Here is a 44,124-nt window from a genome sequence, read left to right as displayed (position 1 = left end):
GATCGCGGGGGCGACATGCTCGCGCACCTGCTCGCTCATGTCGCGCACCAGCGCGCGGAACACCGCGTCCTTCGAATCGAAATAGGTGTAGAAGCTGCCGAGCGCGACGCCGGCGCGGCGCGTGATCCCGCTGATCGAGCCTTCGTGAAAGCCCTTTTCGCCGAACTCGGCGGCGGCGGCGTCGAGGATCGTGCGCAAGGTGCGGCGGCCGCGCGCGGTGCGCGGTTCCTTGCCCTCGCTCGCCGCGCCTTCGCTCTTCGCGACCATCCCCGCCCCGACTGTGGCTGCCGTGCCACGATTCTGCGTCATTCGCGCCTCTCCCGCATCCGGAAGTTGAAACCCGGTTCAGGTTTCACTATAGCGTCCTCCAACGTCTTACAAGCCGTGGGAGCGCCGCGGCTGCAATCTGGGGAGGAAGCCTTGATGCTACGCCTGATTCCGTCTGCCCGCACGCTTCTCGGCACGGGTGCCGCATTGGGCGCGCTCGTCGCCATGCCCGCGCTCGCGCAGGACGCGCCGGCCGATACCGCCGCGGCCGAGGAAGAGGCCGCACCGGGCGAGATCGTCGTCACCGCGCGCCGCCGCGAGGAAAGCCTGCTCGACGTGCCGATCGCGGTGACCGCCTATAGCGGTGCGCAGCTCGAGGCGGCGGGCGCGATCGACGTCACCGACATCGCCGCGACCACCCCCAACGTCACGCTCGAAGTGTCGCGCGGCACCAACAACACGCTCTCCGCCTTCATCCGCGGCGTCGGCCAGCAGGACCCGGTCGCGGGCTTCGAGGCGGGCGTCGGCATCTATCTCGACGATGTCTATCTCAACCGCCCGCAGGCGGCGGTGATGGACATCTACGACGTCGAGCGGATCGAGGTGCTGCGCGGGCCGCAGGGCACGCTCTATGGCCGCAACACGATCGGCGGCGCGGTCAAGTACGTCACCAGGCGGCTCGGCAACACGCCCACGCTCAAGATCAAGGGCACTTACGGCAGCTATGACCAGGCCGACGGCGTCATCAGCGGCAGCCTGCCGATCGGCGACGGCACCGTGCGGATCGGCGCGGCGGCGGCGCGGCTGTCGCGCGGCGGCTTCGGCGAGAACCTGACCACCGGCCTCGAGAATTACAACAAGGACATCTGGGCGGCGCGCGGGACGATCGAGATCGTGCCGAGCGACGAGGCGTTCGTGCGCATCACCGGCGACTACACCAAGGACAAGAGCAACCCGCGCGGTGGTCACCGCCTGATCCCGTCGCTCGCCACCGGCGCGCCGGTGCTCGGCAACGTCTATGACAGCCGCGGCGGCCTCGTCGCGCCGGCGCAGGATGTGGAGGCCTGGGGCTTCTCCGGCCTGCTCGAGTTCCGCCCGGCCGAGTGGCTCACCTTCCGTGCGATCACCGGCTATCGCAAGGACGACAGCTCGACCCCGATCGACTTCGACGCGCTGCCAGCGGTCGATGTCGACGTGCCAGCCTTCTACAACAACGAGCAGCTCAGCCAGGAAATCCAGTTCCTGATCGATACCGGCGATTTCAACGGTCTGATCGGCGGCTATTGGCTCGACGCCAAGGCGCGCACCGTGTTCGACGTGCGTACCCCGGGCACCGTCACCGCGCTGACCTTTGGCGAGGTCGAGACCAAGACCGGCGCGATATTCGGCGACTTCACCTACGACATCGGCAAGATCAGCCTGTCGGTCGGCGGGCGCTACACCTGGGACCGCCGCGAATCGATCGTCCAGCGCAACGTCTATCTCGGGAGCTCGCCCTTCTTCGGCGGCACCACCGCGCCGATCCTCCGCCAGACCGATTTCCGCGGCAAGGCCGACTTCAGCAAGTTCACCCCGCGCGCCTCGATCAGCTTCAAGCCGACGCCGGATCACACGATCTACGCCTCCTATTCGAAGGGCTTCAAGGGGGGCGGCTTCGACCCGCGCGGCGTCGGCATCTCGGCGCCCGATCTCAACGGCAACGGCGTCGGCGGCGCCGGTGGCGACCAGGAGGACATCTACAACTTCCTGTCGTTCGATCCCGAGACGGTCGACAGCTATGAAGCGGGCTGGAAGGCGTCGCTGTTCGACCGCCGCCTGACCTTCGCGCTGGCCGGCTTCTATGCCGAGTACAAGGACGTTCAGGTGCCGGGCTCGGTCGGCGTCACCGCCGGGGGGATCACCACCTTCGCCGGCATCACCACCAATGCCGGCAAGGCCGAGTTCAAGGGCGTGGAGTTCGAGGGCAATCTCGTCGCGGCGCGCGATTTCGGCACCGCGGGCGGCACGCTCAACCTCGGCTGGTCGCTCGGCTATCTCGATGCCAAGTACAAGCAGTTCATCGACGCGCGCGGCATCGACGTTGCGGACCGCCGCAAGATCCAGAACACCCCCGACTGGACCGCGTCGGGCACGATCGCCTACACCGCGCCGGTCGGCGACGGCTCGGTCAACTTCAACACCACCTTGTCCTATCGCGGCGATAGCCAGCAGTTCGAGTTGAAGACGCCGGGCCTCGACCAGCCGGGCTATGCGCTGTGGGACGCGAACCTGGTGTGGGACATCAACGAGACCTTCTCGATCGGCGTCCATGGCCGCAACCTGACCGACAAGCGCTACATCGTCGCGGGCTACAACTTCCTGCGTCAGAACCCCGACACCGGCCAGTTCATCCTGGCGAACGGGCAGCCGGGGATCAGCTCGACGCTGGGCGCCGAGGGCGTGCTCACCGCCTATTACGGCAACCCGCGCCAGGTGTTCGTCAGCGGCACGGTGAAGTTCTAGGGTCTGGCAAGTTCTGATCGCGTTTTGAATAACGGTTTGGCAGACTGACTTGGCCGGGCGCTCGCAGCGGGCGTCCGGCCAACGCATTTTCGAAGGGGAGGGACGGATGGCACAGAGCGGCACGCCACAAGCAGGCCATGGCACGCCCGGCTATCGCGCGCTGGTGCTCGCGATGCTGCTGCTGGTCTATACCTTCAACTTCCTCGACCGGCAGATCCTCGGCATCCTCGTCGCGCCGATCAAGGCGGACCTCCAGCTCACCGACACGCAGCTCGGCGCGCTCGGCGGGATCGCCTTCGCCTTTCTCTATTCGACTCTCGGCGTGCCGCTCGCGCTGCTCGCCGACCGCACCAGCCGCACCTGGGTGGTCACTGCGTCGCTCACCGTGTGGAGCGGGTTCACCGCCTTGTGCGGCCTCGCCACCGGCTTCTGGAGCCTGTTTCTCTCGCGCATCGGCGTCGGCGTGGGCGAGGCCGGCGGCGTCGCGCCCTCCTATGCGATCATCGCCGACTATTTCCCGCCCGAACAACGCGCGCGGGCGCTCGCCATCTATTCGCTCGGCATCCCGATCGGTCTCGCCTCGGGTACCTTGCTCGGCGCGTGGATCGCCGCGACCGTCGACTGGCGCGCGGCGTTCATCGTCGTCGGCCTCGCCGGCGTCGTCATCGCCCCGGTCTTCCGCCTCGTCGTCAAGGAGCCGCCGCGCCCCGCCACCACCGCCGAACGCGTGCCGCTCGGCGAGGTGTTCGGCATCCTCGCAAGGAAGCGGAGCTTCTGGCTGATGGCGTTTGCCGCCGGGTTCAGCTCGATGTGCGGCTATGGCCTCGCCTTCTGGGCGCCGTCGGTGCTGATCCGCAGCTTCGGCCTCGACCTGCGCACGACCGCCTTGTTCTTCGGGTCGGTGCTGCTGGTCGGCGGCACGATCGGCGTGTTCATGGGCGGCTGGCTCGCCGACCGGCTGGGGCAGGGCGACCGCGGCGTCTATGCCAAGCTGCCCGCCGTCGCGTGGCTGATCACCGTGCCGCTGTTCGCCGGCGCGTTCCTGACGAACAACGTGACGCTCGCTTGGTTCCTGTTCCTGATCCCCAACGGGCTCAACATCCTGTGGCTCGGCCCGGTCACCACCGCGGTCCAGCACCTTGTCCCGCCGCACATGCGCGCGACGGCGAGCGCGAGCTTCCTCTTGATCAACAATCTGATCGGGCTCGGTGCGGGTTCCTGGGTGATGGGTGCGATGTCGGACGCGATGACCGCGAGCTACGGCAACGAAGCGCTGCGCTACGCGGCGGTGAGCGCGCTCAGCTTCTACCTGGTCGCCGCGGTGCTGATGCTGCTGGCGGTCAAGCCCCTGCGCGGCGACTGGGTGAAGGAGGCGGCCTAGCCCGGCCGCCGCATCCCCTTGGTGCGGCTGGTGAGGTGCCAGTCGCGGCACAAGGCGCAGCGATAGACGCGCAGCGTGATCCGCGCGTCGCGCGCCACCTGCATCGCTTCCTCTTCGGTCCGGAACCGCCGCTTGCGCGCGCAGATTCCGGGCCGCGTCTTCATCAGCGCTCGCGCGTCGCCATGAACTTCACCCTGGAATAGCGGTCGGCGACATAGCCGACTTCCCAGGCCGACTTGGCGAGGAACACCGGGTTGCCGTCGCGATCCTTGGCCATTGCGGTGCGATTGAGGTCCATGAATTCCTTCACGTCGCCCGCCTCGCCGCCGATCCAGCGCGCGGTGTCGAACGGCGCCGGCTCGAGCACCGCGCCGACTTTGTACTCGGCGTCGAGGCGCGAGAGCAGCACGTCGAGCTGGAGCTGGCCGACCACGCCGATGATCCAGTTCGACCCGATCTCGGGATAGAAGACCTGGATCACGCCCTCTTCGGAGAGGTCGTCGAGCGCCTTGCGCAGCTGCTTGGTCTTGGTCGGGTCCTTGAGCTGCACGCGGCGCAGGATCTCCGGCGCGAAATTGGGCAGGCCGGTGAAGCGGATGCCGGCCTTCTCGCTCAGCGTGTCGCCGACGCGCAGCGTGCCGTGGTTGGGGATGCCGATGATGTCGCCGGGGAAAGCTTCGTCGGCCAGCTCGCGTTGCTGCGCGAAGAACATGATCGGCGAGTGGATCGCGATCGGTTTGCCATGGCCCGAGGGGGTGAGCTTCATGCCGCGCTTGAAGGTACCCGAAACCAGCCGCATGAACGCGATGCGGTCGCGGTGCTTGGGATCCATGTTCGCCTGCACCTTGAACACGAAGCCGGTGACTTCGCTGTTGTCGGGCGAGACCGGCGCGGGCTCGGCGGGGAGCGCATGCGGCGGCGGCGCGTGGCGCGCGATCGCGTCGATCAGCGAATCGACCCCGAATTCCTTGAGCGCCGAGCCGAAATAGACCGGGGTGAGGTCGCCGTTGCGATACGCTTCGCCGTCGAACGACGCATAGCCCGCCAACGCCAGCTCGGCGTCCTCGCGCAGCTTGGCGAGGTTCTGTTCGCTGACGATCGCGTCGAGCTGCGGATCGTCGAGGCCGCTGGTCTGCACTACCTTGCCCTGGAATTCGCGGCTGTCGCCCTCGGGGAGCAGCAGGCGGTCGGCGACGAGGTCGTACACCCCCTCGAACGTGCCGCCCATGCCGACCGGCCAGGTCATCGGCGCGACGTCGAGCTGAAGCAGCTCGGCGATCTCGTCGAGCGTCTCGAACACCTCGCGGCCCTCGCGGTCGACCTTGTTGACGAAGGTGATGATCGGCACGTTCCTGAGGCGGCACACCTCGAACAGCTTGCGCGTCTGGCTCTCGATGCCCTTGGCGACGTCGATCACCATGACGGCCGAATCGACCGCGGTCAGCGTGCGGTAGGTATCTTCCGAGAAATCCTCGTGGCCCGGCGTGTCGAGCAGGTTGAAGGTCACCCCGTCGCGCTCGAAGGTCATCACCGACGAGGTCACCGAGATGCCGCGCTGCTGCTCGATCTTCATCCAGTCCGATCGCGCGCGCCGCGCGGCGCCGCGCGCCTTGACCTCGCCGGCGAGATGGATCGCACCGCCGAACAGCAGCAGCTTCTCGGTCAGCGTGGTCTTGCCGGCGTCGGGGTGGGAGATGATCGCGAAGGTGCGGCGACCAGGAATCACATTCTCGGGCATCGCGGCCCTCTAGCGGCAAGTGGCCCGCGAATCGAGCGTTTCGCGATTGGAAACGATCGCTTTCGAACGTTGCACTTTGAGCGACTCGGACGGAAGCGTAACGGTGCCGCCACGCCACGTGTCCCGCGAGGCGATCCAGCCAAGGATGCGAGCCATGAGCACCATCACCACCAGCGACGGCACCGAGATCTTCTACAAGGATTGGGGTCCGCGCGACGCGACGCCGATCGTCTTCCACCATGGCTGGCCGCTCAGCGCGGACGACTGGGACAACCAGATGCTGTTCTTCTTGGCACGCGGCTATCGCGTGATCGCGCACGACCGCCGCGGGCACGGCCGATCGTCGCAGACCTGGGAAGGCAATGAGATGGACACCTATGCCGCCGATGTCGCGGCGCTGGTCAAGGCGCTCGACCTCAAGGGCGCGATCCATGTCGGCCATTCGACCGGCGGCGGCGAGGTGGCGCATTACGTAGCCCGCGCCGAGCCGGGGCGCGTCGCCAAGGCGGTGCTGATCGGCGCGGTGCCGCCGGTGATGGTCAGGAAAGACAGCAATCCCGAGGGCCTGCCGCTCGAGGTGTTCGACGGCCTGCGCGAGGCGCTCCTCGCCAACCGCGCGCAATTCTACATCGATCTGCCCACCGGACCCTTCTACGGCTTCAACCGCGAGGGCGCGAAGGTCAGCCAGGGGCTGATCGACAATTGGTGGCGCCAGGGCATGATCGGCGGCGCCAAGGCGCATTACGACTGCATCAAGGCGTTCAGCGAGACCGACTTCACCGAGGATCTGAAGGCGATCGAGGTGCCGGTGCTGGTGATGCACGGCACCGACGACCAGATCGTGCCCTATCACGATTCGGCGCCGAAGGCGGTCGAGCTGCTCCGCAACGGCACGCTCAAGACCTATGAGGGCCTGCCCCACGGCATGTGCGCGACGCATCCCGAGGTGGTGAACCCCGACCTGCTCGCCTTCATCGAAAGCTGAGGACGGCGGCGGCGGGTTTCGGCCCCGCCGCCTTGGTTCAGCCGCGCACCGGTCCGTCGGGCGCTGGCGGCATGAATTGCGGAACGCCGCGGGCGTCGAAGCGCACATGTTCCGCCCGGGCATGGCGATTGGGATCGAACAGCGGATTGCCCTTGATCTCGCGATAGTCGCGCGCGTGATAGACGATCACCGGCCGTCCCGCGGCGTCGGTCGTGAAGCTGTTATGGCCCGGCCCGAACACGCCCGCCGCCGCGTCGGTCGCGAGCACCGGCACCGGCGACTTGGTCCACGACGCCGCGTCCATCAGGTCGGCGCCGGCCGCGGCGCTGAGCATCCCCATGCAGTAGCGCGCGTCGGTGGCGCTCGCCGAATAAGTGAGGAACAGCCGCCCGCCATGCGCGAGCAGCGCGGGTCCTTCATTGACCTTGTAGCCCTGCACTTCCCAGTCGAGCTCGGGGACGGTCAGCCGCACCGGCGGCCGCGCCAGCGTGGTCGGCGTGGCGAGCGGGGCGAGGTAGAGGTTGCTGTTGGTCTTGATCCCCGGCTCGGCCTGCGCCCAGCACAGATAGCGCGTGCCGCGATGCTCGAAGCTGGTCGCGTCGAGCGCGAAGCTGTCCCACGGCGTCTCGAGCTGGCCGAGCAAGGTCCAGCGCGCCGCCATCGGATCGGGGTCGGCGCTCGCCAGCACATAGGTGCGGATGCGGAACTTCTCGTCGCCGTCGCCCGCGGCGAAATAGACGTGCCAGCGCCCGTCGAAGCGGTGCAGCTCGGGTGCCCAGATATAGCCCGCCATCCGCCCGCTTACCGGCCGGCGCCACAGCACCGCCTCGGTGGCGTCGGCCAGGCCAGCGAGCGTCGCCGCGCGGCGCAGCACGATCCGGTCATATTCGGGGACCGACGCGGTGAAATAATAGCTTCCGCGATGGCGCGTGACGTGCGGGTCGGCGCGCTGGCGCACCAGCGGGTTGGTCCAGCCCTCGCGCGTTCCGCCCGCCCCGCGCGCCGCACAGCCCCCCGCGACGAAGCCCAGTGGCATCGCCGCAGCGGCGGCGATCAGGGTACGGCGGGGGAGCATCGCGTCGGTCATGGGCGCTCCGATGGTCAGGGCTGCAGCGTCACCCGCATGGCATAGGTTCGCCGTTCGCCGGGCGCCAGCCGCTCGATGCCCGGCTTGTCCCGGATCTCGCCGGCGAAGCCGATGGGATCGGCATGGCCCTGCCACGGCTCGACGCAGATGAAGCGCGCGCCCGGCTTGGTCCAGATCGCCAGCGTCGGCATGTCCGCAAAGGCGATGTCGAGCTGCGGGCCGGTCTTCCCGCCATAGCGCAGCGCTCGGCTGGCCGGCGCTTCCCACACCAGCGCATCTTGCGCGAACAGCTCGTCGCGCAGCCATAGCGTGTCGCCCTCGACCGGCGTGTCGCGTTCCGGCGCGCCGATCAGCCCGCTCTCGATCCGGTTGAGCCTGGCAGGCTCGTCCCGCGCGAAGACGATGCGATGGTCCTCCTTGGCGCCGCCGCCGGGCAGCGGCCAGGCGAAGGCCGGGTGGAAGCCGAAGCTTGCGGGCATGTCGCGCGAGTCACGGTTGGTGACGGCCACGTCCATCGCCAGCGTCGCGCCGTCGAGGGCGAACATGGCATCGAGCGCGAAGGCAAAGGGATAGACCAGCCGGGTCTCGGCATCATCCTCGAGCCGGAACAGCGCCCGATCCGCCGCCTGCTCGACCACCGCGAATTCCCGCCGCCGCGCGAAGCCGTGCTGAGGCAAAGCATATTCCTTGCCGTCGAGCCGGTAGACGCCGCCATTGAGCGCGCCCACGATCGGGAACAGCAGCGGCGCGCGACCCGTCCAATAGGCGGGGTCGGCATCGGTCATCAGCTCGCGGCCGGCGGCATCGGTCAGGCTGGAAAGCTCCGCGCCGAGCGGGGCGATCCGTGCCCTGAGCGTGTCGTTGGCGATTTCGATCATCAGTCGCGGTCGGGCGCGCCGAGCGGGAAATAATGACGGAACGGCCGGGCTTCCTCGATCGCCCGGGCGAAGCTCGGCCGTGCGCTGAGCCGGGCGCGATAGGCGCGCAGCGCGGCATGCTCGGCCGGGACCGGATGCACCCAATCGGCGTAGAAGAGCGAAGGGCCCGCAGCGCAGTCGGCCAGCCCGAACTCGAACGCGGCCCATTGCCGGCCCGCCATATGCGCGTCGAGCCAGCCATAGGCCTTGTCGAGCGTCGCGCGCGCTTCGGCGACGCCGTGCGGGTCCTTGGCGTCCGCCGGCCGCATCGCGTCGCCGACGATCTTCTGCAGCGGCGTCATCACATAATTGTCGAAGACGCGGTCGAGCAGCCGCGCCTCGATCCCGCCGGCCAGGAAATGCGGCGCGACGTGCTCGATGATGATGCTCGCCTCGGGCAGCGTCCAGTCGCCGTCGACCAGCACCGGGAAGCGCTTGAGCGGCCACAGCGCCTTGAACTCGGCGTTCACCGCGGGGTCGGGTCCGACGACGCGGAACTCGAACGCGGTCACGGTCTCGTACAGCGCGATCAGCGCCTTCTGGCAATAGGAGGAGAAAGGATGGCCGTAGAGGATCATTGCGCGTCCCGATGTACCGCGAAGCCGGCAAACGACTGATTGACCGGCATCATTTCCATCACGTTGATGTTGAGATGCGGCGGGAGCGAAGCGACCCACAGGATCATCGCGGCGATGTCCTCGGACGTCATCGGGTTCGCGCCGCCATAGAGCTTGTCCGAGGCTTCCTGGCTGCCGGTGCGCACCAGCGTGAACTCGGTCTCGGCCATGCCCGGCTCGATCGAGGTGACGCGCACCCCGGTGCCGGCGAGGTCCGAGCGCAGCGACAGGCTGAACTGGTGCACGAACGCCTTGGTCCCGCCATAGACGTTGGCGCCGAGATAGGGGTAGGTCGCGGCGACCGAGGACAGGTTGATGATCGCGCCGCGACGCTCGACCAGGGTCGGCAGCAGCTTGTGGGTGATCTCGACCAGCGCGGTGACGTTGGTGTCGATCATCACCCGCCAATTGTCGAGCGAAGCCTCCTGCGCCTTCTCGGTCCCCCGCGCGAGGCCGGCATTGTTGACCAGCAGGTCGATGCCGCGGAACGCCTCGGGCAGCGTGTCGAGCGCGGCGTCGCGCGCGGCTTCGTCGCGAATGTCGAACACGGCCGGGTGGAATCTGTCGTCGCCGAGCTCGGCCTGGAGCGCCTCGAGCCGGTCGGCGCGCCGCCCGGTCCCGATCACGCGCCAGCCGGCGGCGGTGAAGGCGCGCGATGCGGCCGCGCCGAAGCCCGATGTCGCGCCGGTGATGAGTGCGGTCTTCATGCCGTTCCTTTCTTCGTCATCCCGGCCCCGTGCCGGGATCCACCGCGCGTCGGCCGGCGCGGATCAGGTTCCTGTTCATCGCTCACGGCAGCGTGGATCCCGGCACGGGGCCGGGATGGCGGGTCGGGTCAGCCTCTCAGCACCCCGCCCAGTTTCGCCGCCGCGGCGACGACCTTGTCCGCCACCGCCTTGATCTCGGCGTCGGTGAAGCTCTTCTCGCCGGGCTGCAGCGTCACCTCCACCGCGAGGCTCTTGCTGCCCTCCTCGACGCCGGCGCCGGTGAACAGGTCGAACAGCCGCGCATCGGTGATCGTGGCCTTGTCCGCGCCCTTGACCGCGCGGACGAGGTCGCCCGCCGCCAGCCCGGCCGGCACGATGAAGGCGAAGTCGCGCGTCACCGCCTGCAGCGCGGGCGGCGTATAGGGCGCACGCATGAAGCCCGTCGCGCGCTTGGCGGGAATCGCGTCGAGGAAGATCTCGACCGCCGCGACCGGGCCGTCGAGGTCGAACCGCTTGAGCAATGCCGGATGCAGCATGCCGAAGGCGGCAAGCATGGTCTTGGGACCGAGCCGCAAGGTCGCGGACTGGCCCGGATGCCAGGCATCGCCGGCCTCACCCATCACCCGCAGATTGCCGACCGGCGCGCCCGCGGCCTCGAGCAGCGCCAGCGCCTCGGCCTTGGCGGCATAGGCGGTGAAGGGCTGCGCCTTGCCGCTCGCCCAGCCGCGTGGCGTCGCGTCGCCCGCCAGCACCGCGGTGAGCGTCAGCTTCTCGGCGTCCGCGAGATAGCGGCGGCCGATCTCGAACAGGCGCACGCTCGTCGCGCCGCGCTTGAGGTTGCGCCCCGCCGCCATCAGCAGGCCGGGGAGCAGCGAGGGGCGCATGACCTTCAAGTCCTCGCTGATCGGATTGGCGAGGGTCCAGGCGCCGCCGCCGAAGGGCGCGGCTTCCGGCTCGGCGATGAAGCTCCACGTCACCGCTTCGTTGAGCCCCCGCGCCGCCGCGGTGCGGCGCATGCGGCGCTCGAGCTTCTGCTCGGGCGTCGCGGTGGGCTTGGCGACGCCGGCCTCGCACGGCAGCGGGGTCGAGGGCACCTTGTCGATGCCCTCGATGCGGATCACTTCCTCGACCAGGTCGGCGGGGCCGTCGACGTCACGACGCCAGCTCGGCGCGGTGACGCGGAAGGCGTCGAAGCCTTGGGCAAGCTCGACCGGATCGCCATTCGCATCGAGCGGCTCGACGGTGAAACCGAGCGATTCGAGAATGTCCTTCTGGCGTTCGGCCGGGATGGCGAGACCGCCGAGCGTCTCGGCCAGCGCGGGATCGTAGCCGAGCGTCAGCCCGACCTGCGGCGGCGTGCCCGCGCGCGTGACCCCGCTCGCCGTCCCGCCGCACAGCTCGACCACCAGCCGCGTCGCGATGGCGAGCCCGTCGTCGAGGAACGCCGGATCGACCCCCCGCTCGAAGCGCGAGCGCGCGTCCGAGGTCAGCATCAGCTTCTGCCCGGTACGCGCGATATGCTCCGGATCGAAATAGGCGCATTCGATCAGCACGTCGGTGGTGCTCTCGGAGCAGCCCGATTCCTCGCCGCCCATGATCCCGCCGATGTCGTGGACCGCCACGTCGTCGGCGATCACGGTCATCGTCGCGTCGAGCGTATAGGTCTTGCCGTTGAGCGCCAGCACCTGCTCGCCGTCCCTGGCCTTGCGCGCGACGAGGCTGCCGCTGAGCTTGGCGCGGTCGTAGACGTGGAGCGGCCGGCCGAGATCGACGCTCACATAGTTGGTGATGTCGACCAGCGCGCTGATCGGCTTCTGCCCGATCGCCTTCAGGCGCGCCTGCATCCATTCGGGCGAGGCGCCGTTGACGACTCCGCTCACCGACTGGCCGTAGAAGGCCGGGCAGCCCTCGGGGTCGAGCGTCGCGACGTCGGGCCCCGGGCCTTCGCCCGCCACCGGCTCGACCGCGAGCGGCTTGAGCGTCCCCAGCCCCGCCGCGGCGAGGTCGCGCGCGATGCCGCGCACGCCCATGCAGTCCGGCCGGTTGGGGGTGATCGACACGTCGAACACCGGGTCGTTGAGCCCCGCATAATCGGGGAAGCTCGTGCCGACCGGCGCGTCCTCGGGCAGCTCGATGATCCCGTCATGATCGTCGCCGAGCTCGAGCTCGCGGCTCGAGCACATCATGCCGTTCGAATCGACGCCACGCACCGCGGCGACCTTGAGCACCATGCCGTTGGCGGGGACGGTCGCCCCGGGGAGCCCAAGCACGCCGACGAGGCCCGCGCGCGCATTGGGAGCGCCGCACACGACCTGGAGGGGCACGCCGTCCCCGGTGTCGACGGTCAGCACCTGCAGCTTGTCGGCCTGCGGATGGCGCTCGGCGGTGAGCACCTTCGCGACGCGGAACGCCGCGAGCTTCTCGCCCGGATTCTCGATGCCCTCGACCTCCAGCCCGATGCGGGTCAGCGCCGCGTCGATCTGGTCGAGCGTCGCGTCGGTGTCGAGATGCTCCTTGAGCCAGGACAGGGTGAACTTCATGCGCCGACTCCTCCCGACAGCGTGGGCACGTCGAGCGCCGAGAAGCCGTAATGCCTGAGCCAGCGCAGGTCGCCGTCGAAGAAGGCGCGCAGATCGTCCATCCCGTATTTGAGCATCGCCAGGCGATCGATCCCGCAGCCGAAGGCGAAGCCCTGCCACTGGTCGGGGTCATAGCCGCCGGCTTCGATCACCTTGCGGTGGACCATGCCGCTGCCGAGCACCTCCATCCAGCCTTCGGACCCGCCGATCACGCGCTTGCCGTTGACGATCGAGAAGCCGACATCGACCTCCGCCGACGGCTCGGTGAAGGGAAAGTAGCTGGGCCGAAGCCGCAGCACGATGTCGTCGCGCTCGAAGAACGCCTTGAGGAAGGTCTCGAGCGTCCATTTGAGGTGGCCGAGCGTGATGCCCTTGTCGATCACCAGCCCCTCGACCTGGTGGAACATCGGGGTGTGAGTGGCGTCGCTATCTGAGCGATAGGTGCGCCCGGGCGCGATGATCCGCACCGGCTTGTCGCCGCCCGCCGCCTTCATCGCGCGGATCTGCACCGGCGAGGTGTGGGTGCGCAGCACCATCGGCGTTTCATGCTCGCCGGCGAGGTAGAAGGTGTCGTGCATCGCCCGCGCGGGATGCGTCTCGGGAATGTTGAGCGCGCTGAAATTGTGCCAGTCGTCCTCGATCTCGGGCCCGGTCGCGACCGCGAAGCCCAGGTCCGCGAAGATCTCGGCGAGCTCGTCCATCACCTGGCTCACCGGGTGAACGCTGCCTGCGGGCACGCCGTCGGCCGGCAGCGTCATGTCGAGCGTCTCGGCGGCGAGCTTCGCCTCGAGCGCCGCGTCCTCCAGCGCCGCCTTGCGCGCCGCGATCGCCTCGGTCACCGCCTCGCGCAGCGCATGGATGCGCGGGCCGGTTTCCTGGCGCTCCTCCGGGCTCATCGCGCCCAGCGTCTTGAGCAGCCCGGTGACGGCGCCCTGCTTGCCGAGCGCATGCACGCGCACCGCGTCGAGCGCCTCGACGCCCGCCGCGGCATCGATCGAGGCGAGCAATTCGGCCCTGAGTTGGTCGAGATCGGTGGTCAATGTCTTACTCCGCCATCCCGCGCGGACGGGAATCCAATCAAAGCGGCTCGAAGCCCAGCCCGACGGCGAGGTCAACCCATTCCGGATTGGATTGCTCGATCAGGTTCAGTTTCCAGTCGCGATTCCATTTCTTGATGCGCTTTTCCCGGACGATAGCGGCTTCCATCTCGCCGTGCATTTCGTACCAGACGAGCTTCAATGCCTTGTGCTTGCTCGCGAAGCCTTTGGTGACGCCTTCGCGGTGGTTGTGGAGACGGCCGAGCAGATCAGAGGTGACGCCGGTGTAGAGGGTGCCGGCACGCCCGCTCGCCAGGATGTAGACGCAGGGTTGCTTTTCCATCCTTCTCCTCCCCCTCGTCATCCCCGCGAAGGCGGGGATCCATTCACGCTGCCGTTTCGAAAGAACCGCACCGCCAGCCAGAATGGGTTCCCGCCTTCGCGGGAATGACGGACTTAAGAACTAATCCGCTGCCTAAACCCGGCTTCCGAACAGCGCCGCGCCGAACGCGACGAAGATCCCGCCCGTGACCCGGTTGAACAGCCGCTGGCGGTTGACCGGCGCGAGCCATGCGGCGAGCGAGCGGCCGCCCAGCGCATAGACGCCGTACCAGAAGGTCTCGATCACGATGAAGCTCGCCACCAGGATCGCGAGCTGCGGCGCGAACGGCCTGGCCGGGTCGAGGAATTGCGGGAACAGCGCCGCGGCGAAGACGATCAGCTTGGGATTGGAAAAGCCGGTGCCGAGGCCGGTCGCGTACATCGCGCGGAGCGAGGGCGGGGCGGGCTTCCCGGCGTCCGCGTCGCCGCCGCCGACCGGCGCGCGCCACGCCTTGATGCCGAGCCAGACGAGATAGGCGACGCCGGCATAACGCAGCACGTCGAACAGCATCGGCGACGCCTTGAGCAGCGCGCCGAGCCCCGCCGCGGAGGCGAACAGGCAGGCGAGCACGGCGGTCATCAGCCCCGCCATCGACGCGACCGAGCGGCGCACGCCGTGATGGATGCTCTGGGCCATGACGTGCAGCATGTTCGGCCCCGGCGTCGCGGCGATCAGGAACACGGCGGTGACATAGAGCCACCAGGTCTGGAGCGTCATGGTTTTTCCCTTCTGCACCGTCATCCCCGCGCAGGCGGGGATCCATTCAACCTGCATTCTCGGAAAGAGCCGCACCGTCAGCCTGAATGGATTCCCGCCTTCGCGGGAATGACGATGGGGTTTTAGAAGCGTCCCGAAACCAAAAAGGGCGCCGGTGTCTCCACCGGCGCCCCATTTGTTCGATCGCGTGCAGCGGCCTCAGGCGGCCTGGGGCAGCGCCGCCTTCGCCTGCGCGATGATGGCGGTAAACGCCTCGCCCTCGTGCATCGCGATGTCAGCCAGGACCTTCCGGTCCAGTTCGATACCAGCGAGCTTCAGGCCGTGCATGAATTGCGAATAGGTCAGGCCCTCGGCGCGGACGCCGGCGTTGATGCGCTGGATCCACAGGGCGCGGAAGCTGCGCTTCTTCACCTTGCGGTCGCGATAGGCGTACTGGCCGGCCTTCTCGACGGCCTGGCGCGCGATGCGGATGGTGTTCTTGCGACGGCCATAATAGCCCTTCGCCTGATCCAGAATCCGCTTGTGCTTCGCCTTGGTGGTCGTACCACGCTTGACACGTGCCATGGTCTGCTACTCCTTACTTGAGGCCGTAGGGCGCCCAGAGGCGCACATGGCCGGCATCGGAGTCGGACAGGACCGACGTGCCGCGGTTGGTGCGAATATATTTCGCGTTATGGCTGCTCAGCCGGTGGCGCTTGCCGGCGACGCCGTGCTTCACCAGGCCGGTCGCGGTGAATTTGAAGCGCTTCTTCACACCGCTCTTGGTCTTCATCTTGGGCATTTTCGTCTCCTTTTACGCGCGACGATCTCGAACGGCCCCGGCAGCCCTAGTTAGCCGGGCAGTTCCCCTGAATCGCGGAAAGGCGGGCCATTAGCGGGAAAGGTCGCGGAATGCAACCGCAGGGAACTCGCTAAGGCTACGAGTCTTTTCAGCGACATGGCCGACCGGGATTCTCCGATCGCCGCGGCGGACTCGATTCCCGTCGACCCGCCGGTGAGCGACAAGCCAGCGGAAGAAAAGCGCCGCTGGCCGCGCCCGCTCGTCATCGCGCTGCGGGTGATCGGCGGCATCCTGCTCGCGCTGTTCCTCGCCTGGGCGATCCTCTACATCACCAAGGGGCGGTTCCTCAAAGGCACGTTCGAGCGGATCGCGAGCAACGCCGCCGGGCGCGAGGTGCGCGTCGCGGGCGACTTCCAGTTCTACTTCAACCCGATCAACGTGAAATACGTCTCGGAGGGCCTTACCGTCTCCAACCCGGCTTGGGCGCGCGGCGGCAATTTCTTCGAAGCGAAGCGGATCGAGGCCAATGTCGCGACCTTCTCGTTCATCTGGGGCGAGCGGCGGATCAACATCCTCGACCTTCAGGGCGGTACGGTCGACCTGCGCTGGGACGAAGCGGGCCGGCGCAACAGCTGGACTTTCAGCGAGGAGAAGGGCGAGCCGCTCGACCTGCCGCTGATCCGCCGCGCGGTCGTCGCCGGCACCCGCGTGCGCTACCGCGACCCGCGCCTGCGGCTGACCGCCGACATCACGGTCGACACGGTCGAGGCGCGCGACGACCGTTTCGCCAACTCGATCCGCTTCCGCGGCGAGGGCACCGCGCGCGGCACCCCCTTCACCTTGTGGGGCGCATTGCTCTCGCCCAACGCGACCGTGGCCGGCGGGCACAACCAGCTCGCGCTGCGCATCAACGGCGTGCGCACCCGCGCCGACATCACCGGCACGCTGCCCGGCGCGACCGAGATCGAGGGCGCCAAGCTCGATGCCGATGTGCGCGGGCAGAACCTCGCCGACGCCTTTGCCGTGTTCGGCATCGCGGTGCCCGACACGCGCAACTACCGGCTGCGCTCGGCGCTGACCAAGCAAGGCGACGAATGGCGCTTCACCGGCCTGCGCGGGCGGTTCGGCGAGAGCGACCTCGCCGGGCGGATGACGGTGCGGATCGGCGAGCCGCGGCTGTTCCTCGACGCCGACCTCGTGACGCGCGCGCTCGACATCGTCGATGCCGGGCCGTTCATCGGCTACAGCCCGCGGGCGTCGGCCGCAGGTGCGGTGACCGAGCATGTCGGCGGCACCACCCGTATCCTCCCCGACGCGCCGCTCCGGGTCGAGGCGCTGCGCAACTTCGACGCGCGCGTGAACTGGAAGGTCGCGCGCGTGCGCGCCGAGGAGCTGCCGCTCAGCGACATCACCCTCGGCCTCAGCCTCGACGACCGGCTGCTCAAGCTCTCGCCGTTCAACTTCGCGATGGCGCGCGGCACGGTCAGCTCGGACATCACGATCAACGCCCGCAACCCCGCGGTCTTCACCGACTATGATATCCGCCTTTCGCCGACGCCGATGGGGGTGCTGCTCAAGGGCCTCGGGGTCGAGGAATCGGGCACCACGGGAACGCTGAAAGCGCGGGTCAAGATGACCGGCACCGGGGACAGCGTGCGCAAGTCGCTCGCCGCCTCCAACGGGCGGATCGCGGTGATCCTGCCGCGCGGCAGCTTCTGGACGCGCAACGTCCAGCTGTCCGAGCTCGACATCGGCACCTTCATCCAGAAGATGTTCGAGGGCCGCTTGAAGGAGCCGGTGCAGATCAATTGCGGCCTGATCGGCTTCACCGTGCGCAACGGGATCGCGGCGGCCGATCCGATCCTGATCGACACGCAGAAGAACGTCATGCTCGGCCGCGGCGGCTTCAGCTTCCGCAACGAATCGCTCGACCTCGCCTTCCGCGCCGACGGCAAGAAGTTCAGCCTGTTCGCCGGCCAGTCGCCGGTCGGCATCGGCGGCACGTTCGCGCGACCGAGCATCGACGTGATCAGCCCCGAGCTGCTCGGGCGCGCGGGCGCCGGGCTCGGGCTCGGCGTGGTGGCGACGCCGGTCGCCTCGCTCCTCGCCTTCGTCGATGTCGGCGACGCCAAGTCGGCCGATTGCGGCCCGGTGCTCGCGGGCGCCACCGCGCGGGCGCAGCGCGACACCAAGGGGCGCCTGCGCGACGATGTCGGCAAGGGCACCACCGCCAAGTCGGAGGACGGCAGCCGCTCGAAGGACGAGCGCAGGAAGCAACGCAAGAAGTTCCTGGGAATTTTCTGAGATGAAACCACGGCTTTCCGTCCTCACCCTGGGCGTTGCCGATCTCGAACGGTCGCTCGCCTTCTATCGCGACGGCCTCGGGCTGCCGAGCGAGGGCATTGTCGGGCGCGAGTTCGAGCATGGCGCGGTCGCCTTCTTCCAGCTCGCGGGCGGCGTACGGTTGGCGATCTGGGCGCAGGACGACATCGTCCACGACACCGGCCTCGCCAGGACGCCCGCCAGCCCCACCGCCTTCACCCTCGGCCACAATGTGTCGCGTCGTGAGGAGGTGGCCGAGGTGATCGAACAGGCGCGCCGCGCCGGCGCCGAGATCGTCAAGGAACCGCGGGACACCTTCTACGGCGGCCATGCCGGCTATTTCCGCGATCCCGACGGCCATCTCTGGGAAGTCGTGTGGAACCCCGCCGCGTTTCCCGACGGCGATTGATTCGGCGACTTGCAATGTTGGAATTCGTCTGCTTGGCTGGCGCAGCCGGAGCGATTCGGGCTCTTTGACAGGACGGGCGCGCATCCGGCGGTTGACGGCCTCGCGCAGGACGTCGCGATAGTGTCAACCTAGTGTGAACTTCCGGCGCTCAATGCCCTCGGCAGGCGAGCGCATCGATGATCTCCTCGATCCGCGCCGGATCGCCCGCCGCGATCACCTCGCCGATGCTGCCGGCATGGAGCGGGTCGCCGAGCCAGTCGCACATCCGCCCGCCCGCGCCCTCGACCACCGGCACCAGGGCGGCGAAGTCGTGGAGCTTGAGGCCGGCCTCGATCACCAGGTCGAGATGGCCCGAAGCGACCAGGCCGTAATTATAGCAGTCACCGCCCAGCACCGTGCTCATCACCGCGGCGTCGACATGCTCGAAGGCGTGGAGCTGGTCGTCGCTGAACAAAGCGGGCGAGGTGGTGGCGAGCAGCGCCTTGGAGAGCTCGCGGCAGGTGCGCGCCACCGCGGGCTTGCCGTTGAACAGCGTCTCGCGCCCGGTGACGCCGAGCCAGCGTTCGCCGATGATCGGCTGGTCGATGATGCCGAGCACCGGCCAGCCGTCCTCGAGCAGCGCGATCAGCGTGCCGAAGATCGGGCGGCCGACGATGAAGCTGCGCGTGCCGTCGATCGGGTCGAGCACCCAGGTCCGGCCGCTGGTGCCGGGGCGGTCCTCCTCCTCCTCGCCGACGATGCCGTCCATCGGCCGTTCGGCGATGATCAGCCGCCGCATCGCCGCCTCGGCCTCCTTGTCGGCGAGCGTCACCGGCGAGGCGTCGGCCTTGGCCTCGAGCCCGTGCTCGGCGCGGAAATAGGGGCGGATCGCAGCGCCCGCCGCATCGGCGAGGCGCTCGGCGAGTTCGATATCGGCTTGGGAGACGGGCATGGTGCGGCCCTAGCCGCGCTGCGCGGGTCCTGCCAAGCTCAGAAGGGGAACCAGCGGCTCTTCTCGCTGAACTTCATGTAGCCGACATTGGCGCCGAGCCGCCAGCCGACGCCGAGCCGCACCGGGATCAGCACCACGTCGCCGCGGCGCAGATAAGTGGCGGAAAAGCCGCCGACGAAATAGACGCGGCCCTCGCCCGCCGGGAAGCGCTTGTAGAGCTCCTGGCTGTCGTAGAGATTGTAGACCAGCACGAACACCTTGTTGGCGTCGCCGCCGATGTCGAAGCCGACCGAAGGCCCGGTCCAGAACACCTTGCGCTCGCCCTCGACCGCGTGGACCATCTGGCCCGAGCCGTAGCGCAGCCCGACGACGATCGCGCCCGAGCCTTCGCTGCCCGCGATATAGGCGTTGGGCTCGCCCTGCTCCTTGAGGATGTCCTCGATCAGCGCGGCGAGGCCGCTCGCGCCCTTGCCGAACACGCCCTCGGCCGCGGCGACGAGGCGGACGCGGTCGAAGGTGGTGGGCGCGTCGGGCTTGGCGAGGCCGTTGGCGCCGGCCACGGGCGCGGCGGTGGTTGCCGGGGGCGCGGTCGTGACGGGCGCGGCGTCCCCCGTCGCGCGATCGGCGGGCGGGGTATAGTCGGCGCCGGGATCGACCGCCTCGTCGGCCGGCGGCGGCGCCTCGTCCGCGGGAATCGCGTCCCGCGCGGGCGCGACGACGGTCTGCGGCTGGTCGAGGTCGGCGTCGATCGCGCTGTTGGGATCGACGGTGCGGATGCTCTGCGCCAGCGCCGGCCCGGCGGGGACCGCCAGTGCCATCATCAACCCGATCAATACGCGCCGCATTGGTAAACCCTCCCGCCAGCCTGCCATTAGGTCGCCACGTGCAGCGGCGGCAATGAACGGGCGATGACCCGAGTCGATTTTGCGTCCACCCGAGTCGCAAGCGCGCTCAAATGCCGTTCAACGCCCCCATTGATCGCCCGCACCGGGCTCGCTATAGCCCGCGCTCCGCCGCTGAACCGGAGACGTGGGTGAGTGGCTGAAACCAACGCTTTGCTAAAGCGTCGTACGGGGAACCGTACCGAGGGTTCGAATCCCTCCGTCTCCGCCAGCCGCTCAGCCTGCCGCTCGACGCCGCGCCAAGCGACTCGCAATCGTCATCGCTTGCTGGCATCCGGGGCCGCGATGCGTTGCCTGGTTGTCCTTCCGCTCGCCATGCTGGCCGTGCCCGCCGCCGCGCAGGTCCGCGCCGTGCCGACCCAGCCGGCTTCCGAGCGCGAGGCGCTGCGCGGGGTCGAGGTGATCCTGCTCAACGAGGGCGCCGCGCCGGTTCCTGCCGAGGGCCCGCGCCAGATCGAGGTGACCGCTGCCGACGGCACGCGCATGACGCTCGAGCGGCTGCCCGCGCCCGCCGCGACGATCGCGCCGGGGGGCTTCGTCAAGGCGCGCTACGTGCCTGTCGCCTATGCCGCGCGTCCCGCACCCGCACCGAAGGCGGCGGGCGAGCTGCCGCCGGGGGTGGGCAATGCCTATCCCGCCGACGCCCGCGCCGCCGCGGCCGTCAGCCCGGACGGCGAGACCGAGGTGCGTCGCTCGGCCGGCACCTCGTCGGGCTTCCTCACGCGCTTCGCTCCGCACGAGCCGGTCTATGGCGTGCTCGGCCCGGGCGATTCGAGCGCCAAGCTGCAGTTCAGCTTCGCCTTCCAGCCGTTCCGCGACGAAAACACGCTCAGCGGCTTCAGGTTCGCCTATACCCAGACGATGTTCTGGCGGCTCGACCTGCCCTCGGGCCCGTTCGTCCACACCACTTACTCGCCCGAGGTCTTCTACGAGAAGACGGTCGACGACACCGCGGCGTTCGGCCTCGGCTGGCGGCACGATTCGAACGGCGAGGGGACGGGGACCTCGATCGATTCGAACCGTATCTTCGCGCGCTTCACCAAGGCGTTCGACCTGGGTGACGGCTGGCGCGCCGAAGTGACGCCGCAGGCCTGGATCTATGTCGGCAAGCAGGGCGTCGCGCCCGATCTCGACCGCTATTGGGGCAACGCCTCGCTCGGCCTGACGCTGATCAAGCCCGACAGCGTCAAGCTCAGCCTCAACGTGCGCGGGAGTCCCGACAGCGGGCGCGGCGCGGCCGAGCTGTTCGCTTCCTATCCGCTCGCCGATCTCGGCGGCGGGTTCGGCATCTATCTGTTCGGCCAGGGCTTCACCGGCTTCGGCGAGGCGCTCGACGATTATCGCCGCCGCGACACTCATGCGCGGCTCGGCATTTCGCTCACCCGCTAGGCTTGGCGGCACGGTTGCAGGGGCGCATAATCCGCCCGAACGAAGGAGAGTCCCGATGCGTATCGCCCCGATCGCCGCCCTTGCCCTGACCGCCGCCCTTCCCGCCTCCGCACAGCTCGCGCCCGGTGCGGCCGCGCCCGATTTCTCGACCGTCGGAGCGCTCGGCGGCAAGGCGTTCAAGCTCCACCTCAAGGCGCAGCTCAAGAAGGGACCGGTGGTCCTTTATTTCTACCCGATGTCGTTCACGCCGGGCTGCAGCGCCGAGGCGCAGGCCTTCGCCGCCGCGACCCCCGAGTTCAAGGCGGCGGGCGCGACCGTGATCGGCATGGCCGCCGATCCGATCGACAAGCTCAAGGACTTCTCGACCAAGGATTGCGCGAGCAAGTTCGCGGTGGCGCAGGCGACGCCGGCGATCATCGAAGGCTATGACGTCGCCTTGAAGCGCAACGGCACCAAGACCGCGATGGCCAGCCGCACCAGCTTCGTCATCGCGCCCGACGGCAAGATCCTGTACGCGCACAGCGAGATGAGCCCGGCGCCGCACATCCGCAACACGCTTGCTGCGGTCAAGGAGTGGCGGGCTAAGCGGCAGAAATAATATGCTTATTTTGCCCGAAACGATTTCACGGGATGTTAGCAGTTAGCGCCTAGACCCGGCCTCATCGGAATGCGTTGGCGGGTGCGTGTGGGCGGCATCCGCGATGAGCGTGGGGATGGATTCTATGACGGTGGCGAGGGCCGCTCGTCCAGTCGGCGCCGGTGATCCGGCCCGGCAGCTGTACGAGCGCATCGGCACATTTCTGTTCGACCAGCGGCTGGAGCCGGATCCGGCGAACTTCGCGTTCGCCTGGCATCTACTCCACGACCCCGCGGGTCCGCTGGCGAAGGCGGTCGCCGCGCTCACCGACGGCGGCGTGCGCCTGACTCAGCGCGACATCGCGGCGCTCGGCTGCGAAAGCCCGGCGAGCGCGCGCAGCGCGCGCGAAAAGGCTGACGGCCTCGTCGCCCAGACTCAGATGCAGGTCGAGGGGTTCCAGGACATGGTCCAGGCGATCCGCGTCGAGACTCAGGGTTTCGGCCGCGATCTCGAGGCGAGCGCGGACGCGATCCGGCGCTATGGCGACAGCACCGAGGGCGCGTTGTTCGACGAGCTCACGCGCGTGACTGCGACGATGCTCGAACGCGTGCATAGCGCCGAGACGCGTCTCGAAAGCGCGACGCGCGAGGCGAGCGAGCTGCGCGACAAGCTCGAGGAAGCGCGCGACAATGCGCGCCGCGACCCGCTGACCGGCCTGCCCAATCGCCGCGCGTTCGAGGAAGCCTTTGCCGCGCAGGCGGACATGGGGGCGGGCATGTGCGTCGCGGTGTGCGACGTGGATCATTTCAAGGGCGTCAACGACCGGTTCGGCCACGCCGTGGGCGACCGTGTGCTCAAGACCATCGCCGAGGCGCTGGTCGAGAGCTGCCCGGCGCAGCTCGTCGCGCGCTATGGCGGCGAGGAATTCGCCATCCTGTTCGCCGGTGCCGATATCGAAAAGGCGCGGATCGTGCTCGACCATGCCCGCGCGACGGTCGCCGCGAAGCGCTACCGGCTGCGCGAGACCGACGAGCCGCTGGGCGAGATCACCTTCTCGGCGGGGCTCACGCGGGTCGCCGGGGGCGAATCGTTCGGCACCAGCTTCGGCCGCGCCGATCGGCTCCTCTATGCAGCCAAAAAAGACGGGCGAAACTGCGTCCGGGCCGGCTGATCATTGGTAATTTACACCATATTGATTGGCGAATTTCACCATGCGTCGCGGCAACAAAATTATAATTCCTTGAAATTCAACTAGTTGCTAAAACTGGCACGCACCCTGCAAATACCCGAGCATCCCGCCGGACGGTCTGGCGGAATTGCACAGGGAGTTAAGATCATGGCCCTCCGTTTCGAAGACTTCAGCCGCTACGCCTTCTCGCTGGTCGGCGCCGCCGCGTTCACCGTCGTGATGATCGCCAACACCGTCAGCATGGGTCCGGTCGCTTGACCGGACCCGCCAACCCGGGAGCAGATCACATGGCGCGCCAAGTCCTCGTCGCCCTCGTCGCGTTCGGCCTCACCAGCGTGATGATCCTCACTACCACCGCCATGCCGGGCTCGGGCGTCCTCGTCTGAGCCCCCTAGGCCAGGGCGCCGGTCAGGTCGCCTTGGGATTGTCGGGACGCGACGAGTCGCTGTCGCCGTTCCGCTTGATGAAGCTGATCCTTCCCTCGGGTTCGAGGATCGCCCAAGCGACATCGCCCAGACGCGCGATGCCCGCCAGCCGCATTTCCGATTCGATCTCCGCCCGGGTCAGCCGGTCGCGCTTGAGATTGGCCGCGATCAGCTCGCCGTCGCGGATCAGCACGCGCGGCGTCCCTTCGATCACCCGCTGCGCGCGCGGTGAGAGATAGACGACCCAGCCCAGCACCACCGTCCAGAAGGCGAAGGTGGCGATCGCCAGCGTCGCCCCGGTCAGGCTGAAGTCGTTGTGCGTGATCCCCTGCTGGATGAGATCGCCGACCACCACCAGCATCACCAGCTCGAACGGGGTCATCTGCCCGAGCTCGCGCTTGCCCATCAGGCGCAGCAGCGCGAACAGGATCGCGAACATCACCGTGGCGCGGAGCACGATATCCATCAGGGCAGTACCGTGATCGCGACGGGGATCGCCGCGAGCGGCCGCTCGCCGTCGTGCAGCTCGATCGCGCCGTTCGTCCCCGCGAACAGCGGCGGATTGATCTGGCCGTCGATCTTGATCTCGAGCACGTCGCCGGCCTTCAGCGCGCCATAGCTGAAGCGGAACGCACCCTTGTCCGTCTTCTCCTCGCCCGGCGCGGGGATCATCGTGTTGATCGTCATGTCGCGCCACAATGCGGCGGGGACCACGATCACCGCGTCGGCGATCGGCGCCTTGGCGGTGACGCGGAGCCGGGTCTCGAAGAACATGCCGTTGCGCAAGACGCGCGGGGTGTGGACCTCCAGCCGCGCGCCGGGCGCGTCGGCGACCAGGCTGCGCGCCTTGCCGCCCCCGAACGCGCCGAGCAGCGCCGCCAGCATCACTGCGCCGAGCACCGCGAGCGACAGCCAGTTGAGGTTCGCACCGCGCCGCTCGGAAGCGGGCGCGATCCCATCGGGATGGTTCGGACTTGGCGCGGTCGCGGACATGGTTCGCAGGAGTAACGACCGATCGCCGCGCAAGGTTTCGTGTGGCGGAACTCCGCCCCGCGCCTGCCGGTTCTTGCCGCGAGGAGTAGAGACGATGACCAACACGGCCGAAATGATTCACGAGGACGCCCTGCCCGGCGACGAGCACAAGCTCGATCCCAAGCCGCAATGGCAGCCGCGCTACCCCGGCTCGGGGCGGCTGCGGGGCAAGGCGGCACTGATCACCGGCGCCGACAGCGGCATCGGCCGCGCGGTCGCGGCGCTGTTCGCGCGCGAGGGCGCGGATATCGGCATCCTCTATCTGCTCGAGGACAAGGATGCCGAGGACACCAAGGCGATCGTCGAGGCGGAGGGCGGCCGAGCGATCACGATCAAGGCCGATGTCGGATCGAAGAAGATGTGCGAGCGCGCGGTCGAGGCGATGATCGAGGCGTTCGGGCGGCTCGACATCCTCGTCAATAACGCCGGCGAGCAGCACCCCGACAAGGATATCCGCGACATCACCGAGGAACAGCTGCTGCGGACCTTCCAGACCAACATCTTCGGCATGTTCTACCTGGTGCAGGCGGCGGTCGAACATCTGCGCGAGGGATCGGCGATCATCAACTGCACCAGCGTGACGATGTACCAGGGGTCGAAGGAGCTGCTCGACTATTCGAGCACCAAGGGCGCGATCACGGCGTTCACCCGCTCGCTGTCGGAGAATCTGATCGGCAAGGGCATCCGCGTGAACGCGGTCGCGCCCGGGCCGATCTGGACTCCGCTCAACCCGATGGGCGGCGCCAGTCCCGAGAAGCTCGAGAATTTCGGCGAGGACACGCCCATGGGCCGCCCCGGCCAGCCCAACGAGGTCGCGCCGAGCTTCCTGTTCCTGGCGTGCGAGGATTCGAGCTACATGTCGGGCCAGGTGCTCCATCCCAATGGCGGGACGATCGTCAACGGGTAGCGTTCGTCGTTCGACCGACGACCGTTGACGGCGCGAATCGCCAAGCGCATGTGGCGCCATGCGCTTCTTCTCCGACAATGCCGCACCCGCCTGCCCCGAGGTGATGGCGGCGCTGGCGGCCGCGAATGTCCAGGACACCGCTTATGACGGCGACGCGCTGAGCCAGTCGCTCGACGCGCGCTTCTCCGAATTGTTCGAGACCGAGGTCGCGGTGCTGTGGGTGCCGACCGGCACCGCCGCCAACTGCCTCGCGCTGACCGCGCTCTGCCCGCCTTATGGCGGCGTGGTGTGCCACCGCGAGGCGCATATCCAGGCCGACGAGGCGGGCGCGCCCGAATTCTTCACGCACGGCGCCAAGCTGCTGCTCGCCGAAGGGCCGGGCGCCAAGCTGACGCCGGATGGGATCCGCGCCGTGATCGACGCGATCAAGCCCGGCGTGCATTGGGTGCAGCCGCACGCGGTCTCGATCACCGACGCCACCGAATATGGTCTGGTCTATGCGCCGGACGAGGTCGCGGCGATCGGCGCGCTCGCCCGGCAGCGCGGGCTCGGGCTGCACATGGACGGTGCCCGCTTCGCCAATGCGGTGGTGCATCTCGGCTGTTCGGCGGCCGATCTCACCTGGCGCGCCGGAGTCGACGCGCTGAGCTTTGGCTTCATCAAGAATGGCGGGATGGGCGCCGAGGCGCTCGTTTTCTTCCGTTCCGATCTGGCCGACGCCGCGCGGATCCGCCGCAAGCGCGCCGGGCATCTCCAATCCAAGGGCCGCTTTCTCGCCGCGCAGCTGCTCGCGATGCTCGAGGACGAGCTGTGGCTGCGCAATGCCCGTGCCGCCAATGCCGGGGCCGCGCTGCTCGGGCAGGCGGCGAAGGACCGGCTGGTGCATCCGGTCGAATCCAATGCGGTGTTCCTGAACGTGACGCCGGACGAGGCGGCGGCGTTGCGCGCGCGCGGCTTCGATTTCTACGACTGGGGGCCGGGCGAGATCCGGCTGGTCGTCTCCTGGGACCAGGACGAGGCCGCGGTCCGGCCGCTCGCCGAGGCGATCGCAGCGCTGTGAGCGAGGCGGCGGCGCCCAATTCCGCGCGGCTCGCGGTGCTGCTGCCCTTCGCGGCGGTGACGCTGATCTGGGGCTCGACCTGGATCGTCATCACCGGCCAGCTCGGCACGGTGCCGCCGACCTGGTCGGTCACCTATCGTTTCCTGGTCGCGGGGGTGGCGATGCTGGCCTGGGCGGCGATCACCCGCCAGCCGCTCGGCCTCGACGCGCGCGGCGTGCGCTTCGCGGTGCTGCTCGGCCTGTTCCAGTTCGTGCTCAACTTCAACTTCGTCTACCGCGCCGAGATGCACGTCACCTCCGGCCTCGTCGCGGTGGTGTTCGCGCTGCTGCTGGTGCCCAATGCGATCCTGGCGCGCATCTTCCTCGGGCAAAGGCTCGGGCGCCAGCTCGTCATCGGCTCGCTGATCGCGATGGCGGGGGTGGCGCTGCTGTTCCTGCACGAGATCCGCCGCGATCCGGCGGCGAGCGGTGAGGTCTATCTCGGCATCGGCCTCACCATGCTCGGCGTGCTGTCCGCCTCGACCGCCAACGTCATGCAGGCGAGCGAGGCCGCGAAACGCTATCCGATGGCGACGATGCTCGGCTGGGCGATGCTGCTCGGCGCGGCGATGGACGGCACCTTCGCCTGGATCACCACCGGCCCGCCGGTGTTCGACACGCGGCTAAGCTATATCGCCGGCGTGCTCTATCTCGGCATCCTCGGCTCGGCGGTGTCGTTCCCGCTCTATTTCAGCGTGCTGCGCAAGATCGGCCCGGCCAAGGCGGCCTATTCGAGCGTGATCATCCCGGTGCTGGCGATGCTGCTCTCGACGGTGTTCGAAGGCTATCGCTGGTCGTGGCTGGCGGCCGCGGGCGCGCTGCTCGCGGGCGCGGGGCTGGTGCTGGCGCTGAGGGCGCGCAGGCCCAACCGGTAGTCCGGGTAGAGCGGGCGCCAGCCGAGGATGCGCTTGGCCTTGCCGTTGGCGACGCGGCGATTCTCCGAATAGAAGGCGCGGGCAGGGCCTGAAAGGTTCGCCTCGGCGAGCGGGATCAGCCGCGGCACCGGCAAGCCGAGCAGCCGGCAGCCGAAGCCGATCACCTCGCTCTGCGGCGCGGGCTCGTCATCGGCGAGATTATAGGCGCCCGGCGGCGCATCGAATCCCGCGATCACGCCGCTGGCGACGTCCGCGACATGGACCCGGCTGAACACCTGGCCCGGGACGTCGATTCGTTTCGCCTCGCCCGCACGGATACGGTCGAGCGGCGAGCGGCCGGGACCGTAGATGCCGGGCAGGCGAAACACCCGCGCGCCCAACGACAGCCACGCCGCATCCGCCGCCGCTCGCGCGCTGCGCCGTCCGCTGCCGGTTGGCGCGCTCTCGTCGACCCACGCACCGCCGGTATCGCCATAGACCCCGGTCGACGAGAGATAGCCGAGCCACGCCCCCGTTTCCGCCAAGGCATCGCCATAGGCCATGAGCACCGGGTCGTCCTCGCCCGGCGGTACCGAGGAGAGGATGTGCGTCGCATTGGCGAGCTCGAAGCGCACGCGCTCGGCATCGTCGAAGGCGATCCCGCCCGCGCTCCCCGTCGCCGCGATCCGCGCGCCGGGCAGGCGCTCGGCGATGTTCGACGCGCTATAACCAAGGCCGAAGACAAACAAGCGCAACTACAAGATCCTCCCCCGCCAGGGGGAGGTGGCGCCGAAGGCGTCGGAGGGGGAGGACTCCCCGGCCTTCTTCATCGCATCCGCCCCTCCGTCAGGCTACGCCTGCCACCTCCCCCTGGCGGGGGAGGACTGGGCCCGACCGGCAACCGCTGGATGCCGACACGGCTAGGCGCTCACTTCGCGCCATATCCGTTGTAAAGCGTGCCGAAGAAGTCGCCCTTGTTCCATGCCGGCCGCGCGTCGGCATCGGCGATCTCGCGCGCGATGGCGTAGTTGGCCTCGATGAAGCGCACGCCCTGGTCCCACAGGATCGCCTTGTTCGACACTTCGTCCGATGGCTGGTGGTAATGCTTCGCCAGGAACTCGTCGAACGCCGGCCGGCCGACGCCCGCCATGCCCGGCCACAGGAACACCGAAGGGATTCCCTGCTGGACGAACCGGTAATGGTCCGAGCGCACGAAGAAGCCCTGCTCGGGCATCGGATCCTGCCCGACGCCGACGCCGACCGTGGCGGTCGCGCGCTTGACCGTCTCGCCCAGCGTCGAGCGCGCCGCGCCGAACGCGATCATGTCCTCGAACTTGTAGGTGATCACCGGCATGTCGAGATTGACGTTGGCGACGAGGTTGGCCTTGGGCACGGTCGGGTTGTGCGCGAAGTAATCGGCGCCGATCAGCCCCTTCTCCTCCGCGGTGACGGCAAGGAACATGACCGAGCGGCGCGGCGGCTTGCCCGAGGCCTGGAAGCGCTTGGCCTCCTCGATCAGCGAGGCGATGCCCATCGCGTTGTCCATCGCGCCATTGTAGATCGTGTCGCCGCGCGCGTCGGCTTTGCCGACCCCGACATGATCGAGATGCGCGGAAAGCACCACCACCTCGTCCTTGAGCTTGGGGTCGCTGCCCGGGATGATCCCCGCGACGTTGCTGCTGGTCACGGTCTTGCGCTCGGTTTTGAGCGCGACGGCGAGTTTCGCGCCGCTCGCGAATGGCGCCACCACCGGCTTGCCCGCATCCGCCGCCTTGACCGCGGCCGCCCAGCCCCTGTCGCCGCCGAACAATTTGGCCGCGCCCTTGATGCTGATCGAGGCCACCGTCGGCGTACCCTTGGCGGGCAGATGGCCGGTGCCGTCGGCATTGGCCCAAGTCATGCGCCATTCGTCCCATACGTCGGTGAGGCGCGAGAAGGGCCGCACCTTGGCCGAGGCCGGCGTCTCGAGGATGATCACGCCCACCGCGCCCTTGCTCGCCGCGATCGCCGCCTTGTTGGAATTGCTGCCGAAATGCGCGCGCTCCTCGCCGTCGAAGCCGCCCGGCGCGCCGGCGAAAATCGCGACGATCTTGCCGTTGACGTCCACCCCCTTGTAGTCGTCGCGCTTGTGCTGCGGCGCGACGATGCCATAGCCCGCGAACACCACGCCGGCATCGAGCACCGTGCTTTCCTTCTCGGGGTTGCCGCCGGGAATATAGTCCTCGCCGAACACCAGGTTGACCGGCGCCGCGCCGGCCCGCGTCACGGTGAGCGTGCCCTTGTCGGTGGGGCGGAAGCTCAGCAGCGGCACCGGCTGGAGATAGCTGCCCTCGGTGCCCGCGGGCTTGAGCCCGGCGGCATAGAATTGCGCGGCGACATATTGCGCGGCGATCTCGTACTCGTTGGTGCCCGCCTCGCGCCCCTGCATCGCGTCGGAGGCGAGGAACATGACATGCGCCTTCATCGCCGCCTGATCGGCGGGGAGGGGCGCGTTGACGAAGGCATTGGTCTCGGCGGCGGTGGGAGCCGGTGTGGCCGTCTCGGGCTTCGCTTCCTGCGCGGAAGCGGCGATGGCGAGGCTGAGCAGGGCGAGCGTGAGCGTCGGACGCAGCATTCGGGGACTTTCGTTGAACAAATCGTGCGGCGAGGCGTAGCATCCCGGCGACACACCGCAATGCAATTTTCCGTGGCGTCGCGCGCCGGCGCCTCACTATAGGCTGTCCCGATGATCGACGCTCTCGCCGCTACGCCACATGTCACCCGCCGCGAAGACTATCGCGCTCCCGACTGGCTGGTGCCCGAGATCGCACTCGACTTCGCGCTCGATCCGGTCCGTACCCACGTCAAGGCGACGCTGACCGTCGAGCGCAACGGCGCGCACGACCGCGTGCTGCGCCTCGACGGCGACGGTCTGACGCCCCTCGCGGTCAAGGTCGATGGTGCCGAGCATCCCCATGAGCTGGACGGCGCGGCGCTGGTCATCGCGCTGCCCGGCGACCATCACATCGTCGAGACCGAGGTCGAGCTCGCGCCCGAGCGCAACACGCAGCTGATGGGCCTCTACGCATCGGGCGGCAATCTCTGCACGCAATGCGAGGCCGAGGGGTTCCGCCGCATCACCTTCTTCCCGGACCGGCCCGACGTGCTGAGCAGATACCGGGTGAGGATGACCGCCGACAAGGCGCGCTTCCCGGTGCTGCTCGCCAATGGCGATCCGGTCGCGCAGGGCGACGCGGGCGCGGGCAGGCATTGGGCCGAGTGGCACGACCCGTTCCCCAAGCCCTGCTACCTGTTCGCGATGGTCGCGGGCGACCTCGCCGCCAATCGCGGCACCTTCACCACCCTGTCGGGGCGCGAGGTACAGCTCGGCATCTGGGTGCGCGAGAAGGATCTGCCCAAGACCGACCACGCGCTCCACGCGCTCAAGCTCTCGATGGCGTGGGACGAGAAGGTCTATGGCCGCGAATACGACCTCGACGTGTTCAACATCGTCGCGGTCGACGACTTCAACTTCGGCGCGATGGAGAACAAGGGGCTGAACATCTTCAACAGCCGCTACATCCTCGCCGATCCCGATACCGCCACCGACTATGATTACGACGCGGTCGCCGCGGTGGTCGCGCACGAATATTTCCACAACTGGTCGGGCAATCGCGTGACTTGCCGCGACTGGTTCCAGCTCTCGCTCAAGGAGGGCTTCACCGTCTTCCGCGACCAGAGCTTCTCTGCCGACCAGGGCAGCGCCGCGGTCAAGCGGATCGAGGACGTCCGCGGCCTGCGCGCCGCGCAATTCCCGGAGGATGCCGGGCCGCTCGCGCATCCGGTGCGCCCCGACGAATATCTCGAGATCAGCAACTTCTACACCGCGACGATCTACAACAAGGGCGCCGAGGTCATCCGCATGATGGCCACGATCCTCGGTCCGCAGAAGTTCCGCGCCGCCACCGACCTCTATTTCCGGCGTTTCGACGGCACCGCCGCGACGTGCGAGGATTTCGTCGCGTGCATGGAAGAGGCCGGCGGCGTCAACCTCGCGCAATTCCGCCGCTGGTATTCGCAGGCCGGCACGCCGCGAGTCACCGCGACCATGACGCACGAGCCGGGCAACGGCCGCGCGCTGTTGAAGCTCGCGCAGCACGTGCCGCCGACTCCGGGCCAGCCCGACAAGGCGCCGATGGTGCTCCCGCTCAAGCTCAAGCTGTTCGGCGGCGAGACCGCCACGCCGTTCGGCGAGGAGCAGCTCGTGCTGCTGTCGGACGGCACCGCCGAGCTGCGCTTCGATGGCGTGACCGAACCGCCGGTGCTGTCGATCAACCGCGGCTTCTCCGCGCCGGTGATCGTCGACACCAACCGCAGCGCCGCCGACCTCGCCTTCCTCTCGGCGCATGACGACGATCCGTTCGCGCGCTACGAGGCGATGCAGCAGCTGATGCTCGACACGCTGGTCGCCGCGGTGAGCCAGGGCCGCGCCGACCACGGCCCGGTGATCGAGGCGGTCGCCAACACGCTTGCCGATGCCGCGCTCGATCGCGCCTTCGTCGCCGAAGCGGTGCTGCTGCCTTCGGACAGCTTCATCGGCGACCAGCTCGCCGTGGTCGATCCCGAGCTGATCTTCCAGAAGCGCGAGGCGCTGCGCCGCGATCTCGGCAAGGCGCTCGAGCAGCAGTGGCGCGGGGCGTACGAAGCGGTGAAGGCCAACCGCTTCGAATATTCGCCGGCGGGCAAGGGCGCACGGCGGCTCAAGACGGTGGCGCTCGGCTATATCAACGCGAGCGGTGCGGCGGATGGTCCGGCGCTCGCCTTCGGCCAGTTCGAGGCGGCCGACAACATGACCGACCGCCAGGGTGCGCTCACCACGCTGGTCAACAGCCGCTCGGACAAGCGCGAGGCGGCGCTCGACATCTTCTATCATCGCTATGCCGACAATGCGCTGGTGCTCGACAAATGGTTCCAGACCCAGGCGCTCTCGACGCGCGAGGATACCGCACAAGCGGTCGAGGCGCTGGCACAGCATCCCGACTTCACCCTCGCCAATCCCAACCGCGCGCGCGCGCTGGTCGGTGCGTTCGCGGTCAACCAGCGCGCCTTCCACTCGGGCGACGGGCGCGGCTATCGCTTCGTCGCCGACCAGCTCATCGTGCTCGACAAGCTCAACCCGCAGACCGCGGCCAAGCTGGTCCCGCCGCTCGGTCGCTGGAAGCGCTTCGACGAGGGGCGGGCCGCCAAGATGCGCGCCGAGCTCGAGCGCATCCTCGCCGCGCCCGGCATCAGCAAGGACATGACCGAGCAGGTCGGCAAGAGCCTGGAGGGTTAGGCCTTGAATCCTCCCCCGCCAGGGGGAGGTGGCGCGCGCAGCGCGACGGAGGGGGAGGACTCCCCAACGCTTGCTTGGCATCCTCCCCCTGGCGGGGCAGGATTTGAATATCTCAGGCCATCACATTCCGCCCGCGGCTTACCGTCGCGCTGTGGCCGATGCTCGCCGCGGTGGTGCGCTGCTTGATCGTGTCGACGAACAGCCAGTCGTTGCGCACGCTGTCCGGGGCGAGCGTCAGCGCCATATAGCCGCGGCGCGAGGTGTCGCACCATTTGAGCTCGGGATTGGTCTCGACCAGCGCGCGGGCGACGATCTTGGGGTCCACGCCGATCGAGCTTTCGTAGCCGGGCGAGGTCACCGCCTGCCCGGCGAACTCGACGCCGGCGGGCCTGCCGTCCTGCGCGAGGTCGTATGCCCAGGCATTGTGGCTGTCGCCGGCGAGCACCACGAGATTGGCGCTGGCCGCCTGCGCCGCCCTGAGGAAACGCGCTCGCGCCGCGGGATAGCCGCCCCAATTGTCGAGGTTCATCGGCAGTCCGAGGGAGGCCATGGTCACCCCGGCCTGCACATAGCGTTTCGAGAAATCCGAGGCGTCGGGCTTGAGCCATTCCATCGCCTGCTTGGGCGCGACCTGCTTGCCCATGATCGTGCCGAAGCCGACCAACTGCCAGCGCGTGCCGGCCTTGACCGAACGCTTGAGCTCGGCGCCGAGCCAGGCTTCCTGCTCCCAGCCCATCATCGTCATCGCCGGGTCCTGCCACGCCCCGTCCCGGAACGCGGTGAGCGCCGCGACCGGATCGGCGGCGCCGAACAGAGGCGCGGCCGACGAGGGCTTGGTGCGCCCGAGCAGCCGGGTCTCGGTGCGGAACAGCGTCGCGAGCCCGCCGATCTCATACGCCTTCCACGGCTCGTCCGAGACCGGCATCCATTCGCGCCACGCCTGCATCGCGGCTTCGCGGCGCAGGCTCCAGTCGCCCTCCTTGCCGGGGGTATGGTTCTGCGCGCCGCCTTCCCAGCTGTCGTTCGCCGACTCGTGATCGTCCCACTGGATCAGCATCGGCTTGGCGGCGTGCAGCGCCTGCAGGTCGGGATCGCGGCGGTAGCTGGCATAGCGCAGGCGATAGTCGGCAAGGTGGAGGATCTCGGTTGCGGGGAGCTGCAGCCGGTTGGCGACGACCTGGTCGAGCGCCGGATAATTCCCCTGCTGATATTCGTAGATATAGTCGCCGAGATGCACCGCGAGGTCGATGTCGTCGCGCGCCGCGGCATGGCCATAGGCGTTGAAATAGCCGAAGCCGAGGTTGGAGCAGGAGAATATCGCGATGCCGAAGCGCGACGCGCCGCCGTCCGGCAGGGTGCGCGTGCGGCCGACCGGCGAGAAGCTGCCGTCGGGCGCGACGAAGCGATAGTGATAGCGGGTGCCCGGCCTGAGGCCGGTGACGACGATCTTGGTCGTCCAGTCGCGCCACGGGCCGGTGATCGCCTCGCCGCCGGCCACGATCTTGGCGAAGTCGGCGCTCTCGGCGACCTCGACCTTGAGCTTCGCCGAGTCGCCCTTGCCGACATAGCGAGTCCAGAGCAGCATCGAGTCCGGCCCCGGCTCGCCGCTCGCCACCGAATGGGTGAAGCCGTCGACGATCCAGTTCGGCCCTTGCGCGAAGCCTGGCACCGCCCAGGCGCCGAGGCCCAACGTGCCGGTGAGAACGAACGAGCGGCGATCGATGCGGATGGTCATGGCGGGTCTCCCTCCCTGCGTCCCTGGCTCGCGCATATGGCCGGTTCGTGACAGTTCATCTTCGCAGGGCTAGAGCTTGCCGCAACCAGAAGGTTTCAGGAGTTACCGATGCGCAAAACCGCTCTCGCCGCGCTGCTTCTCGCCACTGCCGCCTGCAACCAGGCCCCATCGGCGGGCAACAACGCCACCGCTGCGGCGGATGCCGAGGGCTATGACCTCGCCGCACAGAAGGCGAAGCTCGCGGTGATCGAGATGAAGCCCGACACGAGCTTCCTCACCGACGAGGAGCGCAAGGTCGTCAACTTGCTGATCCAGGCGTCGGAGCAGATGTCGCTGATCTACCGCGCCCAGCGCGACGCCAACTGGAAGCAGACGCGCGCCGCGATCGAGAAGGCCGGCGGCGGGCTGCCGCTCGAGATGTACGACCGCTATTACGGCCCGTGGGACGATCTCGCCGAGAACCGCCCGTTCTTCGGCGACGCGAAGATGCCGGCGGGCGCGGGCTTCTATCCGGCGGACCTGACCAAGGAGGCGTTCGACGCCTATCTCGCCAAGAACCCGGGCGAGAAGGCGGCGCTGACCAGCCCCTATACGATCGTCGTGCGCGACGGCGCCAAGCTCAAGGCGATCCCCTATTCGGTCGCGTTCAAGACCGAGCTGACCGAGGCGGCGCGGCTCCTCAACGAAGCGGCGGCGATCACCACCAATTCCAGCCTCAAGAAATTCCTGACGCTGCGCGCCAAGGCCTTCCTGACCGACGATTATTTCGAGTCCGAACTCGCCTGGATGGACTTGAAGGACACGCCGATCGAGGTCGCGATCGGGCCTTACGAAGTCTACACCGACCGGCTCCACGGCCAGAAGACCGCGTTCGAGAGCTTCGTCACGCTCAAGGACCCCAAGGAGTCGGCCGCGCTCGACAAGTACAAGGGCTATCTCCGCGCGATGGAGGCCAATTTGCCGGTCGAGGAAAAGTACAAGAATTTCCAGCGCGGCTTCGAGAGCCCGATCGCGGTCGCCGAACAGGTGCGCGGCGGCGGCGACAACGTCCCGGGCGTGCAGACCATCGCCTTCAACCTGCCCAATGACGAGCGCGTGCGCGAGGCCAAGGGCGCGAAGAAGGTGATCCTCTCCAACGTGCTCGGCGCCAAGTACGAGCGCATCCTCGCGCCGATGGCGCCGCTGGTGCTGGTGCCCGACCAGGCCAGGCTCGTCGCCAAGAAGTACATGCAGCTCGAGACGCTGTTCCACGAACTGTCGCACAGCCTCGGGCCGGGCACGATCACCGTCAACGGCCAGAAGACCACGGTGAGCGAGGCGCTCAAGGATCAGGCCTCGGGGCTCGAGGAAGCCAAGGCCGATGTGATGGGCGCCTGGAACATCCTGTTCATGATGCGGAAGGGCGAGCTGCCCGTGGCGGAGAAGTCGCAGCTCTTCGCCACCTATCTCACCGGCACCTTCCGCGCGATGCGCTTCGGGATCGAGGAGGCGCACGGCCAGGGCGCGGCGATGCAGTATGGATACCTCAAGGCCAAGGGCGCGTTCGCGTGGGACGAGAAGGCCGGGCGCTACCGCATCGACGACGCCAGGTTCGAGGCCGGCCTCCGCGACCTGCTGCGCGACATGATCGTGCTGCAGGGCAATGGCGACTATGCCGGCGTCAAGGCGTTCATGGCGAAATGGGCGGTGCTCGACGATCACGCCAAGGCGGTGATCGGCACGATGCAGGCGATCCCGGTCGATATCGTCCCGCTCTATCCCAACCGGGTGTGAGGTCAGGTTTCAATCCTCCCCCGCCAGGGGGAGGTGGCGCCGAAGGCGACGGAGGGGGAGGAACCCCGACGTCTAGCATCCTCCCCCTCCGTCAGCTTCGCTGACACCTCCCCCTGGCGGGGGAGGATTAGGAGGGCAGCACCCCGGCCCAGCGGTCCGCCACGGCATCGGCGCTGTAGCGTTCGGTGAGGTGGCGCCGCCCCGCCTCGATCTGCGCCTGCGTCTCCGGCGACCAGTCGCGGTAGCGCGCCAGGCCGCCCTGCCAGTCGTCGAGCGACAGGAACGGGCGCAGTTCCTCATAGGAGGGGATCGCGTCCGCCACCACGCCGAGCCCGAGCAGCAACGCGGTCGCCGGCCGGTTCATCGTCTTGCCGGCGGTGTAGGTGTTGGTCTCGAGCGGGATCACCGCGACGCGGTGCGCTCCGATCGCCTGCGATGCGGTCGCCTGGGTCCAGGGCAGATAGTGAAGCGGCAGCTTCCAGCGCGGCGCCGCGCGCCAGAAGCCGAGCCGGTCATTGCTGATCACGGTCAGCGTCACCTTCGTGCCGGTCGCCGCTGCGAACTCGCCTAGCTGTGCCACCGCCTCGTCGATATGGACATAGCCCGAGACGCGGCCGAGGCTCTTGCCGAACCAGACGCAATGGAGCGCGCCGCGATGCCGCTCGAGGAAGCGGTCGAGACGGCGCAGCTCCCAGCGCTCGCGCAGGCCCGGTGTCGACGCTTCCGCCGGGGTGGCGACGTCGAGCGCGTCGGGGATCACCGTTCGCGGCGCATCGAACGCCACCTCCTCCGCGATCTGCGCGGCGAGCGTCGCGGTCGAGAAGGTGGTGTGCGTCGCCAACCCGAGCAGCTTGCCCACCCGCTCGATCCGCGCGGCCGAGGCATGGCCGACGCGATGCGCGGCGAACAGATTGTCGCACATGTCGTAGATCACCGCCCGCCCGGCCGCGCGCGCCGCCGCGGCGATCTCGACCGCGCGCTCGCCCTGCGACTTGCAGAAGATGATCGCGTCGTAGCTCTCGGGCGCGCGCGCCGGATCGAACGCCTCGATCGCCACGCCGCGCGCCCGCAGCGCCGCCAGCGGCTGGAGCATGCGATAGCGGATCGAGGCGAGGGTCGTATCGACCTTGTCGGCGTGCCAGGCGAAGCGCGCCGGCGTCGTGGCCGGCATCAGGCGACCGCGCTCCGCCGGCCCGCGAGCAAGCCCTCATAATATTCGATCAGCGCGACGGCATGGTCGTGGTCGGACAGCACCTGCCCCGCGGCGTGCCGTGCGGCAGCGCGCAGGATCGCTGGCTCGCGCGCGAACAGGCGGCGGATCGCCGCCGCGGCCGACTTCGAATCCTTGGGCTGATAGGTCTCCGAGAACAGCGGATCGGCGACCTCGGCGCAGCCGCCGTCATTGGGCACGATCAGCGGCAAGCCCGAGGCCAGCGCCTCGGAGGCGACCAGCCCGAACGGCTCCTGGTCCGATCCGTGGATCAGCGCGTCGGCGCTGGCGAGGATACGGCAGAAGCGCTCGCGTTCATACACCGGGCGGAACAGCCGGATATGGCTGTTGCCGGCGATCTGGCGCTCGAGCGTGGCGCGCTGCGGGCCGTCGCCGAGCAGCATCAGCCCGACCGGCATGTCGGCACCCGCACGCTCGACCGCATCGATCACCACCGGCCAGCGCTTCTCCTTGTGGTGCCGGCCGAGCCCGATCAGCAGATGCGCCTCGGGCGGCAGGTCGAGCTGGGCGAGCATCGACGCGCGCAATTTCTCGTCGCGAAGCGCGGGCGAGAAGTGGTTGCGGTCGATCCCCAGCGGCATCGCCGCATCGACGTGCAGCCCGCGCGCGCGATAGCGCTTGGCCAGCGCCGGGCCGTTGGTGACGAACGCGTCGTACTTGCCCAGGAACTTGTCCATGTAGCGCGTGTACCAGCTGAACCAGCGCTCGATCCGCTCGGGGCTGGCGATGCCCTCGAGCCAGCGGTGCGGATAGGCGCCCATATTGTCGTTGTGCGCGAAGAAGATCTTGAGCGCGTCGCCCTTCCAGTCGCCGATGAACCAGGCGGGCCGCCACGGCGAGCAATTCTCGACGACGTCGGGCTTGAGCTCGTCGAGCAGCGCGCAGACCGGGCCGCCGTCGCGGAACAGCCAATAGTTGCGGTCGAGGATCAGCGGCGGCGACTTGACCCAATAGATGCGTCCGCCATCGGGGCGGTCTTCGACGCGGTCCTCGTCCCATGGCGCGATGACGATCAGCTCGTGGCCGAGCTCGGCCAGGATGCGCATCTTGCGGTCGAGATAGGTGCGCACGCCCCCGCCGGTCGGCGAGTAATATTCATTGACGTCGACGATGCGCATCGCTTGCCTCAATCGTTCGGGTCATAGGGTGCGAAGCCTGAAAAGCCACGCAGATACTGGGCGCGGATCGCCACGCGGGTGACGCCGCCGCCCAGGTTGATCGTCGCTTCCTCCCATTTCGGGCGGCTGCGGCCGAGCTTGCGGTTGCTCGGGAAGCCGACGCCGTCGCGCCAGAAGTTGAACTTGTTCTTGCCGTCGCGATCATGGGTGAACAGCAAGGCGTAGCGGCCGGGACGCGGCGCCTTGATGCACATCGTGACCGCGCCGCTCGCCGGGGTGGTCGCCCAGATGCGGCGGAAGAACTTGCCCTCGTTCTTGAGCTTGGTGTCGTCCTTGAGGAAATCGTCCTCGTTCGCCGGGTAGAGCTCGAGCTTCAGCCGCCCGCTGCGGTCCTTGAGGCCGGCGACGTACACGCGGATCGCCGCGCCGTTGCCGCCGTTGCACGCCACCGCATCCTCGCCCAGCACCGACTGCGCGGGGGCAGGCGTTGCGGGGACGAGGAGGGCGAGGAGAATGGCGGCAGGGACGGCGAAGCGTGCGCTCATATGTCCTTCCTGACGAAGCCCAGCAGCGCGAAGCCGGCGATCAGCACGACATGCACGAGCAGGGTGAGCGCGGCCATGAACGCCATCAGCTCGGCCATCGCCTGGCCCTGGCCGATCAGGATGATCGCGAAGCTCGCGAACAGCAGGTCCTTGTTGGGTACGAAGGGCAGGCGCGACACCAGCATGCGCGCGGCGGCGAGCAGGATCCACATGCCGAGCGCGACGTCGGGCATCGCGAAATGCCACGCCAGCGCGGTCAGCAGCGAACCGGCGATCAGGCGCAGGTTCTGGACGCCGAAGATCCACCACAAGGTGCCGCGATCGAGCGAGAAGACGCGGCGCGAGAAGAGCAGGAACGGCACCGACATCGCGACGATGATGCCGGCCGAGACCAGCCCCGTCTTGAACTGCGCGGGCGTCAGCAGCTCGGCGGCGAAGGGCAGCGCGAGCCCGAGCATCGCCAGCGTGATCGCGTTGCCGGCCATCGCCGAGAGGATCGACACGTCCTTCACCGCGCCGAACGGCGCCGCCACCATCCGGGTGCGCTGGCGCGCCCAGGCGTAGAAATAGGCCTCGCCCGAATAGCCGAGCACGACATCGTTGGCGATGCGCTTGCGGTGCAGCGCGACCATGCCGCCGAGCAGCGGGATGCGCCACAGCCGGCGGAAGATGACATAGTCGAAGGTCGGCGCGCACAGATACATGAGCGCAAAGAAGACGTAGAACAGCCAGGTGTCGGGCGCGGTCTGCGACAGGCCGGTCAGCCCCTTGTCGAGCAGCTCGTGCGCGAGGCCACCGATCATCAGCAGCGACAGCCCGGCGCCGAGCAGCGCGGGCCAGCGGCTCCGGATCTTCTTGATCGGCTCCAGCCCGGCGATGTCGGACGCCGCGGGGATCGGCCCTGGATCTGCGACGGTCGTATTCATCGAAGCCTGCGCTCCCGGTGGTTCAACATAGGCCAATCTGGTGCCCTTCTCCCGGGAGCGTAATGTTTTTCGCGCGCCTTTAGCCGCACCGGGTGACGGACGCAAAATACGCCGCGTCGCCCGGTGGCAGCAGAATGCGGTTTCTTCTGGGGCCGATTTGGGCTTTAGCAGGGCAGCCTTCAACCCGTGCCGGATCGCCGTGCCCGATCATCCGCCCGCTGCAGCGCATATTCTGAGCTTTGCCCAGACACTTAAGGGTGGCGGGGTGGAACGCGCGATGCTGCGCATGGCGGACGGCTGGGCGAGGGCCGGGCGGCGCGTGACCCTCGTGATTGGCGACAGCGGCGGCGCACTGGCGCACGAAATCCCGGCCGGCGTCGCGGTGCGCGAGCTGGGCAGCACCGCTTATCGCGCGCTGTTCGGCTTGCCCGCGATCGTCCGCGAGCTGGCGCCCGACGTGATCTTCTGCCCCGGCAACCACTATACCGGCGCCGCCTTCTGGCTGCGCACGAGGCTCGGCCGCGCCTGCCCGCCGATCGTGGGCAAGGTGTCCAACGCGCTGGTCCGCCCGGACCTCAGGCGCGGCGCCGGGGCGAGCTATCGTGCCTGGCTGCGCCTGCATCCGCGCTTCCTCGACGCGGTGGTGGCGATGACCCCGGCGATGGCGGGCGAGGCGGTCGGCGCGATGGGCCTCGCGCCCACGCAAGTCCATGTCATCCCCAATCCCCCGGCGCAGCCGATCGCGGATGCGCCGCCGCCGCAGCTGCCCGAGGGGCGCTTCCTGCTCGGGGTCGGTCGTCTCGCGCCGCAGAAACGCTGGGAACGGCTCATCACCGCAATGCCGCGGCTGCGCGATCCCGAGGTCAAGCTGGTCATCCTCGGCGAAGGCGAGGAGCGCGAGGCGCTCGAGCGATTGGTCGCGCGGCTGGGGCTTGAGGATCGCGTGTCGATGCCGGGTCATGCGCCCGATCCGCTCCCGGCCATCGAACGCGCCGCGGCGGTGGTGCTGACCAGCGAGTTCGAAGGCGTCCCGGGGGTGCTGCGCGAGGCGATCGCGCTCGGCACCCCCGCGATCGCGACCGATTCGAGCGTGGCGATCCACGAGCTTATCGATAGCGCCGCGCGCGGCACGATCGTGCCGCCGGGCGACCGCGCGCGGCTGGTCGGCGCGCTCAACTATTGGCTCATGCCGGGGCGCCAACGCCCGGCGCCGCGGCCCGAGACCGGACCCGACCCGATCGATGCCTATCTCGAGCTTTTCGATCTGCTCGCGGCTCAGCGCGGCCGGTAGCTGAAGCCGATCCACAAGGTACGCGGCGCGGCGCGCTCGACGATGCCGTTGCCGGTGACCGCGGTCTCGATCCGTGCGTCGGCCAGATTCTCCCCGCGCGCCTCGATCGCCAGGCCGTCCGTCAGGGGCAGCGCGGCTCGCGCGTCGAAGGTGACGGCGTCGGCTAGCGTCCGCGCGTTCTGGTCGTCCTCGAACTGTGGCCCGATATAGCGAGCGGTGAGCGAAACCCCGGCGCGACCGCGCGTCCAGCCGAGGCTCGCCGACCCCTGGTGCCGCGCGACCTGCGCCGGCCGCAGCCCGTCGAGCGGCGCGGCGGTGCCCGAGGCCTCGACCCGCGCGTCGGTGAAGGCCCAGGAGGCGCTCGCCCGCCATGGTCCCGACCGCCAGCGCAGATCGGCCTCGATCCCCTTCGCCACGATCGCGTCGAGGTTGAGCCGCTGGCGGGAGGCCGCGCCGGTATTCGGGTCGGTCGCCAGCGTGACGTTGCCGATCGCGCCGCGGATACGATTCCAGTAGCCGGTGGCGCTGAAGCTGAACGCGGGCGACGGGGTCAGGTCGATGCCCGCCTCGACTCCCGCAAGCCGCTCGGGATCGAGCAGCGGGTTGGCCGCGGTGACGTCGGCACCCGCGCGGAATGGGCGATAGAGCTCGTTGAGCGTCGGCAGCCGCCACCCGGTATAGGCGGCGGTGCGCAGCGACACCGCCGGCGCGAGCTTCACCGCCGCGCCGGCCCGGCCGCTGGCTTCCCAGCCGCTGCGATCGGCGAAGGACAGGTCGGTGAGCGGCACACCGCCTGCGAGCGGCGCTTCGAACAGCGCGCCGTTCGCGATCGTCCAGCGATCGATGCGCCCGCCCGCGCTCAGCGTCAGCGCACCGCGCTCGAGGCTGAGATCGGCGAACAGCCCGCCGGTCAGCGTCTCCCCACCCGCGCTGCGCCGCCGCGTCGGGTTGCCCGCGACATAGGTGAAGAGCTCTTGCGTCCGCCCCGCGGTGTGGCGCAGGTCGCCGCCCAGCCGCAGCGTCGTTCCCGCGCCCAGCGGCGGCTGCACCTCGATCCGCGCCCCCGCGCCCGTCGCCGGCACATGCTGGTCGAGCGTGGGCGCGGCGGTCGCGCGGCCGGTACCGATGCTGGCGAACCCGCTCGAGAAATCGCGATGCTGGAGATAGGCGAGCGCCGCCCAGCGCCAGCTGCCGCGCCCGACCAGCCGCACGCTGGCATCCGCGCCGTGGCTGGTCATCGGCGTGAAATCGGTGCCGCGGTCGCGCTCGTCGCTGAAGCCCGACAGGTTCGCCTGCAGCTCGACGCTCTCGCTTACCGGGACCACCGAACGCAGCGCGAGGCTGGCCTGGCGATAGGGCGCCGCGCGATCGGCGAGGCCGCGATCCTCCTCGACGATCGGCACGAAGCCGTCGCCGCGCGCGAACTGCCCGGCCACGGTCAGCGATCCCGCGCCGAGCTTCGCCCCGCCGGTCGCGACCAGGTCGATCGACTCGCGGCTGCCGTAGAAGCCGGTCAGCGCCAGCGGCCCCAGCGCGTCCGCGTCGGCGCTGCTCAGCTCGATCGTCCCGGCCAGCGCGCCCGCGCCATGATAGCCGCTGCCGCCGCCGCGCGTGATGCGCACCGAGGCCAGCCGCTCGGGCAGATAGGCGGGAAAGGGCACCCACCCGCCGAACGGATCGGCTTGCGGCACCCCGTCGAGCAGCAGCAGCGCCCGGCTCGATGCATTGCCGCCGAGGCCGCGCAAGGTGATGCCCTGCGCCGTCGCGTGCGCCGAGCGCGAATCGGCGCGGCGGAACTGCGCCGCGCCCGCGGCATCGCGCAGCACGTCCTCGAACCGCCCGCTCGCGCTTTGCGTCAGCCGCTCGCGATCGATCTCGGCCACGGCATAGGCAGCCTCGCCCGGCGGCGCGTCGAGGCCCTGCCCGGTCACCACGATCTCCTGGGCGGCGGCGGGGACGGGAAGGATCAGCAGGGCCCAGGCGGCCCTCATGCGGGCCTGGCCCGGTCCGGATGCGCGGCGGCGAAAGGTTCGAGCGCGGACGCCGCGGCATCGGCCGCGACCAGTCGCGGATAGGCGTCGAGCGGCAGCTCGAAGCGGCGGGCGTTGTACATCTGCGGCACCAGCAGCACATCGCCGACATCGGGCGTGTCGCCGCCCAGGAACGGGCCCTCGCCCGCCATCGCCTCCAGCGCCGCGAAGCCCTCGGCGATCCAGTGGCGATACCAGTCGGCCTTGGCCGCCTCGTCGGCGCCGAACTGCGCCTCGAGCCGCTTGAGCACGCGCAGATTGTTGATCGGATGGATGTCGGCCGCGATCAGCAGCGCGCGCGCCATCGCCTCTGCGCGCGCCAGCGAATCGGCGGGGATCAGCCGCGGCTCGGGCCAGGTCGCGTCGAGCCACAGGCCACCCGCCGTCTTGCCAATCGATCTGGACATCATTTCGTCGCTCCTTGAATG

The 44,124-nt window shown here is 68.8% G+C and carries 40 protein-coding genes and 1 tRNA gene; 15 read left to right on the top strand and 26 right to left on the bottom strand.

The window, feature by feature from the left end; all coding sequences use genetic code 11:
* Nucleotides 1-267 (bottom strand): TetR/AcrR family transcriptional regulator (locus ABDV68_RS06675; RefSeq protein WP_343518961.1); only part of this gene is annotated, 267 nt, incomplete at its 3' end.
* Nucleotides 268-492: 225 nt separating this feature from the next.
* Between ABDV68_RS06675 and ABDV68_RS06670 the strand changes: the two genes are divergently transcribed.
* Both ABDV68_RS06670 and ABDV68_RS06665 read left to right on the top strand, forming a co-directional pair.
* Nucleotides 493-2,769, top strand: coding sequence for a TonB-dependent receptor (locus ABDV68_RS06670; protein ID WP_343518960.1), 2,277 nt, complete (start codon nucleotides 493-495; stop codon nucleotides 2,767-2,769).
* Between the two features lie 106 nt (nucleotides 2,770-2,875).
* Entirely contained in the window at nucleotides 2,876-4,150 is a 1,275-nt protein-coding gene (locus ABDV68_RS06665; protein WP_343518959.1) for an MFS transporter, read from the top strand.
* On the opposite strand, the gene ABDV68_RS06660 is transcribed toward ABDV68_RS06665, so the two are convergent.
* Both ABDV68_RS06660 and ABDV68_RS06655 read right to left on the bottom strand, forming a co-directional pair.
* Complete coding sequence (locus ABDV68_RS06660) at nucleotides 4,147-4,314, bottom strand: hypothetical protein (protein WP_343518958.1); 168 nt, start codon at nucleotides 4,312-4,314, stop codon at nucleotides 4,147-4,149. The genes ABDV68_RS06665 and ABDV68_RS06660 overlap by 4 nt on opposite strands.
* Nucleotides 4,314-5,888: a peptide chain release factor 3 gene (locus ABDV68_RS06655; RefSeq protein WP_343518957.1), complete on the bottom strand. Its 1,575-nt coding sequence runs from the start codon at nucleotides 5,886-5,888 to the stop codon at nucleotides 4,314-4,316. Before ABDV68_RS06655 ends, ABDV68_RS06660 begins: the two co-directional genes overlap by 1 nt.
* 154 nt (nucleotides 5,889-6,042) lie before the next feature.
* Between ABDV68_RS06655 and ABDV68_RS06650 the strand changes: the two genes are divergently transcribed.
* Nucleotides 6,043-6,873, top strand: coding sequence for an alpha/beta hydrolase (locus ABDV68_RS06650; RefSeq protein ID WP_343518956.1), 831 nt, complete (start codon nucleotides 6,043-6,045; stop codon nucleotides 6,871-6,873).
* 37 nt (nucleotides 6,874-6,910) lie between these two features.
* Here the strand turns inward: ABDV68_RS06650 and ABDV68_RS06645 are convergent, their stop codons facing one another.
* The 10 genes from ABDV68_RS06645 to rpmI form a co-directional block, all read right to left on the bottom strand.
* The gene (locus ABDV68_RS06645; protein WP_343518954.1) at nucleotides 6,911-7,960 is read right to left on the bottom strand and encodes a glycoside hydrolase family 43 protein; all 1,050 of its coding nucleotides are present in this window, start codon (nucleotides 7,958-7,960) and stop codon (nucleotides 6,911-6,913) included.
* 14 nt (nucleotides 7,961-7,974) lie between these two features.
* Nucleotides 7,975-8,838 (bottom strand): aldose 1-epimerase family protein, encoded by an 864-nt coding sequence (locus ABDV68_RS06640; protein WP_343518953.1) that lies wholly within the window; start codon nucleotides 8,836-8,838, stop codon nucleotides 7,975-7,977.
* Nucleotides 8,838-9,455, bottom strand: coding sequence for a glutathione S-transferase family protein (locus ABDV68_RS06635; protein WP_343518952.1), 618 nt, complete (start codon nucleotides 9,453-9,455; stop codon nucleotides 8,838-8,840). Before ABDV68_RS06635 ends, ABDV68_RS06640 begins: the two co-directional genes overlap by 1 nt.
* Nucleotides 9,452-10,201: an SDR family NAD(P)-dependent oxidoreductase gene (locus ABDV68_RS06630; protein WP_343518951.1), complete on the bottom strand. Its 750-nt coding sequence runs from the start codon at nucleotides 10,199-10,201 to the stop codon at nucleotides 9,452-9,454. The genes ABDV68_RS06635 and ABDV68_RS06630 overlap by 4 nt, the downstream gene beginning before the upstream one ends.
* A gap of 128 nt (nucleotides 10,202-10,329) precedes the next feature.
* On the bottom strand, nucleotides 10,330-12,741 hold the full coding sequence (gene pheT, locus ABDV68_RS06625) for a phenylalanine--tRNA ligase subunit beta (protein ID WP_343518949.1): 2,412 nt from the start codon (nucleotides 12,739-12,741) through the stop codon (nucleotides 10,330-10,332).
* Nucleotides 12,738-13,820: a phenylalanine--tRNA ligase subunit alpha gene (pheS, locus tag ABDV68_RS06620; protein ID WP_343518948.1), complete on the bottom strand. Its 1,083-nt coding sequence runs from the start codon at nucleotides 13,818-13,820 to the stop codon at nucleotides 12,738-12,740. The genes pheT and pheS overlap by 4 nt, the downstream gene beginning before the upstream one ends.
* Nucleotides 13,821-13,857: 37 nt before the next feature.
* Nucleotides 13,858-14,160, bottom strand: coding sequence for a GIY-YIG nuclease family protein (locus tag ABDV68_RS06615; RefSeq protein WP_343518947.1), 303 nt, complete (start codon nucleotides 14,158-14,160; stop codon nucleotides 13,858-13,860).
* Between the two features lie 132 nt (nucleotides 14,161-14,292).
* A complete protein-coding gene (locus ABDV68_RS06610) occupies nucleotides 14,293-14,916 on the bottom strand; it encodes a LysE family translocator (RefSeq protein WP_343518945.1) in 624 nt (207 codons plus the stop codon).
* Nucleotides 14,917-15,114: 198 nt separating this feature from the next.
* Nucleotides 15,115-15,480 (bottom strand): 50S ribosomal protein L20, encoded by a 366-nt coding sequence (gene rplT / locus ABDV68_RS06605; protein ID WP_010543146.1) that lies wholly within the window; start codon nucleotides 15,478-15,480, stop codon nucleotides 15,115-15,117.
* Between the two features lie 13 nt (nucleotides 15,481-15,493).
* Nucleotides 15,494-15,697 (bottom strand): 50S ribosomal protein L35, encoded by a 204-nt coding sequence (gene rpmI / locus ABDV68_RS06600; protein ID WP_265118137.1) that lies wholly within the window; start codon nucleotides 15,695-15,697, stop codon nucleotides 15,494-15,496.
* Nucleotides 15,698-15,853: 156 nt separating this feature from the next.
* Here rpmI and ABDV68_RS06595 point away from each other — a divergent pair, with 156 nt between their 5' ends.
* Both ABDV68_RS06595 and ABDV68_RS06590 read left to right on the top strand, forming a co-directional pair.
* A complete protein-coding gene (locus ABDV68_RS06595) occupies nucleotides 15,854-18,001 on the top strand; it encodes an AsmA family protein (RefSeq protein WP_343518944.1) in 2,148 nt (715 codons plus the stop codon).
* A gap of 1 nt (nucleotide 18,002) precedes the next feature.
* Entirely contained in the window at nucleotides 18,003-18,428 is a 426-nt protein-coding gene (locus ABDV68_RS06590; protein WP_343518943.1) for a VOC family protein, read from the top strand.
* Nucleotides 18,429-18,576: 148 nt separating this feature from the next.
* Here ABDV68_RS06590 and hisN read toward each other — a convergent pair whose 3' ends face one another.
* Together hisN and ABDV68_RS06580 are read right to left on the bottom strand one after the other, a co-directional pair.
* Nucleotides 18,577-19,359 (bottom strand): histidinol-phosphatase, encoded by a 783-nt coding sequence (hisN, locus tag ABDV68_RS06585; protein ID WP_343518942.1) that lies wholly within the window; start codon nucleotides 19,357-19,359, stop codon nucleotides 18,577-18,579.
* 38 nt (nucleotides 19,360-19,397) lie between these two features.
* Nucleotides 19,398-20,204: a DUF1134 domain-containing protein gene (locus ABDV68_RS06580; RefSeq protein WP_343518941.1), complete on the bottom strand. Its 807-nt coding sequence runs from the start codon at nucleotides 20,202-20,204 to the stop codon at nucleotides 19,398-19,400.
* A 178-nt stretch (nucleotides 20,205-20,382) separates the two neighbouring features.
* Between ABDV68_RS06580 and ABDV68_RS06575 the strand changes: the two genes are divergently transcribed.
* The 4 genes from ABDV68_RS06575 to ABDV68_RS06560 all read left to right on the top strand — a co-directional run bounded on the left by ABDV68_RS06575 (nucleotide 20,383) and on the right by ABDV68_RS06560 (nucleotide 23,398).
* A tRNA-Ser gene (locus ABDV68_RS06575) sits at nucleotides 20,383-20,472 on the top strand.
* Nucleotides 20,473-20,546: 74 nt separating this feature from the next.
* A complete protein-coding gene (locus ABDV68_RS06570; RefSeq protein WP_343518940.1) occupies nucleotides 20,547-21,650 on the top strand; it encodes a phospholipase A in 1,104 nt (367 codons plus the stop codon).
* 55 nt (nucleotides 21,651-21,705) lie between these two features.
* On the top strand, nucleotides 21,706-22,248 hold the full coding sequence (locus ABDV68_RS06565) for a redoxin domain-containing protein (RefSeq protein ID WP_343518939.1): 543 nt from the start codon (nucleotides 21,706-21,708) through the stop codon (nucleotides 22,246-22,248).
* A 124-nt stretch (nucleotides 22,249-22,372) separates the two neighbouring features.
* Nucleotides 22,373-23,398, top strand: coding sequence for a GGDEF domain-containing protein (locus ABDV68_RS06560; RefSeq protein WP_343518938.1), 1,026 nt, complete (start codon nucleotides 22,373-22,375; stop codon nucleotides 23,396-23,398).
* Nucleotides 23,399-23,824: 426 nt separating this feature from the next.
* Here the strand turns inward: ABDV68_RS06560 and ABDV68_RS06555 are convergent, their stop codons facing one another.
* Nucleotides 23,825-24,307, bottom strand: coding sequence for a YetF domain-containing protein (locus ABDV68_RS06555; RefSeq protein WP_343518937.1), 483 nt, complete (start codon nucleotides 24,305-24,307; stop codon nucleotides 23,825-23,827).
* Entirely contained in the window at nucleotides 24,307-24,834 is a 528-nt protein-coding gene (locus ABDV68_RS06550) for a hypothetical protein (RefSeq protein WP_343518936.1), read from the bottom strand. Before ABDV68_RS06550 ends, ABDV68_RS06555 begins: the two co-directional genes overlap by 1 nt.
* Before the next feature lie 94 nt (nucleotides 24,835-24,928).
* On the opposite strand from ABDV68_RS06550, the gene ABDV68_RS06545 reads away from it, so the two are divergent.
* The 3 genes from ABDV68_RS06545 to ABDV68_RS06535 are packed head-to-tail and all read left to right on the top strand — an operon-like array spanning nucleotide 24,929 to nucleotide 27,754.
* Complete coding sequence (locus ABDV68_RS06545) at nucleotides 24,929-25,780, top strand: SDR family oxidoreductase (RefSeq protein WP_343518935.1); 852 nt, start codon at nucleotides 24,929-24,931, stop codon at nucleotides 25,778-25,780.
* Between the two features lie 58 nt (nucleotides 25,781-25,838).
* On the top strand, nucleotides 25,839-26,840 hold the full coding sequence (locus ABDV68_RS06540; RefSeq protein ID WP_343518933.1) for a beta-eliminating lyase-related protein: 1,002 nt from the start codon (nucleotides 25,839-25,841) through the stop codon (nucleotides 26,838-26,840).
* The gene (locus ABDV68_RS06535) at nucleotides 26,837-27,754 is read left to right on the top strand and encodes an EamA family transporter (RefSeq protein ID WP_343518931.1); all 918 of its coding nucleotides are present in this window, start codon (nucleotides 26,837-26,839) and stop codon (nucleotides 27,752-27,754) included. The genes ABDV68_RS06540 and ABDV68_RS06535 overlap by 4 nt, the downstream gene beginning before the upstream one ends.
* Here ABDV68_RS06535 and ABDV68_RS06530 read toward each other — a convergent pair.
* Nucleotides 27,664-28,488 carry an NAD(P)-dependent oxidoreductase gene (locus ABDV68_RS06530; RefSeq protein WP_343518930.1) on the bottom strand — a complete coding sequence of 275 codons (825 nt, stop codon included), beginning with the start codon at nucleotides 28,486-28,488 and terminating at the stop codon, nucleotides 27,664-27,666. The two genes, ABDV68_RS06535 and ABDV68_RS06530, sit on opposite strands and share 91 nt — an antisense overlap.
* Nucleotides 28,489-28,661: 173 nt before the next feature.
* On the bottom strand, nucleotides 28,662-30,347 hold the full coding sequence (locus ABDV68_RS06525; RefSeq protein WP_343518928.1) for a M28 family metallopeptidase: 1,686 nt from the start codon (nucleotides 30,345-30,347) through the stop codon (nucleotides 28,662-28,664).
* Between the two features lie 111 nt (nucleotides 30,348-30,458).
* Here ABDV68_RS06525 and pepN point away from each other — a divergent pair, with 111 nt between their 5' ends.
* Complete coding sequence (gene pepN / locus ABDV68_RS06520) at nucleotides 30,459-33,047, top strand: aminopeptidase N (protein WP_343518926.1); 2,589 nt, start codon at nucleotides 30,459-30,461, stop codon at nucleotides 33,045-33,047.
* Nucleotides 33,048-33,159: 112 nt separating this feature from the next.
* Here the strand turns inward: pepN and ABDV68_RS06515 are convergent, their stop codons facing one another.
* Entirely contained in the window at nucleotides 33,160-34,782 is a 1,623-nt protein-coding gene (locus ABDV68_RS06515) for an alkaline phosphatase D family protein (RefSeq protein WP_343518925.1), read from the bottom strand.
* A 108-nt stretch (nucleotides 34,783-34,890) separates the two neighbouring features.
* On the opposite strand from ABDV68_RS06515, the gene ABDV68_RS06510 reads away from it, so the two are divergent.
* Complete coding sequence (locus ABDV68_RS06510) at nucleotides 34,891-36,555, top strand: hypothetical protein (protein ID WP_343518924.1); 1,665 nt, start codon at nucleotides 34,891-34,893, stop codon at nucleotides 36,553-36,555.
* Between the two features lie 127 nt (nucleotides 36,556-36,682).
* Here the strand turns inward: ABDV68_RS06510 and ABDV68_RS06505 are convergent, their stop codons facing one another.
* From ABDV68_RS06505 to ABDV68_RS06490, 4 genes are read right to left on the bottom strand one after another with little or no spacing between them, the layout of a single operon-like run.
* On the bottom strand, nucleotides 36,683-37,726 hold the full coding sequence (locus ABDV68_RS06505; protein WP_343518923.1) for a hypothetical protein: 1,044 nt from the start codon (nucleotides 37,724-37,726) through the stop codon (nucleotides 36,683-36,685).
* Nucleotides 37,726-38,904 (bottom strand): glycosyltransferase, encoded by a 1,179-nt coding sequence (locus ABDV68_RS06500; RefSeq protein ID WP_343518922.1) that lies wholly within the window; start codon nucleotides 38,902-38,904, stop codon nucleotides 37,726-37,728. Before ABDV68_RS06500 ends, ABDV68_RS06505 begins: the two co-directional genes overlap by 1 nt.
* A gap of 8 nt (nucleotides 38,905-38,912) precedes the next feature.
* Nucleotides 38,913-39,449 carry a DUF2141 domain-containing protein gene (locus ABDV68_RS06495; RefSeq protein ID WP_343518921.1) on the bottom strand — a complete coding sequence of 179 codons (537 nt, stop codon included), beginning with the start codon at nucleotides 39,447-39,449 and terminating at the stop codon, nucleotides 38,913-38,915.
* A complete protein-coding gene (locus ABDV68_RS06490; RefSeq protein WP_343518920.1) occupies nucleotides 39,446-40,375 on the bottom strand; it encodes a hypothetical protein in 930 nt (309 codons plus the stop codon). Before ABDV68_RS06490 ends, ABDV68_RS06495 begins: the two co-directional genes overlap by 4 nt.
* Nucleotides 40,376-40,640: 265 nt before the next feature.
* On the opposite strand from ABDV68_RS06490, the gene ABDV68_RS06485 reads away from it, so the two are divergent.
* Nucleotides 40,641-41,666 (top strand): glycosyltransferase, encoded by a 1,026-nt coding sequence (locus tag ABDV68_RS06485; RefSeq protein ID WP_343518919.1) that lies wholly within the window; start codon nucleotides 40,641-40,643, stop codon nucleotides 41,664-41,666.
* On the opposite strand, the gene ABDV68_RS06480 is transcribed toward ABDV68_RS06485, so the two are convergent.
* Both ABDV68_RS06480 and ABDV68_RS06475 read right to left on the bottom strand, forming a co-directional pair.
* Nucleotides 41,651-43,657 carry a TonB-dependent receptor gene (locus ABDV68_RS06480; RefSeq protein WP_343518918.1) on the bottom strand — a complete coding sequence of 669 codons (2,007 nt, stop codon included), beginning with the start codon at nucleotides 43,655-43,657 and terminating at the stop codon, nucleotides 41,651-41,653. The genes ABDV68_RS06485 and ABDV68_RS06480 overlap by 16 nt on opposite strands.
* Nucleotides 43,654-44,103, bottom strand: coding sequence for a hypothetical protein (locus ABDV68_RS06475; protein ID WP_343518916.1), 450 nt, complete (start codon nucleotides 44,101-44,103; stop codon nucleotides 43,654-43,656). Before ABDV68_RS06475 ends, ABDV68_RS06480 begins: the two co-directional genes overlap by 4 nt.
* Nucleotides 44,104-44,124 lie beyond the last annotated feature (21 nt).

It is taken from the genome of Sphingomonas sp. (genome assembly GCF_039595165.1).
Taxonomy (GTDB): domain Bacteria; phylum Pseudomonadota; class Alphaproteobacteria; order Sphingomonadales; family Sphingomonadaceae; genus Sphingomonas.
This window is presented reverse-complemented; position numbering and strand designations above follow the sequence as displayed.

Bases quoted from the DNA above. Each gene is read 5' to 3' on its own strand.
- ABDV68_RS06670 (WP_343518960.1), top strand. From the start codon at position 493: ATGCCCGCGCTCGCGCAGGACGCGCCGGCCGATACCGCCGCGGCCGAG.
- ABDV68_RS06665 (WP_343518959.1), top strand. From the start codon at position 2,876: ATGGCACAGAGCGGCACGCCACAAGCAGGCCATGGCACGCCCGGCTAT.
- ABDV68_RS06660 (WP_343518958.1), bottom strand. From the start codon at position 4,314: ATGAAGACGCGGCCCGGAATCTGCGCGCGCAAGCGGCGGTTCCGGACC.
- ABDV68_RS06655 (WP_343518957.1), bottom strand. From the start codon at position 5,888: ATGCCCGAGAATGTGATTCCTGGTCGCCGCACCTTCGCGATCATCTCC.
- ABDV68_RS06650 (WP_343518956.1), top strand. From the start codon at position 6,043: ATGAGCACCATCACCACCAGCGACGGCACCGAGATCTTCTACAAGGAT.
- ABDV68_RS06645 (WP_343518954.1), bottom strand. From the start codon at position 7,960: ATGACCGACGCGATGCTCCCCCGCCGTACCCTGATCGCCGCCGCTGCG.
- ABDV68_RS06640 (WP_343518953.1), bottom strand. From the start codon at position 8,838: ATGATCGAAATCGCCAACGACACGCTCAGGGCACGGATCGCCCCGCTC.
- ABDV68_RS06635 (WP_343518952.1), bottom strand. From the start codon at position 9,455: ATGATCCTCTACGGCCATCCTTTCTCCTCCTATTGCCAGAAGGCGCTG.
- ABDV68_RS06630 (WP_343518951.1), bottom strand. From the start codon at position 10,201: ATGAAGACCGCACTCATCACCGGCGCGACATCGGGCTTCGGCGCGGCC.
- pheT (WP_343518949.1), bottom strand. From the start codon at position 12,741: ATGAAGTTCACCCTGTCCTGGCTCAAGGAGCATCTCGACACCGACGCG.
- ABDV68_RS06615 (WP_343518947.1), bottom strand. From the start codon at position 14,160: ATGGAAAAGCAACCCTGCGTCTACATCCTGGCGAGCGGGCGTGCCGGC.
- ABDV68_RS06610 (WP_343518945.1), bottom strand. From the start codon at position 14,916: ATGACGCTCCAGACCTGGTGGCTCTATGTCACCGCCGTGTTCCTGATC.
- rplT (WP_010543146.1), bottom strand. From the start codon at position 15,480: ATGGCACGTGTCAAGCGTGGTACGACCACCAAGGCGAAGCACAAGCGG.
- rpmI (WP_265118137.1), bottom strand. From the start codon at position 15,697: ATGCCCAAGATGAAGACCAAGAGCGGTGTGAAGAAGCGCTTCAAATTC.
- ABDV68_RS06595 (WP_343518944.1), top strand. From the start codon at position 15,854: ATGGCCGACCGGGATTCTCCGATCGCCGCGGCGGACTCGATTCCCGTC.
- ABDV68_RS06590 (WP_343518943.1), top strand. From the start codon at position 18,003: ATGAAACCACGGCTTTCCGTCCTCACCCTGGGCGTTGCCGATCTCGAA.
- hisN (WP_343518942.1), bottom strand. From the start codon at position 19,359: ATGCCCGTCTCCCAAGCCGATATCGAACTCGCCGAGCGCCTCGCCGAT.
- ABDV68_RS06580 (WP_343518941.1), bottom strand. From the start codon at position 20,204: ATGCGGCGCGTATTGATCGGGTTGATGATGGCACTGGCGGTCCCCGCC.
- ABDV68_RS06570 (WP_343518940.1), top strand. From the start codon at position 20,547: ATGCGTTGCCTGGTTGTCCTTCCGCTCGCCATGCTGGCCGTGCCCGCC.
- ABDV68_RS06565 (WP_343518939.1), top strand. From the start codon at position 21,706: ATGCGTATCGCCCCGATCGCCGCCCTTGCCCTGACCGCCGCCCTTCCC.
- ABDV68_RS06560 (WP_343518938.1), top strand. From the start codon at position 22,373: ATGACGGTGGCGAGGGCCGCTCGTCCAGTCGGCGCCGGTGATCCGGCC.
- ABDV68_RS06555 (WP_343518937.1), bottom strand. From the start codon at position 24,307: ATGGATATCGTGCTCCGCGCCACGGTGATGTTCGCGATCCTGTTCGCG.
- ABDV68_RS06550 (WP_343518936.1), bottom strand. From the start codon at position 24,834: ATGTCCGCGACCGCGCCAAGTCCGAACCATCCCGATGGGATCGCGCCC.
- ABDV68_RS06545 (WP_343518935.1), top strand. From the start codon at position 24,929: ATGACCAACACGGCCGAAATGATTCACGAGGACGCCCTGCCCGGCGAC.
- ABDV68_RS06540 (WP_343518933.1), top strand. From the start codon at position 25,839: ATGCGCTTCTTCTCCGACAATGCCGCACCCGCCTGCCCCGAGGTGATG.
- ABDV68_RS06525 (WP_343518928.1), bottom strand. From the start codon at position 30,347: ATGCTGCGTCCGACGCTCACGCTCGCCCTGCTCAGCCTCGCCATCGCC.
- pepN (WP_343518926.1), top strand. From the start codon at position 30,459: ATGATCGACGCTCTCGCCGCTACGCCACATGTCACCCGCCGCGAAGAC.
- ABDV68_RS06515 (WP_343518925.1), bottom strand. From the start codon at position 34,782: ATGACCATCCGCATCGATCGCCGCTCGTTCGTTCTCACCGGCACGTTG.
- ABDV68_RS06510 (WP_343518924.1), top strand. From the start codon at position 34,891: ATGCGCAAAACCGCTCTCGCCGCGCTGCTTCTCGCCACTGCCGCCTGC.
- ABDV68_RS06505 (WP_343518923.1), bottom strand. From the start codon at position 37,726: ATGCCGGCCACGACGCCGGCGCGCTTCGCCTGGCACGCCGACAAGGTC.
- ABDV68_RS06500 (WP_343518922.1), bottom strand. From the start codon at position 38,904: ATGCGCATCGTCGACGTCAATGAATATTACTCGCCGACCGGCGGGGGC.
- ABDV68_RS06495 (WP_343518921.1), bottom strand. From the start codon at position 39,449: ATGAGCGCACGCTTCGCCGTCCCTGCCGCCATTCTCCTCGCCCTCCTC.
- ABDV68_RS06490 (WP_343518920.1), bottom strand. From the start codon at position 40,375: ATGAATACGACCGTCGCAGATCCAGGGCCGATCCCCGCGGCGTCCGAC.
- ABDV68_RS06480 (WP_343518918.1), bottom strand. From the start codon at position 43,657: ATGAGGGCCGCCTGGGCCCTGCTGATCCTTCCCGTCCCCGCCGCCGCC.
- ABDV68_RS06475 (WP_343518916.1), bottom strand. From the start codon at position 44,103: ATGTCCAGATCGATTGGCAAGACGGCGGGTGGCCTGTGGCTCGACGCG.